This window comes from Nonomuraea sp. B12E4 (assembly GCF_039871825.1).
Lineage (GTDB): Bacteria > Actinomycetota > Actinomycetes > Streptosporangiales > Streptosporangiaceae > Nonomuraea.
Genome location: NZ_JBDPME010000044.1, coordinates 1 through 50,086, shown reverse-complemented (window position 1 = coordinate 50,086; position 50,086 = coordinate 1). Strand labels below are relative to the sequence as shown.

49 protein-coding genes, 1 pseudogene and 1 riboswitch are annotated in these 50,086 nt (G+C 66.8%); of the genes and pseudogenes, 25 read left to right on the top strand and 25 right to left on the bottom strand.

Going from position 1 to position 50,086, the window contains the following annotated elements; genetic code table 11:
• Nucleotides 1-561: hypothetical protein (locus tag ABGB18_RS46100; protein WP_347702047.1), on the bottom strand; the 561-nt coding region annotated here is incomplete at its 3' end.
• A gap of 160 nt (nt 562-721) precedes the next feature.
• Entirely contained in the window at nt 722-1,714 is a 993-nt protein-coding gene (locus ABGB18_RS46095) for a DUF4192 domain-containing protein (protein WP_347702046.1), read from the bottom strand.
• A gap of 69 nt (nt 1,715-1,783) precedes the next feature.
• On the opposite strand from ABGB18_RS46095, the gene ABGB18_RS46090 reads away from it, so the two are divergent.
• The 6 genes from ABGB18_RS46090 (at nt 1,784) to ABGB18_RS46065 (ending at nt 6,292) form a co-directional block, all read left to right on the top strand.
• Nucleotides 1,784-2,326 (top strand): winged helix-turn-helix domain-containing protein, encoded by a 543-nt coding sequence (locus ABGB18_RS46090; protein ID WP_347702045.1) that lies wholly within the window; start codon nt 1,784-1,786, stop codon nt 2,324-2,326.
• Nucleotides 2,251-2,865: a transposase gene (locus ABGB18_RS46085; protein ID WP_347701976.1), complete on the top strand. Its 615-nt coding sequence runs from the start codon at nt 2,251-2,253 to the stop codon at nt 2,863-2,865. Before ABGB18_RS46090 ends, ABGB18_RS46085 begins: the two co-directional genes overlap by 76 nt.
• A 70-nt stretch (nt 2,866-2,935) precedes the next feature.
• A complete protein-coding gene (locus ABGB18_RS46080; RefSeq protein WP_347702044.1) occupies nt 2,936-3,250 on the top strand; it encodes a NucA/NucB deoxyribonuclease domain-containing protein in 315 nt (104 codons plus the stop codon).
• Nucleotides 3,251-3,325: 75 nt separating this feature from the next.
• A complete protein-coding gene (locus ABGB18_RS46075) occupies nt 3,326-3,946 on the top strand; it encodes a hypothetical protein (RefSeq protein ID WP_347702043.1) in 621 nt (206 codons plus the stop codon).
• Nucleotides 3,947-4,741: 795 nt separating this feature from the next.
• Nucleotides 4,742-5,119 (top strand): hypothetical protein, encoded by a 378-nt coding sequence (locus ABGB18_RS46070; RefSeq protein WP_347702042.1) that lies wholly within the window; start codon nt 4,742-4,744, stop codon nt 5,117-5,119.
• A gap of 30 nt (nt 5,120-5,149) precedes the next feature.
• Entirely contained in the window at nt 5,150-6,292 is a 1,143-nt protein-coding gene (locus tag ABGB18_RS46065) for a hypothetical protein (protein WP_347702041.1), read from the top strand.
• Between the two features lie 270 nt (nt 6,293-6,562).
• Here ABGB18_RS46065 and ABGB18_RS46060 read toward each other — a convergent pair whose 3' ends face one another.
• Nucleotides 6,563-7,207, bottom strand: coding sequence for a transposase (locus ABGB18_RS46060; protein ID WP_347702040.1), 645 nt, complete (start codon nt 7,205-7,207; stop codon nt 6,563-6,565).
• A 621-nt stretch (nt 7,208-7,828) separates the two neighbouring features.
• Here ABGB18_RS46060 and ABGB18_RS46055 point away from each other — a divergent pair.
• Both ABGB18_RS46055 and ABGB18_RS46050 read left to right on the top strand, forming a co-directional pair.
• Nucleotides 7,829-8,182, top strand: a complete 354-nt coding sequence (locus ABGB18_RS46055) for a helix-turn-helix transcriptional regulator (RefSeq protein ID WP_347702039.1) — start codon at nt 7,829-7,831, stop codon at nt 8,180-8,182.
• A 74-nt stretch (nt 8,183-8,256) separates the two neighbouring features.
• The gene (locus tag ABGB18_RS46050) at nt 8,257-9,078 is read left to right on the top strand and encodes a hypothetical protein (protein WP_347702038.1); all 822 of its coding nucleotides are present in this window, start codon (nt 8,257-8,259) and stop codon (nt 9,076-9,078) included.
• Between the two features lie 77 nt (nt 9,079-9,155).
• On the opposite strand, the gene ABGB18_RS46045 is transcribed toward ABGB18_RS46050, so the two are convergent.
• Nucleotides 9,156-9,656, bottom strand: a complete 501-nt coding sequence (locus ABGB18_RS46045) for a hypothetical protein (RefSeq protein ID WP_347702037.1) — start codon at nt 9,654-9,656, stop codon at nt 9,156-9,158.
• A gap of 232 nt (nt 9,657-9,888) precedes the next feature.
• Between ABGB18_RS46045 and ABGB18_RS46040 the strand changes: the two genes are divergently transcribed.
• The gene (locus ABGB18_RS46040; RefSeq protein WP_347702036.1) at nt 9,889-10,236 is read left to right on the top strand and encodes a hypothetical protein; all 348 of its coding nucleotides are present in this window, start codon (nt 9,889-9,891) and stop codon (nt 10,234-10,236) included.
• Nucleotides 10,237-10,354: 118 nt separating this feature from the next.
• A complete protein-coding gene (locus ABGB18_RS46035) occupies nt 10,355-10,759 on the top strand; it encodes a hypothetical protein (protein WP_347702035.1) in 405 nt (134 codons plus the stop codon).
• Nucleotides 10,760-10,925: 166 nt separating this feature from the next.
• Here the strand turns inward: ABGB18_RS46035 and ABGB18_RS46030 are convergent, their stop codons facing one another.
• Complete coding sequence (locus ABGB18_RS46030) at nt 10,926-11,717, bottom strand: isocitrate lyase/phosphoenolpyruvate mutase family protein (protein ID WP_347702034.1); 792 nt, start codon at nt 11,715-11,717, stop codon at nt 10,926-10,928.
• Nucleotides 11,718-11,923: 206 nt separating this feature from the next.
• On the opposite strand from ABGB18_RS46030, the pseudogene ABGB18_RS46025 reads away from it, so the two are divergent.
• Nucleotides 11,924-13,034: pseudogene (locus tag ABGB18_RS46025) on the top strand (IS256 family transposase); the annotation flags it as partial.
• 247 nt (nt 13,035-13,281) lie between these two features.
• Here ABGB18_RS46025 and ABGB18_RS46020 read toward each other — a convergent pair.
• Complete coding sequence (locus ABGB18_RS46020) at nt 13,282-13,752, bottom strand: hypothetical protein (protein ID WP_347702033.1); 471 nt, start codon at nt 13,750-13,752, stop codon at nt 13,282-13,284.
• Nucleotides 13,749-14,183, bottom strand: a complete 435-nt coding sequence (locus ABGB18_RS46015) for a MarR family transcriptional regulator (RefSeq protein WP_347702032.1) — start codon at nt 14,181-14,183, stop codon at nt 13,749-13,751. The genes ABGB18_RS46020 and ABGB18_RS46015 overlap by 4 nt, the downstream gene beginning before the upstream one ends.
• 124 nt (nt 14,184-14,307) lie before the next feature.
• Here ABGB18_RS46015 and ABGB18_RS46010 point away from each other — a divergent pair, with 124 nt between their 5' ends.
• The gene (locus tag ABGB18_RS46010; RefSeq protein ID WP_347702031.1) at nt 14,308-14,619 is read left to right on the top strand and encodes a hypothetical protein; all 312 of its coding nucleotides are present in this window, start codon (nt 14,308-14,310) and stop codon (nt 14,617-14,619) included.
• 387 nt (nt 14,620-15,006) lie between these two features.
• Here the strand turns inward: ABGB18_RS46010 and ABGB18_RS46005 are convergent, their stop codons facing one another.
• Nucleotides 15,007-15,957, bottom strand: a complete 951-nt coding sequence (locus ABGB18_RS46005; RefSeq protein ID WP_347702030.1) for an alpha/beta hydrolase — start codon at nt 15,955-15,957, stop codon at nt 15,007-15,009.
• A 368-nt stretch (nt 15,958-16,325) separates the two neighbouring features.
• Here ABGB18_RS46005 and ABGB18_RS46000 point away from each other — a divergent pair, with 368 nt between their 5' ends.
• From ABGB18_RS46000 to ABGB18_RS45985, 4 genes are all read left to right on the top strand, one after another.
• The gene (locus tag ABGB18_RS46000) at nt 16,326-17,906 is read left to right on the top strand and encodes a GMC family oxidoreductase N-terminal domain-containing protein (RefSeq protein ID WP_347702029.1); all 1,581 of its coding nucleotides are present in this window, start codon (nt 16,326-16,328) and stop codon (nt 17,904-17,906) included.
• 160 nt (nt 17,907-18,066) lie between these two features.
• A complete protein-coding gene (locus tag ABGB18_RS45995) occupies nt 18,067-18,696 on the top strand; it encodes a TMEM175 family protein (protein WP_347702028.1) in 630 nt (209 codons plus the stop codon).
• Nucleotides 18,697-18,797: 101 nt separating this feature from the next.
• Nucleotides 18,798-19,415, top strand: coding sequence for a TetR/AcrR family transcriptional regulator (locus ABGB18_RS45990; protein WP_347702027.1), 618 nt, complete (start codon nt 18,798-18,800; stop codon nt 19,413-19,415).
• 221 nt (nt 19,416-19,636) lie between these two features.
• Entirely contained in the window at nt 19,637-21,136 is a 1,500-nt protein-coding gene (locus tag ABGB18_RS45985) for an amidohydrolase family protein (RefSeq protein ID WP_347702026.1), read from the top strand.
• On the opposite strand, the gene ABGB18_RS45980 is transcribed toward ABGB18_RS45985, so the two are convergent.
• Nucleotides 21,081-22,631, bottom strand: coding sequence for a long-chain-fatty-acid--CoA ligase (locus tag ABGB18_RS45980; protein WP_347702025.1), 1,551 nt, complete (start codon nt 22,629-22,631; stop codon nt 21,081-21,083). The genes ABGB18_RS45985 and ABGB18_RS45980 overlap by 56 nt on opposite strands.
• A gap of 214 nt (nt 22,632-22,845) precedes the next feature.
• Between ABGB18_RS45980 and ABGB18_RS45975 the strand changes: the two genes are divergently transcribed.
• Together ABGB18_RS45975 and ABGB18_RS45970 are read left to right on the top strand one after the other, a co-directional pair.
• Nucleotides 22,846-23,403, top strand: coding sequence for a PadR family transcriptional regulator (locus ABGB18_RS45975; RefSeq protein ID WP_347702024.1), 558 nt, complete (start codon nt 22,846-22,848; stop codon nt 23,401-23,403).
• Nucleotides 23,404-23,468: 65 nt separating this feature from the next.
• Nucleotides 23,469-24,650 carry an acyl-CoA dehydrogenase family protein gene (locus tag ABGB18_RS45970; RefSeq protein ID WP_347702023.1) on the top strand — a complete coding sequence of 394 codons (1,182 nt, stop codon included), beginning with the start codon at nt 23,469-23,471 and terminating at the stop codon, nt 24,648-24,650.
• 18 nt (nt 24,651-24,668) lie between these two features.
• On the opposite strand, the gene ABGB18_RS45965 is transcribed toward ABGB18_RS45970, so the two are convergent.
• From ABGB18_RS45965 to ABGB18_RS45925, 9 genes are all read right to left on the bottom strand, one after another.
• Nucleotides 24,669-25,280, bottom strand: a complete 612-nt coding sequence (locus tag ABGB18_RS45965; RefSeq protein ID WP_347702022.1) for a TetR/AcrR family transcriptional regulator — start codon at nt 25,278-25,280, stop codon at nt 24,669-24,671.
• A gap of 581 nt (nt 25,281-25,861) precedes the next feature.
• Nucleotides 25,862-26,395, bottom strand: coding sequence for a CBS domain-containing protein (locus tag ABGB18_RS45960; protein WP_347702021.1), 534 nt, complete (start codon nt 26,393-26,395; stop codon nt 25,862-25,864).
• 239 nt (nt 26,396-26,634) lie between these two features.
• Nucleotides 26,635-29,010 carry a phosphoenolpyruvate synthase gene (ppsA, locus tag ABGB18_RS45955; protein ID WP_347702020.1) on the bottom strand — a complete coding sequence of 792 codons (2,376 nt, stop codon included), beginning with the start codon at nt 29,008-29,010 and terminating at the stop codon, nt 26,635-26,637.
• Between the two features lie 212 nt (nt 29,011-29,222).
• A riboswitch (TPP riboswitch) is annotated at nt 29,223-29,367 on the top strand.
• Between the two features lie 161 nt (nt 29,368-29,528).
• Nucleotides 29,529-30,392 (bottom strand): universal stress protein, encoded by an 864-nt coding sequence (locus tag ABGB18_RS45950; protein WP_347702019.1) that lies wholly within the window; start codon nt 30,390-30,392, stop codon nt 29,529-29,531.
• Nucleotides 30,393-30,396: 4 nt separating this feature from the next.
• Nucleotides 30,397-30,840 carry a DUF2267 domain-containing protein gene (locus ABGB18_RS45945; protein WP_347702018.1) on the bottom strand — a complete coding sequence of 148 codons (444 nt, stop codon included), beginning with the start codon at nt 30,838-30,840 and terminating at the stop codon, nt 30,397-30,399.
• 69 nt (nt 30,841-30,909) lie between these two features.
• A complete protein-coding gene (locus ABGB18_RS45940; RefSeq protein ID WP_347702017.1) occupies nt 30,910-31,860 on the bottom strand; it encodes a ribose-phosphate pyrophosphokinase in 951 nt (316 codons plus the stop codon).
• A 502-nt stretch (nt 31,861-32,362) separates the two neighbouring features.
• Nucleotides 32,363-35,119, bottom strand: a complete 2,757-nt coding sequence (locus ABGB18_RS45935) for a cation-transporting P-type ATPase (protein WP_347702016.1) — start codon at nt 35,117-35,119, stop codon at nt 32,363-32,365.
• Between the two features lie 28 nt (nt 35,120-35,147).
• A complete protein-coding gene (locus ABGB18_RS45930) occupies nt 35,148-35,369 on the bottom strand; it encodes a CBS domain-containing protein (RefSeq protein WP_347702015.1) in 222 nt (73 codons plus the stop codon).
• A gap of 166 nt (nt 35,370-35,535) precedes the next feature.
• On the bottom strand, nt 35,536-36,384 hold the full coding sequence (locus ABGB18_RS45925) for an alpha/beta fold hydrolase (RefSeq protein WP_347702014.1): 849 nt from the start codon (nt 36,382-36,384) through the stop codon (nt 35,536-35,538).
• 673 nt (nt 36,385-37,057) lie between these two features.
• On the opposite strand from ABGB18_RS45925, the gene ABGB18_RS45920 reads away from it, so the two are divergent.
• Complete coding sequence (locus ABGB18_RS45920; RefSeq protein WP_347702048.1) at nt 37,058-37,360, top strand: CBS domain-containing protein; 303 nt, start codon at nt 37,058-37,060, stop codon at nt 37,358-37,360.
• A 6-nt stretch (nt 37,361-37,366) separates the two neighbouring features.
• On the opposite strand, the gene ABGB18_RS45915 is transcribed toward ABGB18_RS45920, so the two are convergent.
• Together ABGB18_RS45915 and ABGB18_RS45910 are read right to left on the bottom strand one after the other, a co-directional pair.
• On the bottom strand, nt 37,367-39,463 hold the full coding sequence (locus ABGB18_RS45915; protein ID WP_347702013.1) for an adenosylcobalamin-dependent ribonucleoside-diphosphate reductase: 2,097 nt from the start codon (nt 39,461-39,463) through the stop codon (nt 37,367-37,369).
• Nucleotides 39,464-39,666: 203 nt separating this feature from the next.
• Nucleotides 39,667-40,221: an Hsp20/alpha crystallin family protein gene (locus ABGB18_RS45910; RefSeq protein WP_347702012.1), complete on the bottom strand. Its 555-nt coding sequence runs from the start codon at nt 40,219-40,221 to the stop codon at nt 39,667-39,669.
• Nucleotides 40,222-40,364: 143 nt separating this feature from the next.
• Between ABGB18_RS45910 and ABGB18_RS45905 the strand changes: the two genes are divergently transcribed.
• Both ABGB18_RS45905 and ABGB18_RS45900 read left to right on the top strand, forming a co-directional pair.
• The gene (locus ABGB18_RS45905; protein WP_347702011.1) at nt 40,365-41,552 is read left to right on the top strand and encodes an AMP-binding protein; all 1,188 of its coding nucleotides are present in this window, start codon (nt 40,365-40,367) and stop codon (nt 41,550-41,552) included.
• Nucleotides 41,553-41,589: 37 nt separating this feature from the next.
• Nucleotides 41,590-41,847, top strand: coding sequence for a fructose 1,6-bisphosphatase (locus tag ABGB18_RS45900; RefSeq protein WP_347702010.1), 258 nt, complete (start codon nt 41,590-41,592; stop codon nt 41,845-41,847).
• On the opposite strand, the gene ABGB18_RS45895 is transcribed toward ABGB18_RS45900, so the two are convergent.
• The 5 genes from ABGB18_RS45895 to ABGB18_RS45875 form a co-directional block, all read right to left on the bottom strand.
• Nucleotides 41,832-41,933 carry a universal stress protein gene (locus tag ABGB18_RS45895; RefSeq protein ID WP_347702009.1) on the bottom strand — a complete coding sequence of 34 codons (102 nt, stop codon included), beginning with the start codon at nt 41,931-41,933 and terminating at the stop codon, nt 41,832-41,834. The genes ABGB18_RS45900 and ABGB18_RS45895 overlap by 16 nt on opposite strands.
• Nucleotides 41,934-42,294: 361 nt before the next feature.
• Nucleotides 42,295-43,491, bottom strand: a complete 1,197-nt coding sequence (locus ABGB18_RS45890) for a cytochrome P450 (protein ID WP_347702008.1) — start codon at nt 43,489-43,491, stop codon at nt 42,295-42,297.
• Nucleotides 43,492-43,523: 32 nt separating this feature from the next.
• Nucleotides 43,524-44,108: an isochorismatase family protein gene (locus ABGB18_RS45885; RefSeq protein WP_347702007.1), complete on the bottom strand. Its 585-nt coding sequence runs from the start codon at nt 44,106-44,108 to the stop codon at nt 43,524-43,526.
• Nucleotides 44,109-44,234: 126 nt separating this feature from the next.
• Nucleotides 44,235-44,987: an NAD(P)H-binding protein gene (locus ABGB18_RS45880; RefSeq protein WP_347702006.1), complete on the bottom strand. Its 753-nt coding sequence runs from the start codon at nt 44,985-44,987 to the stop codon at nt 44,235-44,237.
• 15 nt (nt 44,988-45,002) lie between these two features.
• Nucleotides 45,003-45,500: a carboxymuconolactone decarboxylase family protein gene (locus ABGB18_RS45875; protein ID WP_347702005.1), complete on the bottom strand. Its 498-nt coding sequence runs from the start codon at nt 45,498-45,500 to the stop codon at nt 45,003-45,005.
• Nucleotides 45,501-45,702: 202 nt separating this feature from the next.
• Between ABGB18_RS45875 and ABGB18_RS45870 the strand changes: the two genes are divergently transcribed.
• The 4 genes from ABGB18_RS45870 to ABGB18_RS45855 all read left to right on the top strand — a co-directional run.
• Nucleotides 45,703-46,650 carry an RNA polymerase sigma-70 factor gene (locus ABGB18_RS45870; RefSeq protein ID WP_347702004.1) on the top strand — a complete coding sequence of 316 codons (948 nt, stop codon included), beginning with the start codon at nt 45,703-45,705 and terminating at the stop codon, nt 46,648-46,650.
• Between the two features lie 419 nt (nt 46,651-47,069).
• A complete protein-coding gene (locus ABGB18_RS45865; protein ID WP_347702003.1) occupies nt 47,070-47,645 on the top strand; it encodes a hypothetical protein in 576 nt (191 codons plus the stop codon).
• An 80-nt stretch (nt 47,646-47,725) separates the two neighbouring features.
• Nucleotides 47,726-47,866 (top strand): hypothetical protein, encoded by a 141-nt coding sequence (locus tag ABGB18_RS45860; protein WP_347702002.1) that lies wholly within the window; start codon nt 47,726-47,728, stop codon nt 47,864-47,866.
• A gap of 434 nt (nt 47,867-48,300) precedes the next feature.
• Nucleotides 48,301-50,086: prolyl oligopeptidase family serine peptidase (locus tag ABGB18_RS45855; protein ID WP_347702001.1), on the top strand; the 1,786-nt coding region annotated here is incomplete at its 3' end.

Here is a 50,086-nt window from a genome sequence, read left to right as displayed (position 1 = left end):
GACTGGACGCCGCACACGAGGCCCGGGTTGCGACCCGGCGAGAACTACGCCAGGATCCCCTTTAACCACTCCTGCGGCTGATGGGTATTTCCGGCCCGATCTGGTGCATTTTCTCTGACACACCTCGTCGAAAACCCCGAACGTGGAGCCAAGTCGCCATCGGATGACAGCTTCCTGGTCGGCAGCGGTGACGACATGCCCGGGCAGCAGGGACAGCAGGGTGTCCACCAGGTCGGCCCGCTTGGTGCGCTTGGCGTCTCTGGCCTGCTGCTTGAGATCACGTACGTATTTCGGCAGGAGTCGGCGGGTGATCTTCTTTGCGATGTGTTCCGGCCCGCGCGTGGTCGCCACGGTGATCGAGTGGCGCCGTAGGTCGGAGGATTCGACGGGGTAGAGCCCTGTGACCACGATCCACTCTGTCCGGTCCATCAGCTGGTGTACGGCCAGGCGTGCGCCGTCGGGTCCCATCAGGTACGGCGTCCCCCAGAGGGTCTCTGGACTGTAGCCGTGTAGATGCCTGGCAATCTCCGACACGAGATCGTTCACGTTGCAGCCGTCCATCGAGAATCCTTTCGTTTCGGCACGTCAGGGCAGCATTGGTTGATCAACGAAGAGGCTCGCCGCCGCGCCCGATTCCAAGGCGCGGCGGCGAGGTGGTTGTTCGCGGTATCGGTCGTGCGCTGCGACGTAGGCCAACTGGTTCAGCCTGCCGACCGGGCGATCACCAGCCCTCGGGAAGCAGCGGCCAGGCAGCCGAGGGGCGCTCTCGTACCTGCGCCATGATGTTGTCGGCCATCTGGCTCCAGTCACGTCCGAGCACCTCGGACGGCGACAGCCCCACCATGAGCGTCTCGACGAGCAGGAGCGCGAGCGTGTAGTGAGAATTGACCGACAGGGCCCGATCGAGAGCGACGCCCGCAAGAGGCCCGTCTCCCCGGCACATCGCGGCGAATGCCAGAAGCGTCGCGGGAGCGGCGGCGAACGCGGGCTGAACCTTGCGGACGACATCGGTCCACAAGCGCACATGCGTCTCTGCGTCGTACTCCTGCACGTATGTCATGGCCATGTCGCGTACCGGCTTGGCGGTCAGGCACAGGCCAAGCCAGGCCACCGTCTCAGCGTCGAGGTGTCCTCCAGCCTGGACATGATCCAGCGCAGCAACGACCCGCTTCACACCGTCCCCGAACCAGTCGTCGCCCTCCCTGTTCGCCTTCTTCGCTCGGGCGCAGACCTCTCGTGTGATGCTCTGGGCGTGGTCCTGATCGAAATCCTGGGGAGGGTCAAGGGTTGCGACCAAGGCCGCTCTGTCGGGAAGCGCGCGCATCCCGGCCACCACGGCGGCAGCGGCGGGCACGCTACTGGTGAGATCGACCGGCACCCCTTCCGGAGGGCAGCACCTGACATCCGTGCAGATGTAGGACCAGTAACGCCCGTCGTCAACGCGTATCGCCTCGCTGATGCCGATCCCGGCCCCGGGAAGGGCTTCCAGAGCGGCATCCATCATCGGCGTGACCTGGGAACCAGGTCCGTAGCCGATCAGCAGCGCCCGGTGGATGCCGTTACCCGCCAGCACATAGGCCAGGTGGCCCGTCCGCTCTGCGGGCTTGGCAGGGTCCTGTGCCAGGTCGAGGCGCACGATCCCTTTCACCTTCGCGTCGTCGATCCCCATCGCCACCAGGCTCTGCGAGGGTAGGAACCCGAGCAGGTACGGCACGGTACACAGCTTGAATTCGTAGAGTCATAGAGTCGTGACGGTGCGCCGTTGCTGGTGTACGACCGATGTATGCGGTACGGGCAACGAGGCGGGTACACCCCCGCAGAGCAGGAACGACGGGAACGGCTGCGGTTACAGGCAGCCGCATGGTTCGAGGACGGGCACGGCACCAGACAGATCGCTCGTGAGCTGCGAGTCCACGAGCGGACGGTGGCCAGATGGCGCAAGTCCTGGCGCGAGGGCGGCATCGAGGCGCTGCGCTCGAAAGGGCCGGTCTCACGCGAAAAGCTGACACCGGCGCAGTGGGCCCGGCTGGAGACCGAGCTGAACCGGGGCCCGCTGGCGCACGGGTTCGGCGATGACCAGCGCTGGACCCTGGGCCGGGTCAAGACGCTGATCGGCAAACTGTTCCACATCGGCTACACCATCGAGGGCGTCAGCAAGCTGCTACGACGGCACGACTGGTCGGTACAGGTTCCCTCCCGACGCGCGATGGAACGCGATGAGCAGGCCATCACCACCTGGGAGCAGGAGGTGTGGCCGGCCGTAAAACCACCGCGGCGGACCTGGGCGCCTACATCTGCTTCGAGGACGAAGCAGGTCAGGGGCTGAGGCCGCCGAAAGGACGCACATGGGCACCACGCGGCGCCCGCCCGGTGGTGACGGTACGCGGCAAGGGCAGCGGCCGGGTCAACATCGCCGGCGTGGTCTGCTACCGGCCCGGGCACCGCCCGCACCTGATGTACAAGCTACTCATCTACCACGGGCGCAAGAACGAGCCCAAGAGCTTCACCTGGAGCGACTACCGCGACCTCATCGTCGCCGTCCACCAGCAGCTCGGCACCCCACTCGTGTGGTGCTGGGACAACCTGAGCGTGCACCTGGTCGCCGAACTGGCCCGCTTCGCCGAGGCCAACGCCGACTGGTTACGCATCTACCAGCTCCCGGCCTACGCCCCCGAACTGAACCCGACGGAAGGTATCTGGTCGCTGATGCGGCGCTCCATGGCCAACTTCGTGGTCACCGACCTGACCGCACTCGTCCGGATCGTCAAGCGCATGCTCAAGAAGCTCCAGTACCGGCCCCACCTGATCGATGGCTGCCTGGCTCAGACCGGACTCATCATCGAGGAGACCACCGTGACCACATGACCGGCTCTACGAATTCAACCTGTGTAGTGACCGAAAGAATCGACAGGTCTTCTCGGGATTCGCGTTCACGGTGCAGGCGGACAACAACTATTCGTTGCAGACAAGGGCCAACTACTGCAAGTACTACACCCAGGGCGTGTACGAGCAGTACGGCTGGGATTGGGATGAAACGCAGTGCGACGAGTATCCTTTCGCCTCCACCCAGGAGGGGGCGGCCAAGGACAAGCTTAACTACTCGGTCCAGGCAGTTCGCTACCGCCACAACAACTTGCACGGTAAGGCGTTGGCGATGTTCTACGGTTACTACCGGCTGCTCAACTACGATCCGGTCAACACTCTCACCAAGACCAGCGACAGCCCATTCTGGGTTAAGATCGTCGACTGACGATTAGCAGATGAAAAAACGGGGTTGCACGGCCCGGCGCCGTGCGACCCCGTCGTCACGAGAAGAGGACGTACGGTGACACCTGATTTCAGGCAGGACCTCCCGGCGGAGAACCAGTGGGACCTCCTGGCCGAGTACGGGCAGGGACTGGAGAACGCATTTCACGCCCTCTGGGTCGAGGGTGACGATCCGGAGGAAGTGGCCGTGCTGTTCGGGGTCGACGCGGAGTCACGCGTGGAGTGCGGATTGGACACCCTGGGGACCAGCGTTTACCGCGGGTACCCGGAGGTGGGGATCTGGATCGGCCCGCACGCACCCGGTTGGACACACCTCTTCGCTTTCAACCTGTACTTGCATCCACTCGGGCTCCCCAATCTGGGAAAGCGACGGGTATTCGAAATCGACTACACAGGGGAAGTAGGTCCAGGGCTTTCGCCGCTGCACCTCTACTACGACGGTGAGATGCTCGGCGACGTCACTCCGCCGCAGGAGCCGGGTGAACCCGTGGACCTCCCCGAATACCAGCCTCTGACGGAAGGGCTGGAACTCGCCGGACACGACACGTACGACGAGGATCTGCACAGCTATTTCTGCATGATGGGCCGCATCACAGGCCGTTTCACCGACCGGGAATGGTGGACGGCGACCCGCACCTTCTACCGCGTCGATGCGAGTGATCAGGGTCTTGTCCTGTGACAAGCGCAGGCCCATCGTGAACAAGATCTCAGTGATCTGGTCCCGGAGTGCTTCGGCGTCGGCCTCGGAACCCGAGACCATCAGGCACCAGTCGTCTGCGAACCGCACGAGCTTGAAGTTCGGCAGGCCATGACGGCGGCGCTTGGCCTTCTCCACCCTGCCCGTGCTCGGCCCACCCGGAGTTGCGGCGATATCCTCGTCGAGGACCGAAAGATGCCACGACAGCAGTGTCGCCGGGGCAACCAGCCGATGAGCGCGCAGCACTGCCGGCAGCCACCAGGCCAACGCCGCCAGGACGGCTCGATCAGCCCAATCCGGCTTGGGGCGTTCGACCTGGCGTCGTAGTACTGCCACTTCGTGACGCAGCACCCCATCGCCACCACCGCCTCGCATGCCTGCACCCACGGTAGAAGCCGGTAATGCGATCCAACAGCCAGGGCAGCGAACGCCCAGCTCAGCAAGTCACTGCAAAAGAGCTACACCCTACGGGGATGTCTGGCTGTGCGATCGAAAAGAAGTATCGGGTCTGCCGGCAGACGATCGTCAAGGCCTTGGCGTCTGCCTGGCCCGACCCGCGCAACCTGTCAAGCCCGCCCGCCAGCCATGCCCGATGAGAACTTAGATCATTCCGTCGCGGGAGTTCAAAGTTGCTCTGACTTTGCGCTTTCTCTTGGGTAAAACGCTTGTTAACATCTAGTCCGACAGCTGATTGATCATTTGCGCCGGCGGGCGTTATGGCCGCGCCGTTCTTCGTCGTACATCGAAGCCTGAGGAGGCTGTTCGTACATGAGGAAAATGAAATGGCTGCTCATTGCGCCGCTGACTGCTGCGCTGGTTCTCGCGGTTGGGCAAGGGGCATCGGCGGCGCTGCTGGCGGTCTCTGCCACAACTGATTATTCAGGGGAAGGGGACTACTGGGACACCATCCCGAACAGCCCCAACGGATCGCCTACCTTCAGGGTCTACGACTACGAAGCTGACGGCTACGGCGTCCGGCTGCGCAGCCGAGATCAGTGGGGATTGACCAGCTATGTTGATCAGACCGCAGGTGCCGACACCATTAGAGACTACAACGCCTCGCCCTACGAAATAGCAATCCAAGCGTGTAACCGCGATGCGCTCTCCGGTGGCACCATACGGGTATTCAACTGCGATAGCTGGGTATACGTTTAGCCCATGATGAGGGACCGAAGGGAAGGCGACATGCCTCAAGCCTTTGAAACGCTGGGCGATGCCACCGTGAGACGCAAGCGGAGTCGCGGGAGAACTGCAGCGGCCGCGATCGCGGTAACGGCAATCGTAGCCGGAGGTGCTTTTGCGGGCTTACGCTTCTTACCTGCGTCACCGTCCGAGCCCACCGTCGGTGCGAAGGTTGCTTCCGCCCCCGTCACGAGTCCTGAGCAGCGCATCGACGACGTGTGGCCGCAGGCAGCTCATGAGATGCCAACCAAACTGCCTGACGGCGGAAAGGTCCGACCAAGAGCGTTCCTCGACGAGACCACGGTGCTCATCACCGCCGAATCCACATTCGAGAAGGCAGACAGCGTCCTAGCCTACAACCTGAAAAATGGTACAACAAGAAAGCTCAGTAATATCCCAACCCCTCAAGGGACCTCCCTCTTCGCCGACGGCTTCACCGCCGGAAACGGGCACATAGCGTGGTGGACGGCCCGCAAGAAAGATGGGAAAGAGATCGCCGACCTGTGGTCGGTCCCCGCGTCGGGAGGCGAGCCAGCCATTGTCACCTCATTCCCCCTGCCGCCACGATCCCGTGACGGGCTCATCACGGCCCTGACCGTTCTGCCTGACGGCTTCGCCTGGTCCATGGGCAGCATGGGTGTATTCAAGGTCCCCTTCGCCGGGGGAGACCCACAGGCAATAGCCGGAACCCAAGGCTTGCACATCTTCCAGTGGCCATGGGCTGGATCGCCCGGCCCGCGCGAGCACCGGAGCGCCCCGTACCAGACGGTTCTCAACGTCGAAAGCGGTGAGCGTCGTGCAGCGGTAACCCGGCAGAACTCACAACCATTGGCGTGCGGGATCACGCAGTGCATCAGCAGCTTGGCGGACACCACGGAAGCAGGCATCCAGGGACGCGATGGCCAGGAAGGGAGAAAGGTCTCGCTGCCCTTCTCGGCCGTGGGCCCGCAGGCCCTCCGTCTCGACCGCTTTCTTACTGGCGATGGTCCAGGATGGAGTGCCCTCTACGACATCAAGACCGGTACGGCGGTTGATCTGAAGGTCGATGCGTCTGGGGTCAGATACCTGCCCGGCTCGGACCCTCGCCTTCTGGTCTTGCCCCGCAACGATAAGTTTCTGATCGTGAACCTCGGGTCGATCCCGTGACTTTGCCCTGTACGGTGGCCCTTCAACATGGGGCAAAGTGGCCGTACGGGAGGCCGTAGGCACGGTATATTGACCTGCCCCCCAACCTTCCGGACTGCGGACCCTAGTAGGGTTTGTCTCGGAAGGGCAGGGTGTAGGTGGCAGGAAAGAGGAAGAGTTTCTCCCCGGAGTTCCGCGAGACAGCGGCCCGCGAAGTGGTGGAGAACTCCCGGTCGATCGCAGCCGTAGCGCGTGAGATCGGCGTGCACGATACGACATTGGGTAATTGGGTCAGGGCGTATCGGGAAAAGCGCGGCCAGCAGTTGCGCCTTTTCCTGCGCCGACAGCGCATTGGGCGGCGACGGTCGCACGGTCGGCGCACCGCCCGCCGGTCGGGGCGCGCGGCGGCGATACAGCGTCGCCCGCGCCAGCCCGGAAATCCGGCACGAAGCCTTGATACCGAGCAGCGGCTCCAACCGTTCTTGCTCTTCGGCGCGGAGATCGGCTACGAAGGGTCCGAATCCGCGCTCTCGGAGATGCTCTCCAAGAGCGCGTGCACTTTCCCACGATTTCCAACGACGCTTCGGTTCGCGCCAGCTTGTCGGCCAGCCGCGCGTTCTCCCGCTCCAATTTCGCCGCCCGCGCCGCCGCCGCTTTTTGATCGGCCTTGTCCTGTGCCGCCTCGGCCGTCGGCACCGAGCGCTCGCCCGCAAGCGCTCGCCGGGCCGCTTCATCTCGTTGCCGACGCCACCGATTAACCGTCGTGTCGTACAGGCCTTCGCGGCGGCAGATCTCGCCCTTTCCGCCGTGCTCGGCCGCCACGTACTCCGCGATGATCCGCGCTTTGTATTCGGCGCTGAACGTGCGGCGTTTGGGGCGGTCACCCCGCGGGCCTCTGCCGGCTGGCCCGTCGGCCTGCATGTCGTGCATGGTCATCGTCACTGTCTGCTCTGTATCTGTCCTCGCCCTACTGAGACCAGTCTGGGTTGTTCGTCCCCGAGTGTCTCACTTGAGCTTGGCGCAGAGGGGACCGACGTCAGCGGGCAGCACACTCACTGATTCTCATCCACGCGAGCACGCCCGAAGGGCGGATCTGGATCTAACCACGCTTCGGCCGCCCCCGACTCGCGCACGGCGGCGCCAAACTGGAAGCCGTCATTGACCTCTTCCAGGCCGGCGAACCCGTTGATGTTGTCGCCGAGGAGTTCGGTCTAGCCAGAAAGAGGTCGAAGACGTCCTCCGTGTCGCCGCCCGAACAGCCACGTAAGTTCTTCGTCGACCGGAGTCTGGGACGAGTAGCCGTTCCGGTCTTGCTTCGCGCGGCCGGCTGGGACAGCGTAACGCTCGCCGAGCACTACGGCGTGCCCGAAGACGAGAACGGCTCCGACACAGCTGGATAGAGGACAGCGCCAAACTCGACTGCCGACTGCTCGGCACGGTGTCACCACGCCCAAAGCGTGATCTCCAACCAGCTGATCAGGAAAAACACCGCACAACGTCTTCAGAAGTCTCCCAACCAGTTACACGATAGGCAGATGATCGATATATATCGACGATGTGCCAGAAAAATCTATACAAGAGCCGACGTTCCTGATCCTTACCGCCCTGGCCGCCGGCCCGCAGCACGGCTACGGCATCATCACAGACGTCCTGGAGATCTCCGGCGGGCGAGTGCGGCTGCGCGCCGGCACGCTCTACGCCGCGCTCGACCGCCTCCAGGGCGAGCAGCTGATCGAGAGCGACCGGGAAGAGGTCGTGGACGGCCGGGCCCGGCGCTACTACCGGCTCACCGCCGAGGGCGGCTCCCGGCTGGCGACCGAGGTCGAACGGCTGCGCCGCAACGCGGAAACCGCCGCCACCCGGCTACGCCGCCTCCCGTCCCTCCGGCCGTCCCTCGACGGTGCGTCGTGACCGCGCGGGAACGGCGCTACCGCCGATGGCTCGCCTGGTACCCGAAAGACCACCGGGCACGGCACGGGGAAGAGATGCTCGCCGTACTGCTGGCCTCCTCACCCCCGGAGCAAAACCGGCCGACCGGCCGCGACGCGCTCGACCTGGTGCGCGGCGGTCTGGCGATCCGGCTGCGCCGCGCGGTCTCACCTGGCTCTCGCTGGCGCTGGCGGCACGCCGTCGATCTCGCCGCCCTCCTCGCCCCCCTCGTCCTCTTCGGCGCCGGCCTGTTCCGCGCCGCCGCGCTCGCCGGCCGACTCGCCTTCGACCAAAGCTTCCAGGGACTCGTCTACGCCCTGCCGTACGCACTGATCGTGCTGCTGGCATGGTTGGGGCGGCGCCGGGCCGCGGCCGCCTGCGCATGGGCCATGGTGGCGCTGCAGACGGCGGACACGACGATCGGACTTATGCCCCTGTCCAAAGGTACCGTCGTGATGGGCGATGTACTCCTCGCCTCAGGACAGCCACTGATCGCCGTCAGCGCACTGCTGACCACCCTTCCGGCGTGCGTATGCGCGGCCATGCTCACCCTTGCACCGTCGCCCAGCCCGGGCCCGCTCGGCAGCCGCCGGCTGCTCGCCTGGACGGGCGGGGTGCTGATCGCGTGTGTCGTCGGCGCCATGATCCCCAGAGTGTTCGGGGTCGTCCTGGTGCTTGCCGCCCTGGGCACGGTGGCCGTGATGGCGCTGCGCTCCCCCGTCGGCCGGCGTGTGGCCGTCACGATGGCGCCATTCTTGATCGCGGCGGTGCTGCCGGGCGGGTTCGCCCAGATTGTGAGCCTGGGGGCGCTCGGTATGACAGCGGCCGTGGTGCTGGCCATCACAACTTGGCTGGCCAGGAGCACCAAGCCAGCCTAGCAAAAGCTCTCACAAGGGTGGCGGCTTCGCCGATAGGCCTGTGACGGCGGGCGTCAGTGACGGCCATTCTTATCGAGTCAGACCGAGTGGTGCATCCGCCGCGCTTCCCGGCCACCGTCGAGGAACCAGGCGATGATCTCAGTCGTGCTGTCGTCGACGGTGACCAGCGCCAGGGCGAGCGCCGGGCCGCGCACTCCGCCGGCGTCGACGGAACCCTGGCTCTGTACGACCCGGCCGGCGCCCTGGTCCTGGCCGCGGTCGCCGAGCTGCGCGCCCAACTGGAGGCCGCCTGGCGGCGCTGCGGGGCCACGCCGAGCCGGCCAGGCTGTCCGGGACAGCGCGCTGGCCGGCATCGCCGCCGCCAAGGCCTCCCGCCGAGCCGTCGCCGAGGCCGCCCGCTCGGCCGAGGCCCGCCGGGCCGCCGCCGCGGTGGCCGAATGGGAGCGGCTGAGCAGGCGCGCCGCACCGCCGAGCGGATGACCCGCGACGCCGACAGCGAGCGCCAGGTGCAGGCGGCCTGCCTGCAAGTGGTCGAGCACGAAGGCCGCCGCGCCGCCGAGCAAAAGGCCGCCGACCAAAGCGCGGCCGCCGCCCACACCCAGCGCGAACAGCAGCAGGACTACCAGCGCGCCGAAGCGCTGGCCACGACCAACCGCGAGCTGATCAAGGCCAACCGCGACCTCGACAAGCAGCTGGCCGCTGCCAGCGCCATCGCTCAGGCCGCCGACCAGCAGGCCGAGGCCCCCGCCAGGCCCAGACCGATGCCGAACGCGCCTGTATCACGAGCGGAAGGAGATCGAGAGCGCCTATTTGGAGATCAAGTCCACGATCCTGGGCGGGCGCGTGCTGCGTGCCCGCACTCCCGCCGGAATCCAGCAGGAGATCATCACCTACCATCTCCTGCGCACAGTGATGGCCGACGCCACCGCCACTCTCCCCGGTCTCGATCCGGACCGAGCCAGCTTCAGCATCGCCTTGCACGCCGCTCGAGACCAGGTGATCCGCGCAGCGAATATTCTCGCCGAGACCGTCGTCGACCTGGTAGGCGCCATCGGCCGACAAGTCCTGGCTCACCTCATGCCCGCCCTGTCGTATCCGCACTCGCCCCCGCGTCGACAAGCGCGCCATCTCCAAGTACCAGGCAAGAGGCATCGTTGATCGGACCAGCTACAAGGCCACCATAAACATCGACATCCTCATAACTGGTGACCTTGACAGCTCACGAGAGTGTCCGCAAGACGGAGACGAGTCCTGAGACAGGAGACCGTTCTCGCAGGTGACCGCCGTACGTACCGCCTTGCTCGGCCGCAATCCCACCGTTTTCCCGACGATCCCTGGTAAGACAGCCACCGACCAACTCACCGCGCGGTTTTCCAACGCAGTGATGGTCCACCCCCCCGTGGGTGCATCCCGGCTCAACCAGATCGAGATCTTCTTCTCCATCGTGCAGCGCCAGGTCGTCACGTCCAACGACTTCACCGGCCTTGACCAGGTCGAAGACCGGCTGATCGCCTTAGAGTGTCGCTACTACCAGACCGCCCGGTCCTTCAGATGGAAGTTCACCCCAGCCGACCTCGATGACCTGATGGCCCGGATCGAGCGGCATGAACAGACGAAGTGCCACTCCCAGCAGCCCGCCGGCTGCGGCAACCAGCCTTCCGCAGTGCCAGCAGTCGCGTGAGCCCTCGAATGACTTACGGACCGGGCTACTAAGAGGTCACGCGATAGATAGCAGGCACCGGGCGATGACGTAACACATTCTCATCGTCATAGCCACCGAGCGCCTGCCCCGACTACCCGAATCTGCTACTTCGAGGTCCCCGTCATGCAGAGCACGTGGGCCCGCTTCACGCCCTCGGCTGGGTGAGCCTCTGCAAGTCCTCGTACAGCAGGGCGTCGGCGGTCTTGTCGTACGTCCCGGATGACAAAAGCTCGGCGGTCGAGTGGGCCACGACGGCATAGGAGGCCTGGGCGATCGAGGGTCCGAGGCTGATGCGTACCGCGCCGGCCGCGGCGAATTCGGCGACGGACGGCGTGCCCGCCCAGGCCATGACGGCGATGGGCAACGGCCCGGCCGCCAGCTCGGTGATCGCCGCCAGATCGGTCAAGCCGGGGACGAACAGGCTGCTTGCCCCGGCAGCGGCGTAGGCCTCAGAGCGCTTCAGTGCCTCCTGGACGCCGTTATCGGTGTCAAGAAGGAAGACGTCTGTGCGTGCGTTGATCCATGCCGATATGCCGAGGCAGTCGGCTGCCGCGCGCACGGCGGCCAGGCGATCGGCCTGCTCGGCCGGGTCGAGCAGGCCGTCGCCCGACGCGTCCTCGATGTTCACGCCCACGGCACCGGCCTGGAGGACGGCGGTGGTGGTGGCCTCGACATCGCCGTAGCCGGCCTCGATGTCGGCGGAGACCGGCAGGGGTACCGCCGCCGCGATCCGCTCGATGACCGCGGCGGCACGCTCCGCCCCCAGATCGGCGCCGTCGGGGACGCCGAGCGACCAGGCGACGCCCGCGCTGGTGGTGGCGACAGCCTTGGCGCCGACGTCGGCGATGACGACCGCCGAGGCGACATCCCAGGCGTTGGCCAAGAGAAGAGGGTCACCCTTTTTGTGAAGAGATGCGAAGATTTCGGCCTTTGACATGGAGTTGATCCTAGGGACGTCCACCCGTTCCCGGCTGGCCGGATTCGGACCTCAACAGTCCGACGGGCGGCATGTGTCGGAGCAATGCTTGAGACCTGTGGATCGGTCGGGAGGAGGTGTACCTTCCCGATGATCAAGCGAGTTCTCAAGACATGACCGACGCGCCAACGTCGGTCGGGAAGGCACACCCGTGCTCACCGTAGTCCCTGACCCCGCCGACGGACGACCGCGACGCGTCCGCCTCCGGCCCCTCACCCGCGCTGATCGACGAGCTGGTCCGCGAAGGCGCCCGCCGGATGCTCGCCGAAGCGCTCAAAGCCGAGGTCGACGCCTATATCGCCGCCTTCGCCGAAGAGCGTGATGAGGCCGGCCGCCGCCTGGTCGTCCGTACGGCCACCACCAGCCCCGGCAGGCGCTGACCAGCGCCGGCGCGGTCGAGGTGCACGCCCCTCGCGTCAACGACAAGCGCATCGACCAGGCCACCGGCGAACGCCGGCGCTTCTCCTCGGCCATCCTGCCGCCCTGGTGCCGCAAGAGCCCGGCCATCACCGAGGTACTGCCGCTCCTCTACCTGCACGGCCTGTCCACCGGCGACTTCGTCCCGGCGCTGGGCCAGTTCCTCGGCTCCGCCAACGGCCTGTCGGCGCCGGTCATCACCAAACTCACCGAGCAGTGGAAAGCCGAGCAGCGCACCTTCGCCGGACGCGACCTGTCGAACGTCGACTACGTCTACCTGTGGGCCGACGGCATCCACGTCAACATCCGGCTGGAAGAGCACAAACTCTGCCTGCTGGTGCTGATCGGGGTGCGCGCCGACGGTCGCAAGGAACTCGTCGCGCTGGCCGACGGCTACCGCGAGTCGGCCGAGTCCTGGGCAGACCTGCTGCGTGATTGCACCCGGCGCGGCATGCGCGCCCCGGTGCTCGCGGTCGGGGACGGCGCGCTCGGCTTCTGGTCGGCCCTGGCCGAGGTGTTTCCGCAGGCCAGAGCACAGCGCTGCTGGTTTCACAAAATCGCTAACGTGCTAGGGGCGTTGCCGAAGTCGGCCCACCCGGGCACGAAGAAGGCGCTGGCCGAGATCTGGAACGCCGAGAGAGCAAGGACCAGGCGCTGGCCGCGGTCGCCGCCTTCGAGGCCGCCTACGGCGCGAAGTTCCCCAAGGTCGTCGCCAAGGTCACCGACGACGTGGAGGAGCTGCTGGCCTTCTACGACTACCCGGCCGAGCACTGGCGGCATCTGCGCACCACCAATCCGATCGAGTCGACCTTCGCCACCGTCCGGCATCGCACCAAGGTCACCAAGGGCCCCGACTCCCGCGTCGATCCCTTACAGCTTCAGTGGACTCGACAGCGTTGCCAGGCGGACGCCGTGCCAGCGCGATCGGGCTCAACAACGGCTCCAGCCAGGATCGACCACGACAAATAGCGATCCCAAAATCACGTTGTCAAACGATCCAAGTCACACCGGGTAGGCGAGAGAGGCCCGTCAGATCAGAGCGAGTGAGAGCAGACCGCACGGGTCCAGCCGGCCTTCAAACGTGGGGAACCCGTGCGTCATTGCCCGGTTACGGTCGCCGTGCCCCTTCCTCCTGGGGTTGTCGCCAGCCCGTGTCCTGCCACGGGAATGGAGCGAGGTCGGGTTCCACCCAGCTGGTCTTGGCCTGTGCGGAGGCCAGCGTCACCGGACGGTAGAAGCGGGTCAGAAGGCGCTTGTCGAGCAGGGCAGGATGGTGGCCGGCGAACTCGGTGAAATCGTCTTCGCCGTGTTCGGCCGCGTGGTGACCAACCAGTTCAACCCAGGCCCGGCTCATGGTCACGTGGTACTTCTGGGGCACCTTCGCATAGCGGGCGGTGCGCTGGATGCCGTCGCTGACCAGGCCGACCGCCGCAGACACACCAACCCGTCGCACGGCCAGCCACGTCAGATGGACATGTTCCCGGTGGCCGAACCGCTCAGCGGTCGCCATCACCTCGGCCATCAACGCATCGAAGTCGGCGGCACCGACGACGTGTTCATCGGAGGGATGCTTGGTCATGAGGGCACCTCTGTCAGGGCTTGCAGGGCAGCGCGCAAGTGGGCGATCGCGTCATCTGGGAGACCGTCGAGCGCGCGGTGCTCCAAGTCGGCGATGGCCTGCCGAATCATGGTGGCGGCCAGTTGCCCGGACGAGGTCAGTTCGATGAGTACCGCCCGGCGATCTCCAGGACGGGTGCCGCGGGTGATGTGGCCGCGTCGTTCCAGGCGGTCCAGCACGCTGGTCAGCGTGGTGGGGCGGGTGCCTACGGCCGCGCCTAGTTCAGACACAGTCCGGCCTCGGCCGTCGGCCAGGTTCGCCAGCGCGTTGATCTCGGAGGCGGTCAGGTCCAGGTCGACGAGTTCCGCAGCGAGCACTTGCAGAGTGGCATGGGTGGCTCGCTGCAAGGCGAGAAGAGCCGACCATTCAGATAGCACGGATTCAGACTTCACGATTTCGGATTATACGATTTAGTACTATCTGCCGCAAGCGAGAACTGCCGCTCCTCAGGTCGTAGGCCGGAGAGCCAGACGACCAGCTCCGTAGCACTTCCTTCCCCTTGACGCGGTGTCCGGCATGGCGCCACCGGCGCCCGCGCCTTCCCGGCTCGTCTCCCCGGAACTGCTGCGGCTGCTGGATGCCTGGTCGCCGCGCCCCGCCTACGTGCGCGACCGGCACTGGAACTTCACCGCCATCAATGACGCGGCCCGCGAGGTGTTCGGCTACGGCGACACCGATCGCAACTGCCTGGTCTCCTTCACCAACGTCAGGTATCGGGTCATGCATCACTTCTGGGCGCAGACCGCCCCAGCCGTGGTCGCGGCATTCCGCGCTGACGCCGCCCGCTACCCCGACGACGCCGAATTCGACCGGATCGCGGGGACCTGACCGACGCCAGCGAGGAGTTCGCCGAGCGGCCACCACCTCATCCTGCACAACCCCCGCCCCGCGGACCGGCCGGGAGCATCGTGCAGACCACCCCGATCACACCCGCCCAGACCGCCATCTTCAAGGCACTCGGGATCAAACCCCCAGCACGGGTATCAGCCTTCGAGCCAGCCTGAACCCCGACAACAGCTGACTCATCCCGATATCAGGGCGTGGACACACGACCTTGATCACCTTAGCGAGCGTTCTCGCAGGTCAACACCCACATTCGCGATCTCGTGTGACTACCAGCTGCGGAACCCGGGACAAAGGTCATCAAGGAATCGGGTCAAGCCATGTTGCGGTTTCCACGAGTTCGGTGGTGGACGACTGCTCGTGATGCAGCACCTACGCCCCCAGGGCTTTGCGGAGCACAGCGATCCGCTCCGTCGTCTCTCGTCTGGACACCTCGGCGCTGGCGATCACAGCTGAGCCGTGGAAGGTTCCGGGAAACAGGTGGAGTTCAACGGGAACGCCTGCGGCGATCAGCGCTGTCGCGTAGGCGATGTCCTCGTCGCGCAACGGGTCGAACTCCTTCGCCGAGATGTAGGCGGGCGGCAGGCGAGAGAGGTCGGTGGCTCTGGCCGGGGCGGCGTAGCACGGGACGTCGTCGGTACCGCTGTGACCCGCTCCCAGGTAGGCATCCCAGCTCTGGATGGCAGCCGGGCGGTCCCACAGCGGCGTGTCAACGAATGCCGTCATACTCGGCGTGCGCAAGCGGTCGTCCAACTGGGGGAAGGCCAGGTATTGGAAGGCGATCGACGGCCCGCCGCGGTCGCGGGCGAGCAGTGCCAGCCCGGCGCACAGGCCCCCTCCTGCGCTCTCTCCGTGGATCGCGATCCGCTCGGGGTCCACACCGAACTCCGCGGCGTGCGCGGAGAACCATGAGAGCGCGGCGTAGCAGTCCTCCAGGCCGGCAGGGAACGGATGCTCCGGGGCCAGCCGGTAGTCCACCGAGACAACGACCGCGCCGACGCCCCGCGCCATCGCGACGTTACCGGCGTGCGACACCTCGATGCCGCCAAGGATGAAGCGGCCGGCGTGCGCATCGAGGATCCCGACGGGGGCTGGTTGGGAGTCGGGGCGGTAGATCCGCACCGGGACGTCGGGGGCGCCGTCGGGACCGGGCACGAGGTGGTCCGTGATTGTCACCCCGGCGGTGTCAGGCGCGGGGAACTGGCTCATCATGTCCGCGAGCTGGGCGCGGGCAGCCTGGACGCTACTGGACTCGGGCTTGGGAAGCTCCACCGCCGCTGCGACCAGCTCAGGATCGTAGGCGTATTTAGTGATGACCGTCACGGAAGGCTCTCCTTGAAAAGGCTGGTGCGAAGGGCGTCGTCGCAGGTGCGCACGATCAAATGAGCGGCCGCGGTCTAGTGGCAAGGCTGCTCAACGCCGCACTCGTGCCCGCTGCAAAAGACCAGTTCAGCGACCTGTGGTGTCGAAGTGCGCATCGTCCGCGCCACTGAAATACATCGTCTCGATCTGATAGCATGCGCCATCTGATGGCAGACTACATCAGATATCGGAGCGAGCGCAAACGATCGACCCTCGCAGGGATCCGGCTCTCTGGAGATATCTGATGGCAGGTAGCATCAGATGCGACATCTGGTGACGTATGCCATCAGATGGGCCACCATCCACCTAGAGAAAGTGAGCACGCTTACATGGCCGACAAGGAGAGCTACGACTACGTCGTCATCGGAGGCGGCACAGCCGGCAGCGTCCTCGCCGCACGTCTGTCGGAGGATCCGAACACACGTGTGGTGCTTCTGGAAGCGGGAGCGAGCGAAGGCCCTGAAGGCATGTACAACGGGGATTCGGTGTCCGCCATTGGCCTATGGAATTCATCGGTCGATTGGGCCTACTCCACGACGCCCCAGGCGGGAACTGAGGGCTTCGTCCACAAATGGCCGCGCGGCAAGGTGCTGGGCGGGTCGAGCAGCATCAACGGCATGATGCACGATCGTGGGCACCGGTCGGGCTACGACGCCTGGGAGAAACAAGGCGCCACCCGCTGGAACTACACCATGATGCTGCCCTTTCTCAAGCGCAGCGAAAGCGCCCAAGGCCGCGATCCCCGAGAGCGCGGTACCGACGGGCCGATGCTCATCACGTCCGGTCCCCCTCCCGGGCCGTTGTCTCGCGCCTCATACGACGCCGCTGTCGAGGCGGGATACCCGGCTTGCGAGGACGGCAATGGCACGGAGAACGAGGGAGTGTCATGGAGCGAACGGAATGTCGTCGCGGGTCGACGGCAAAGTGCGGCCGACGCCTACCTGCGTCCGGCGCTGTCTCGTCCCAACCTCACGGTCATCACGGGTGCGCACGTCCGGCGACTGCTGCTCGCCGGAACGCGATGCCACGGCGCCGAATACGTCGTGGGCGGCGAGGTGCGTACGGTGTGCGCCGACCGTGAAGTGATCCTGAGCGCCGGTGCGATCGGGTCTCCGCAGATCCTCATGCTGTCCGGCATCGGGCCCGCCAGGCACCTTCGCGACCTGGGCATCGACGTAGTCGTGGATCTTCCCGGTGTCGGCTGGAATCTGCACGATCATCCGTTGAGCTGGGTGACGTACGCCGCCAAGCAGCCCGTCGACGCCGACCCTTCGACACAGGCGCGCGTGATCGCCCGCAGCGCCGAGAACGTCGATCCGGATCTGCTCATCAGCTTCGTCCCCGCGGCCATGGAACTGCACTGGTCGGGCGCGCGGCCCGACGGATATTCCATCTTCTTCTCGCTGGTGAGCCCGGTGAGCCGCGGTTCGCTCCGGCTGCAGAGCGCCGACCCGACCGTCCCGCCGGTTCTCAACCCGGCCTATCTCGCTGATGACTGGGATCTCGATCGCATGGTCGCCGGCATGCGACTGGCGCGTGCCATCGGCGAAAGCGACGCGCTCGCGCCATGGCGCGCGGCCGAACTCCTTCCCGGCGATCACGTCCGCGACGACGACGCGGCCCGTGATTACATCAGGCGCAGCACGACCACGTACTTCCATCCTGTGGGCACCTGCCGGATCGGCACGGCCGGGCTGGCCGTGGTCGATCCGCTGCTACGGGTGCACGGCGTCGACGGCCTGCGGGTGGCCGACGCCTCCGTCATGCCATCCATCGTGTCGGCGCCGACCAACGCGGCCGTGCTGGGGATCGCCGAACGTGCGGCGAGACTCGTAGTCGACGAGGCCACCGCCGAGTCCGTGGCCGATTTCATGTACTGGAAACAGCGAACCACTGCGCGACATCGCTGACGAAGCAGTTGATCGCATGAGCGGCTCATGAACCGCACCTGCGGATCGACGCCATCGTGGCTGAATCGGAGCCGGTATGGGGGCCGGCTCCGAGGTCGCGGCAAATCTGATAAAACCTTCCATCAGATCAAGCGTGCCCCCAGATACTAAGGATCTTGTCATGCCACCGACCGTGAACCGGCCTCCAGAGCGACTGACCTTCTTCAGCGATGCGGTTGTCGCGATCGCCTTGACCCTCCTCGTCCTGCCACTGGCCGACGCGATCCCTGAGGCCGTCGCCGCACACACGAGCTCCATCGCGGTAGTCACCGAGAACGGCTGGAAGATCTTCAGTTTCCTGATCAGCTTCGGCGTCATCGCACGCCTGTGGATCTTCCACCATCGGCTTTTCGAACGGGTCAAGGCCTACAACCACCAGTTGGTGATGGTGAACCTGTGCTGGCTCCTGACCATCGCAGTCATCCCGTTCCCGACCGAGATGATCGGCGGGTTCAACGACGATCGATTCACCGCGACGTTCTACATCGCAACGGTGCTGGCCAGCAACGTCTGCCAGCTGGCGATGATCATGATCATTCGTGCGGATCCCGACATCGCCAAACACAGTGGCGGCGTTCCGGCCCGGCAGCTGTTCGACTCGATCGTCGCCACGGGCCTCCTGGTGCTGGCTCTCGCCCTGGCGGCACTCATCCCGGGAATCGGCGCCTTTTCGCTCCTGGTACTACTCCTGGGCCATCCCGCCTCCTGGATCCTTGATCTGCGGGAGACCGACGCGGCACAGGCGCAGTGATGGTCGCCCTGGGCGCGGAGGTGCAGGTTTAATCACGCGGTTGCCGCATGCTTGCGCCTCCGCGAGCGCTTCACAGGTGCAGCCTTAGTAATGTCCTCTCGATGAGAGATTATGGTGGCAAGACTGCTGAGCAACGCCGTGCCGAAAGGCGCGCTCGGCTGCTCGATGCCGGTTTCGCGTTGTTCGGGACTCAGGGGTATGCCGCCACGTCCGTCCGTGCCCTCCTGCGCGAGGCCGGTCTTCAGGATCGGTACTTCGCGGAGAGCTTCGCAGGCATGGAAGAACTCCTCGCAGAGGTGTACGACAAGGCGCACGAAGCCGCGTTCGAAGAGATCATCGATGCGGTAGATCCCGGCGCGACACTGGTGGAACGACTCCACCAAATGGTCGAAGCCAACGCACGCAAGCTCGAGACCGATCCTCGGTACGCCCGCGTGGCCTTGATCGAGGTGCTCGGCGCGGGACCGCTCGTCGAGAAGCACCGCCAGCGTGGCTTGAGGCAGTACGCGGACGCCGTGGCGAGCGTGCTTCCCCAACCACAGCCACAGCGCGGACTTGACCGGACCGTTGTGGCGAGAGCGCTCGTCGCCGGCGTCAACGGAGTGTTCACGGACTGGCTGACCAACTCACCGAGTCTGACCCGCGAGCAGATCGTCGAACACGCCATGCTGCTGGTCAGGGGTGTACTCCGGGAGACATTCGAAGCCTCGGTGGGCTGACGTAGCTGTGGTGAGCTTCACAGCGCTGGCGCTGACAATCAGATGGCAAGCGCCATCTGATTGTCGATAACATCAGATCTTTGCTTCCGGCCGAGCGCTGCTGTCGCTTGGGGTCTCCACTGCCGGGCCATGACGATTTCGCCGTCGGCAGGCGGTCTTCCGAAGTCGCGCCGGAGTGAACCCCCTGTAATCCACCTACCTCTGATTGGCTGAAATCGACTATGAGCCACGCGCGACGGTATTACGCGCCGATCGTTCTGCCCGTTGCTGCTGACTTCTCGGTCGTGCGTGACGCGATCCTTGATGTGGACGGTAGTGGCCGCATCACTTACTGTGGCCGGGCCGCGGAGGCACCGCCCACCGAGGGGGCGATCGAGACGCGACTTTCCGGCATCCTGATGCCTGGCCTGGTGAACGCCCACGCCCACACGGCGATGACTCCGCTGAGGGGGATGGGCGGAGACCTTCCGCTGATGTCGTGGCTCCAGGACGTCATCTGGCCGGCCGAGGACCGCATGCGCCCGGGAGATGCGTACGCAGGCATGTTGCTTGGTTGTATCGAGATGCTCCGGTACGGGGTGACGACCAGTGCCGAGATGTACTTTCATAGTGAGCAGGTCGTGGCCGCCGCCCTCGATGCGGGCAGCCGCGTACTGGTGGCGCCGGTGTATTTCGACCTGCCAGGAAGAAACTGGCGATGTGCGATGGCCGCCATTGGCGAGTGGATCGATCAGGACGGTTTGAGGTTCGGACCCGCCGACCGCGTCGAACTGTGCTACGGCCCCCACTCGGCCTACACGCTCCCATTCGAAGCACTGGAGGCGACAGCGGAGGCGGCAGCAGCTCGTGGCGCTCTCGTGCACATTCACCTCGCCGAGTCCCAGTCAGAGGACCTCAAACAGCGGCTCGAGTACGGTTCAGTGCCGCGGCTACTGCGCAAGGCCGGCCTGTTGAACGGACGAGTCCTCGCAGCCCACAGCGTTCACCTGTCCGGTGCGGATGTGCAGCTGCTGGCCGAGCACGGGGTCGGCGTCAGTCACTGCCCCGGTTCCAACGCCAAGCTCGCCTCAGGAAGGGCCGACCTCGCCGCGTTCCGTGCCGCAGATGTCGCCGTAGGCCTGGGTACCGACGGGCCGGCCAGCAATGATGATCTCGACCTGTGGGAGGAGATGAGGCTTGCGGCGATGCTCACCCGCCTGTCAGCCATGGATGCCCTCGCGATGACCGCTCGGGAGATGCTCCTCATGGCCACCCGGGGTGGGGCGGCCGCACTCGGGCGGGCGGACATCGGAACCCTCGAACCCGGCAGGTGGGCGGACATGATCCACCTCAGCGTCGACGGACCACCCTTCTCGGCGGGCCTCGACATTCCGGACGAGCAGCTACTGGCTACCGCGTGCGAGCCGCCCTTGCCCACGGCGAACTCCTCCTTTGAAGCCACCCCCGCCCTGGGCCGGGTCGAAGGCGGGTGGAAGAACGTCCCGTCGTTGGCCCCGCGAATATCCGGTGAGCGTCAGCCCGCCTGGCATCGTCCAGGTCTTCCACCGGCGGAACGGGTGCTTGCGCTCCAGCCGGGAAGCGAACAAGGTCACGTTCTTCATGTGAACACTCTCGCAGCGGCCCCGGCGGAAGGGCATCGACTTCCGCCCTGCCGCAGTCCGCGGCCTAGCCGACCTGCCTGTGGCCCTCCTTCCAGTACTTCTCTCGCAGCGCCCGCTTGAGCACCTTGCCTGCGCCGGAGATCGGCAACATATCGACGAACTCCCAGCTGCGTGGCGCCTTATAGGCGGCGATGAGGCTCTTGACGTGATCGCGAATCTGTTCGCCAGTCACGGACATGCCGTTCCGCAGCATGATCACGGCGTGGACGCGTTCGCCCCACCGGTCGTCGGGTACGCCGATCACCCCGCAGGCGGCGACCGCGGGATGCTGTTCGATGGCATTCTCCACCTCGGCCGAGTAGACGTTCTCTCCGCCGGAGATGATCATGTCTTTCAGGCGATCGACGATGAAGACGTAGCCGTCCTCGTCCATGTAGCCGCCGTCTCCGGTGTGCATCCAGCCCCCGCGAAGAGCGGCACCAGTCTCACCCGGTTTGTTCCAGTACCCGAGCATCATGTTCTCGCCACGAGCAACGATCTCTCCGACGGTGCCGCGCGGCACCTCCTGGTCATCGGCGTCCACGATTCTCATCTCGCAGTGGGGAGCGGCCCGCCCCGCCGAGCGCAGCCGTGCCTGCGGCCAGTGCTCCGCATGAGTCAGCACGGCCGCTACGGGGCCGAGTTCGGTCATCCCGTACACCTGGGCGAACTCCGCCGACGGGAACGCCTTCATCGACCGGGCGAGCAACGCCTCGGAGATGGGGGATCCGCCGTAGCTGATCCCGGTGATGCTCGAAAGATCATGGGATTCGATCTGGGGATGGTCGACTAGTGCCTGAAGCATCAGGGGTACGAGCAGCAGGACGTTGACCCGGTGTTCCTGAACGGCGTTCATGACGGTCACCGGCTCGAAGGACGGGACGATGACGTGGGTACCGCCGCCCACATGCGTCGTCGTCCATGCCGCCAGGGCGGCGAGGTGGAACATCGGCGCGGCGTGCAGCAGACGGCCGCCCGGCGCCGCCAGTCGTGAGCGCATCTCCGTGCCCATGGACGAGGTCAGCATGCCGACGTGGCTGAGCATGACGCCCTTAGGAAATCCGGTCGTACCTCCCGTGTAGAAGATCCCCGCCAGCGCGCTTTCGCCCCGCCGTACATCGTCTACGGGTCGTGCGCTTTCGATGAGGTCTTCGTAGGACAGCATCCCATCAGGGGGCACGGAACCCTCACCGCAGTAGATGACCGTGGTCAGTCCTGGGCACCGATCGCGCAGTTCCGGTACGACTCCCATCAAGGCGTCGTCGACCAGCAGAACGTGGGTCTCGGATTCGTTCAGGGAGTAGGCGATCTCCGCTGGGCTCCATCGGACGTTGATCGGGTTGACGACCCCGCCCAGCCACCAGGTCGCCAGCAGGTATTCGTGATAGCGATCGGAGTTGAGCGAGGCCATGGCGCATCTGTCGCCCTCGGCCATGCCAAGAGCCAACAGGGCGCCCGCGAGGCGGGCCACCCGATCGGCACTCTCCCGGTACGTCCTGACCCGACCTTTGTAGATCGTGGCAGGCCGCTCCGGTGTTTGCTGCAACGCACGATGCAGTCCCTGAGTGAGATACATCTATGCCCCCCTGAAATGCCCTCGGTCCATCTGATGACAGAAGGTATCAGATGCCACTTGCCATCAGATGCGACCGGGCGACCCGGCATCGGCAAGCCACGCGCCTCCGCAGCGGCGAGCCCGAACGTGTCCGAATGGATATGTCTATATAGATATATTCTGTTTTGACATGTCAGTATGGACATAAGCGGTTTGGTGATGAGAGAGGAGGACCATGTCCCTGCGTTATGCCCTGCTCGGCCTGCTGGCACAGCAGGCCGCAAGCGGTTACGACCTGGCCAAGGCGTTCGAAGGGCCACTGGGACGCTATGCCTGGCAGGCAGGCCACAACCGGATCTACCCGGAGCTCGCCCGCCTCGCCGAAGAGGGCTTGATCGAGGTCGTCGCCGAAGGAGCGCGAGGACGGCGCAGCTACGCCCTGACCGCCATGGGACACGCTGAGTTCGACTCTTGGATGACGACGCCGCAGCAACGTCACGCGGTCCGCAATGAGCTGGTGCTCCGGCTCTTCCTGCTGCCGGCACTCGAAGCCAACGACGCCCGCAAGCTCCTGCGAGAGCTCGCCGGCAGCAGCGCCAGGGAAGCCGACGACATTCGCGAGATGATGGCGAGCGATCCACTGGATCCCTCACAGGGGAAAGTGCCGTTCGGCTGGCTCGCCGCCGGTTTCGGTCTGCGTAACTTCGAAATGGTGCGCGACTGGGCCCTGTGGGCCCTCGCCGAACTCGACAAGGTCGAGCACCACACCGGAGCCGACGCGACCGGGCCATGACGCGCTCGAAGCCGTCAGGACCTGTACCGATAGCGTGATGAACGATAACGAAGAGGGGGTTCGGGGTGGATTTCGACCTGCCAGAAAGCGCTCGTGTCGTGCGCGACGGCGTGGCCGCGGTCGGGTCGCGGTACGGGCTGGAGTATTGGGACCGTTGTGACGCGGAACAACGATGGCCGGAGGCTGTCTGGCGCGACCTGATCGAGGGTGGCTGGCTCGCCCTAGCCGTGCCCGAGGAGTACGGGGGAGCGGGCCACGGGCTGCTCGAGCTCGTCGTGGCCGCCGAGGCGTTCTCGGCCTCCGGCGCCGGCGTGGCCGGTGGCTTCTTCTATCTCCTGACCCCCGCCTTCGGAGCGCTCACCATCGCCCGCCACGGCACCGAGGAGCAGAAGCGCGCGCTGCTGCCAGGTCTGGCCGCGGGCGAGTTCGAGGGTTGTTTCGCGATCACCGAGGCCGACACCGGTAGCAACGCGATGAACATCCGTACTCGGGCCGTCCGGGACGGCGATGACTTCGTCGTGACGGGAAAGAAGATCTGGGTCTCTGGTGTCGAACGGACCCGGTACATGATGCTCGTCACCCGTACCACCCCGGCAACTGAGGCCACGCCGCGTACCAGCGGGTTCACGGTTCTCCTCGTCGACGTCGAGGAGGCGGTCGCCAAGGGCACGCTCACGTATGAGCCCATTCCGAAACTGGGCAACAACACGATCGCATCCAGCGCGGTCTTCCTCAACGAGGTACGCGTCCCCGCTGAGAACGTCATAGGTAAGGTCGATGAGGGCTTCGCCGTGCTGTGGGAGATCATGAACCCGGAGCGCATCATCGTGGCGGGCAGCGCCGTCGGCGCCGCGGAACTCGCCTTGAAGATCGCATCTGGCTATGCAGGCAACCGCGCGCCCTTCGGCAAGCCGATCGGCGCCTATCAGGGAATCGCGTTCCCTCTGGCCCAGATCAAGGCGCAGGTCGAGCTGGCCAGGCTGATGACGTACAAGGCGGCCTGGCTGTGGGATCAGCATCAACCCTGTGGCACGGAGGCCAACATAGCCAAACTCGCTGCCGCGGACGCGGCCTGGCAGGCCACCGACCGCACCCTCCAGACCTACGGAGGCATGGGCTACAGCCTGGAATACCCTGTCGCCCGCCTTTTCCGCGACGCCCGGCTCACCAAGAGCATCCCCGTCGCCGAGGAACTGATCCTGGCCCACATCGCCCAGCACGAACTCGGGCTGCCCAGGTCCTACTGAACCCGTACCCGAGCAGTGTCAGCAGGGTTCACACGCCTCGTGCAGCACGCCCTTGACCAGCAGCATCGAGTGCTCCACGACCTGCTCCCGTGTCATGTTGAATCCCTTGGCCACCCAGTCCATGAACAACCCGTTCACTCCCACCGTGATGGCCATGGAGACCGCGTCCCGGTCCAGGCCGCGTCCGGGCAACAGAGGCGGCATGATGCCCGCCACTACGGCGGCCGACTCCCGTAGGCCCCGCTGCCGATGCTGCTCGGCCACTGGACCGGCGCCGAAGATCTCGATCATCGTGACGCGGGCGAACCGCGGATCCTCCTCGAGGATGCGAACGTTGGCGTCGATCATCAGCCGCAGCCGCTCCACCGGCGTTCCCACCGCGTTACCCGCAGCCCGTACCTTCTCGAAGGCGACGTCCCTGATCTGGTCGTACACCGCCCCCAGCAGTTCCTCCATGCTGGCGAAGTTCTCGGTGAAGTATCGGTCCTGAAGCTCCGCCCGACGCAGCAGCGCACGGATCGAGGTGTTCGCGTACCCCTGGGTACCGAACAGCTCGAACCCGGCCTCGATCAGCTGCGCTCGCCGTTCGGCCCGGCGCTGCTCGGCACTCCTGCCCCCGTAATCTCTCATTGAGGAATGAGATTACGCTGAATCAGTCCTTGCTTCATGCCGGGTTCTCGCCGATCAAGCAAGCGCAGAGCAGCAGCGAGGTCAGCCTTGGATCTCGCCGCCCTCAGCGGCGTCCGCAAGATCATCCCATCACCGGTCTGCTTCAGTCCGGACGGGCGCCTGGCTGGCGGACGGAACCAGGACGGCGTCGGCACCAAGGTCCGGCGTGCCGGCGATGGGGTTGTCGCGCAGGGCGTGCAAGGTGTGGCACGGGAACGGATCGGGGTTCGGGGGCACGGCCCTGGGTGGTGCTCGTCCAGCTTCCGGTCGGCCATCCGCACCGCTTGCAGCCCAGGGCCGACGGCTACCGCACTGACCTGGTGAGGGGCGAGCATCACGCCGTTGGGCGTGGAACCCGTTGCTGAACCGCATGACCTCCACGACGTGCCGAGCCCACCTATCAGCGGAGCGGCCCGCGAACCGCAGCTGGTGCCCCCACGGAGTCTGGTCACCAGGGCCTCCGGCGGTGGGCGGCGAGGCGTCGCGGGCCTTCGTTATGACTGCTCGCATGGACCAGGAGCAGTGGGACTTGCCGTTGTACTTCAGTGGGAAGTTGCCGAGATGGCTTCCACCAGCTCGCCCACCTTGTCCCCGGGCAGCTTCGCCGCGAGATCGGCCTGACTGATGATGCCGACCAGTTCCTCGTTCTCCAGCACCGGCAGGCGGCGGATCTTGTGCTCGACCATCTGATGCAGGACCTCCTCGACGTCCGCATTCGCGTCGATGGACCACACACGCTCTGCTTCGACGAGCTCCCCAGCAGAGACCGCGGCCGGGTTCTTACCCCTCGCGACGCACTTCACGACGATGTCCCGGTCGGTGATGATCCCCCTGAGCCTGCCTCCATCGCCGCAGACCGGCAGTGCACCGACGTTCAGCTCCGCCATCCGGCGTGCCGCCACGTCGATGGTCTCGTTGGCCTGCAGGCACTCACAGCCACGGTGCATAACATCACGCGCTGTCGTCATGTCGCTGATCTTCCTTCCTCGCGATTCCGCTTCATGGTGGTGCTGCTCCACCGACGGCACGAGAAACCCGACAAAGGCATCTTTGACCTGCAATTTCAACAAATGCATAGAGAATTGGCTTTCGTACCAGCTACGCAGCTCTCGCCGTCCTTGACATATTTCGTCGCCTTCGGATAGCGGATGGTGCCGCATCGGAACAGGCCGTGCCGGTTGAACCAGTCCTCAGTCCTCCGCTGGGCCTTCCGGGCACCCAGGTTGCGTGCGTGCCCGCCCACGCATGGAGAAGGGCACGCCCGCGGCCTAGGGAACGTCCGGCAGTGCGGTCGAGGCCCTCGCGTGGGGTTGCCTCAAGGAACGATGGCGCCCTCGCGTTCGGCGGCGGCGACGTGGGCCTTGACCGCAAAGAAACTGTCCGGGGTCACCGAGATCGAATCGATCCCGGCGTTCACGAGAAACCGGGCGAAGTTCGGGTCGTCGCTGGGCCGCTGCCCGCAGAGCCCGACCTTGCAGCCATGGGCGTGCGCCGTGGAGATGAGATGCCGGATGCTCCGGGTGACCGCCGGGTTGGTCTCGTTGAACAGGTGTGCCAAGGACTCGGCGTCGCGATCCACTCCGAGTGTGAGCTGGGTGAGATCGTTGCTGCCGATGGAAAAGCCGTCGAAGCGGGCCGAGAACTCGTCCGCCAGCACGATGTTGGCGGGAATCTCCGCCATGACATAGACCTCCAGCCCGTCATGGCCGCGCACGAGGTGTTCCTCGGCCATCACCTTGAGGACGTGGTCGGCTTCTTCCAGGGTTCGGCAGAACGGGATCATCACGATGACGTTGGTCAGTCCCATCTCGTTACGGACCTTCCGGAGGGCCTGGCACTCCAGAGCGAAGCCTTCCCGGTAGCCGGGACTGTAGTACCGGCTGGCTCCACGCCAGCCGATCATGGGGTTCTCCTCGGCGGGCTCGAACGGTTCACCGCCGATGAGGCGGGCGTACTCGTTGGTCTTGAAATCGCTCATCCTGACCACGACCGGGTCGGGCCAGCGCGACGCCGCGATACGGGCGACGCCGTGGGCGAGGGTGTCGACGAAATAGCTGGGCTTGTCATCGTATCCGCGGGTGAGCTCGTCGATCTTCCGCCTGGTGGACACGTCGAGCCGGTCAGGGTGGAGCAAGGCCATCGGATGGATCTTGACGTGGTTGTTGACCACGAACTCGATGCGGGCCAGCCCGACGCCGTCGGCGGGCAGTCGCCACCAGCGCAACGCCGCCGCTGGGTTGGCCAGGTTCAGCATGACCTTGGTGCGGGTCACGGGAAGCTCGCCGAGGTCCACATCACGTTCCTCGAAGGCGAGGGTGCCCTCGTACACGGCGCCCTCGTCACCTTCCGCGCACGACACCGTGACCTGCAGGCCATCGGCCAGAACGCGGGTGGCCTCGCCGCACCCGACAACGGCGGGCACGCCCAGTTCGCGGCTGACGATGGCGGCGTGCGATGTCCTGCCACCGTGATTGGTGACGATCGCGGCCGCCCGCTTCATGATCGGCTCCCAGTCGGGGTCGGTGATCGCGGTGACCAGCACCGCCCCAGGCACGAACCGGTCCATCTCGCCCGAGTCATACAGGTTGCACACCCTGCCCGCGGCGATGGCATCGCCGATCGCCAGCCCGCGGACCAGCCGCGCACCGGCCTCGGTGAGCCGGTACTCCCGCAGCGTCGCGGCTTCCCTGCGTGCCTGCACGGTCTCGGGCCTTGCCTGGACCAGGAACAGCTCACCGGTGTGGCCGTCCTTGGCCCACTCCATGTCCATCGCTGTGCCGTAGTGCTCCTCGATCCGCACTGCCCATCGGGCCAGCGTGAGTATCTCACCATCGTCCAGGACCTGCCCCAGGCGTTCCGCCGTGGAGGTATCGACCGTTCGCGTGCCGGTGGCCGCATAGACCGCCTTGCGCTCCTTGCCACCTGTCTTGCGGGAGATGATGGGGCGCAGCTCCGTTCGGCCCAGGAGAGGTTTGAAGACCACGTATTCGTCGGGATCCACCTGGCCGCTGACCACCGTCTCGCCCAGGCCCCACGACGCATTGATCAATACGGAGCGCGGAAAGCCGCTCTCGGTGTCGATCGAGAACATCACCCCGGCGCCGGCCAGGTCCGCGCGGACCATGCGTTGCACCCCGACCGACAACGCCACCGCCGAGTGGTCGAACCCGTGGTGCTCTCGATAGCTGATCGCCCGATCGGTGAACAGGGAGGCATAGCACTTCCGGCAGGCGTCCAGCAGCGCCTCGCCGCCTACAACGTTGAGGAACGTCTCCTGCTGGCCCGCGAAGCTGGCCTCAGGAAGATCCTCCGCGGTAGCGCTGCTACGCACCGCCACCTCTGGGTTGTCCCGTCCCGCCGACGACGCGAGCTCACCGTACGCATCCAAGATCTCGCGAGCGAGCGCCGTAGGCAGTTCTGCGTCGAGGAACAGGCCCCGGATCGCCCGGCCGACCTCGCCGAGCTCGGCGCCCGCGTGCAGCCGGGCGATGTGACGGGCCACTTTCTCCCGCAAGGCGTTCGCCGCCACCAACTCCCAATAGGCATCTGCCGTGGTCGCGAACCCCTCAGGTACCCGGATCCCGCTCTCGGCCAGATTCTGGATCATCTCTCCCAGAGAGGCGTTCTTCCCACCCACCAAGCCGACGTCGGACCGGGACAGCCGCGACAACCACACCACCCGACTCGTCATGGCCTACCCCTCACTCAGGTCGAACCCGGCTCACACCCCAGAACCAGTGACGAGAGCATCCACGTCCACCCTGGGATCCGGGGCGCATGCATAGCCCTCGATGCCCTCTACCCAGCCGAAGGTCCCAACAACGATGACTGAGCGTCCTTAGGGTCAAGGACTTTCGTCCCTACCGGGCTGATCCAGGCGGCGGGAACGTGGGATTAGGCCTGTGAGACGAGCGAGGGAGCCTGACCCGAGAGCCTCTGCGGAGGAGCGATGGAAGGGCTGAGAGGCCGGAAAGCCGGAAGGCGGACCAGCGACCCCTAGCTACCTGATCCGGACAATGCCGGCGAAGGGAGAGCGCCTCACAGGTCTTCATCGTGTGTGGCGTGCCTCGGATGTCGCGGGCATGGCGAAGCCGCTGATCAGGTTGCTTCCCGGCTCAGGGCCCAACGTGGCTCGGCCGACATCCACGAAGGCGACATAAGTTGCCGTGAGTCGGCGGATCTCGTCAGCGGGCCTCCACTGACGCCTGTTCAGTCGGTTCGGATACGCGGCCGTACGACGGCGACTGGGCAGGATGCGTAGTGCAGGACACCGTGGCTGACCGAGCCGATGACGGCCGAGTGGAGCACTCCCCGGCCCCGCGACCCCACGACGACCAGGTCGGCATGTGCGGAGGTCCCGCACAGCGCCGCGATGGGATTTCCGCGGAAGACCGACTCGGTCACCGCTACACCGGGGTACCGCTTCAACCATGGCGACAGCTTCTCATGGACATGTTTTTGCTGCGCTTGGGCGATGAATTCAAGGTCTGGTGGGATGCGCGCGGCTGCTCTGGTCGACGGCAGATCCCACGCGTGTACGATCCGCAGCCGGGCTCCGCGTGCCTGTGCCTCCTCGAAGGCGTAGTCGATGGCCGGGTGTACGGCATCTTCAGGGTGGATCCCGGCGACGATCTCGCCCTGTACTACCGTTGGTGTGCCGCGGACCACGATCACGGGCCCTGCCGCGTGCCCGGCGAGGCCCAACCCCACCGAGCCCAGCAGGAGCCCGGCAAATCCGCCCAGGCCGCGGCTGCCCACCACGATGGCCGCAGCCTCACCGGCCTGCGCGCGCAAGATCTCCGCAGTGCGGCCGTAGAGCAGTTCGGTGCTCACGCGGACCTTGCTACGGAACTCGGCCACCGTCGCGGCGGCCTCCGCCAGCAGCCGCTCACCTTCCTTGCGAACCGGGTCGTCAGCTGAGCGCTCGTACAGTTGCCCGCCGTACAGGAGCGGCTCCTCGACATGGACGATCCGCAAGTCGCAGCCGCGCCGGGCAGCGTCGTCGGCCGCCCACAGCACCGCGGCCAGCGCTGCCCGGGAACCGTCCACACCCACGATGATCGGCTCGGACATACGATCATCCCCTCCTGGCCGTCCCTGTGGATTGCAACACGGTGCGTACGTCGTGTGAGAGCCGGTCGAGCACATGCGTAACCGACGGCTCCGAGAGCTCCCCGCACAGGAATTCCGTGACCGCGGGGGCGAGCTCGGACACATCCCTGAGACTGATGCGAGCTGACCGAGCGAAGTACTCGATGAACTCCTCCCGACCGCGACGGATCGGTACGCGGCTGGGCTCCCAGCCGCTGTAGTACACCCCACGAAGCAGATCGGGCAGTTGCGCGGCCAAGTGGGCCGCGCTGTCCACGGTCAAACCATCCCTGACCGCGTGCAACCAGGCCTTCAGCACCCGCAGGGCGAAGTCCCGGTCCTCGGTCCCGATCACCTCAGCCAGGTCGGCCAGCCATCGGTTGGTGGTCTGAACGGTGTGATCGACGCTCTGTACTCGTGAGTGTGGCATTGTTCCCTCCCGATGTCGTCTCCTCTTCGCTGGTTCAGTCGGCACGCATGCCCGTCACCACGAAAACCGTCAGGTCCGGGCCAGCAGGTCATCCAGCGGTTCATCACGATGCAAGCGCCCGATGGCATCGGCCAGCATCGGAGCCACCGAGCACACGCCAAGCGGCATCGCCGGCGTGGCCGGCTGGGCGAGCGTGTCAGTGACCAGCACCCGACCGATTCCGGCACGATGGAGACGCTCAACCGCCGCCTCCACGAACAAGCCATGGGTCGCGGCCACGACGATCTCCGGCGCCGCGCCGCCACGGACTACGACCTCCGCCGCCGCCTCGATCGTGCCGCCCGTACTGATCATGTCGTCAACGATGACCACCGGCCGGTCGCGGACGTCTCCCACCAGTTCCTCGGCGACCACCCTCGTCCCGCTCAACCGGGTCTTGCGTACCACCGCCACAGGCCGAGACAGCAAGGCACCGTAATGCTCAGCCAGCTTGACCGCGCCCAGATCAGGCGCGACCACCACGGCTCCGTCCGGCACTTGCTCACCAAGCAAACCCGCACCGAGTTCCCGGGCAAGCCACGGCACCGCCGTCAGCATCTCCACTCCGACCGCGCAGATGGCCTCCAGCGCCACCGTATGCGGATCGACCACGATCAGGTGCCACGTGCCCACCGAAGCAAGCGCTTCGGCGACAACGCGGACCCCGATCGCCTGCCCGGCCCGGCCACGACGATCCTGACGGGCATACCCGAAATACGGCACGACCGTAGTGATCCGTGCCGCACCTGCCCGCCGGCAAGCATCGACCAGCAACAGCAACTCCACCACGTGATCGTTGACCGGCGGACCTGTGGGCTGGACCACGTAGACGTCCGCGCCCTGCAGTTCATCCACAGCGGGCCGTAGCTCACCGTCCGGGAACCGCTCCACCCTCACCGAAGCCGGCTCGGTGCCCAGGATCTCGGCGACGGAATCAGCCAGTGCACGGTTGGCCGTTCCCGCCACGATCCGCAGAGTCATTGCTGTCCACCTTCGCTGATAGCGGGGCATCAAGCCGACCGCGCGACCACCTCTACCGGGCTTCCCCTTGACTGCCCAGTCACGGGCTTGCGCAGATGCTCTCCATGAAGTGGCCGACCGTCTGCAAGGGCAGGTGCCTGGCCAGGTCGGCACCCCTCCCGAGTAGTTCATCCCCTCTTGAACTATCCATCCCCTTCTCGGGTCCCTTACCCTCTCGCCTTCGCCACTACCAGGCATGACGATGAAGGGCCCGAGAGTCCTCAACCCCAGGGCGGAGGCAGGCTCGGTTCGATTCCACGCCGCTCTCTATCGCCGGTTCCCGCGGCCGGCCAGCCGGAGCAACGGCGCAGTCTCTTGGCCCGGGAGACGGACCTTTTCACTGGGACCCGTTCCGTCGCTCCCGCCCCGGCGGATCGGACGCGGACGGCTGGGCTCGTCTCGTCGAACAGGCGTGACTGCTGCTGCTCAAGAGGCTGTCGAGGCGGGCCGCGAACTCGTCGGGTCAGTTGCCCGCTGGTGGGGTCGTGTGACGGCGTAGTGCCCAGCGGCGGAGTTCGTCGGTGCCCCAGACGATGAGGGGGAAGACGGCGATGATGGCGATGACGTCGAGAGGCAGGGCGGCTGTGCCGAACATGCGCTGTAGCGCGGGCAGGTAGATCAGGGCGGCGGTGAAGGCCAGCTCGAAGGCGATGCCGCCCAACAGCAACGGGTTGCTGGTAAGACCGACCCGGCGGAGGGAGGCGTGGTCGGTGCGGGCGGCGAAGGCGGTGCCGACCTGGCAGGTGACCAGTCCGGCGAAGGTGGCCGTGGTGGCGGTCAGGTAGGCGTGGTGGAGCGGATGGCCGGGCCCGGTAGGGTCGCCCGGGTGCCAGCCGGCGCGCCACAGCACGTAGAAGAACGCCGCCATCACCAGCGCCGCGGAGACCAGGCCGAGATAACCCCAGGCACGGACGAGCATGGCGCGGGAGATGACGCCCTGGGAGGCGTGCCGGGGCGGGCGGTTCATCAGGCCGGGTTCGGCGGGCTCGCGGCCCAGCGCCAGCGCCGGGAGGGTTTCGGTGCCCAGGTCGATGGCCAGGATCTGCAGCACGGTCAGCGGCAACGGTATCAGCCCGCCGCTGAGCGCGAAGATCAGGAACGGAACGATCTCGGGGACGGCGTGGGCGAAGATGTACAGGATGAACTTGCGCACGTTGTCATAGACACGGCGGCCCGATTCGATCGCGGTGACGATGGTGGCGAAGTTGTCGTCGGTGAGCACCATGGTGGAGGCCTCCCTGGCCACGTCGGTGCCGGACCGGCCCATCGCCACGCCGATGTGTGCCCGGTGCAGGGCGGGGGCGTCGTTGACACCGTCCCCGGTCATCGCCACGACCTGCCCGTGCGCGCGCAGCGCGTCAGCGATCTTCAGCTTGGTTTCCGGAGAGGACCGGGCGAACACGATCTCGGCATCACTGGTCAGCAGCTCGTCCAGGTGGCGGTCGGTGAGGCGCTCGGCTTCCGCGACCACGTGCTGGCGCGGGACACCGATGCCGACCTGCGCCGCGACGGCGGCGGCGGTGGCGCCGTTGTCGCCGGTCACGATGTGGACCCGCAGCCCGGCGGTGTGGCAGCGGCCCACCGCGTCTGCCACCTCCGGACGCGGAGGGTCGTACAAGCCCGCCAGCCCGATCAGGTGTAGCCCGGTTTCGGCGTCCTCACGCCGTACGGGCGGCACGGCACCGGCAGGTAGTTCGCGGGTGGCGATCGCCAACACCCGTAGCCCGCCATGGGCGAGCCGGCCGACGGCCGCCAGCACGCTCGCGCGCTGGTCCTCAGGCAGGGTACCGCGCGCGAGGACCGCTTCGGGCGCGCCCTTGACGTTGATGTGCATGCCCTGCCCACCGGAAGGAGTGTCCCGGGTGATGGTCGACATCAACCGCAGCCGGGGATCGAAGCGGAACACCGCAACAAGCCGGGCGTCCCTGTCTGCCAGCCGGTGCGCGAGCCCGGAGGCGGCACCATCGGTCCCGGCATCCAGCCTCGCGCCGACGGCGCCCTCGATCAGGGCGGTCTCGGTCGGGTCCCCCTGCAACCGGCCACCCTCGTCATAGGTGGCCGTGCTGCAGTCAGTCATCACCCGGGCCAGCTCACCGGGCAACGGCAGCCGGTCCCCATTGGTCACGACGCCGGATTCAGGGGTCCAGATCGCCTCCAGATGCATCCGGTTCTGGGTCAGCGTGCCGGTCTTGTCGGTGCAGATCACGTTCGTGGACCCCAGAGTCTCCACCGCGCTGAGCCGTTTGACGACAGCCCCCTGGCGGGCCAGGACCCGCACGCCGATAGCCAGTGCCAGGGTGATGGTAGGCAGCAGCCCCTCAGGGACGTTGGCGACCAGCAACCCGATCGCGAACATCAGCGCGTCCCTCAGCGGCAGCCCCACCCACATGCCCACCAGCAGGAACACCGCGCCCATGCCGATGGCGACCACGGCGATCAGCCACGCGACCTTTTTGACCTGAATCTCCAGCGGGCTGGGCTGGCGGCGGGTGCGCTGGCTGAGCGCGGCAATGCGGCCCAATTCGGTATGCCCCCCAGTGGCGAACACGATCCCGGTGGCCTGCCCGCCGACACAGCTGGTGCCGGAAAACACCAGGTTCGGCTCACTCAGCAACGCCACCCCCTCCTGGGCCGGGCCGGCGACCCGTTCCACCGGCATCGACTCCCCGGTCAGCATGGACAGGTCCACCTCCACCGCCCCGTCAACCAGCCGGGCATCGGCGGGCACCTTGTCGCCCTCCTCCAGCAGCACGAGGTCGCCCGGCACCAACCGGGCCGCCTCCACCGTCTGATGCTGGGCATCGCGGATCACCTTGGCGCGCTCGGGCAGATACGCCGCCAAAGCCTCCACCGCCCGCTCGGCCTGGCGCTCCTGCAGCAGCGCGAACACCGCGTTCACCACGATCACCGCCAGGATCGCCCAGCCCAGCACCGGCATGCCCGCCACGAACGCCAGCGCACCCGCCGCCCACAACAGCAACGCCAGCGGGTGAGCCAGCTGACGCGTCACCTCGCCGGCCAGCGAGGTACGCTCGCGCCGCCGGACCTGGTTGAGGCCGTACACCGCCAACCGCCGGGCCGCCTCCCGCCCCGACAAACCCCCAGGCCCGGTCCCCAATTCCTTACGCAGCAACGGCAACGGTTCGCGCGGATCAGCAACTCCGCCAGCGAACTGGCCGACTCCCTGCGCTGCTGACTCGACGGACGGACGATCCCCCATACCCATCCACACTGCCCACCGTCAGTTGTCAATAGCCAGCGGCCGGCGCGGATGCGTGCCGCTTCGAGCGGCAACCCTCCAGACCAGCTGAGCGGCGACGCCCAGATCGCCGCCGGTTCGACGCCGCCGAGGAAAGGCAGTGGTTCTCGGCGTCGACCACCGGTACGGCGCTGACGCCGTGAGCGATGAGCACTTCAGCGATGTCCTTGAACGGGGTGCTGCCGTTGACCGAGGCGACCTCGGTGGTCATGATGTCCTGGACTGGACTCGCATGATGGCTCCTCCCCTCGAGACCTTCCTGCCCTCATCCCAGCGCGGGACGCACCCTCGCGGGTAGGGGCGGAGGTCCCGCACGGTGGGGCCGTTCATCATGCATGACCACCTGACCTGTGCACGTGCCTTCGCGTGATGGGCTCTTACCTCGAACGTCCAGCCCTGGGCACGGCGGTGTCCGGCTCAGTTGCCTGCAGGATGACGTTGGCGACCAGTTCGGGTGCGTCGTTCATCGGTACGTGCCCGCACCCGGGCAGCCAGATCAGCCGCGCCTGCGGGAGGACGGCCGTGGCCCGCTGTGCCTGCCGCGGTAGCAGGATCCGGTCTGCGGTTCCCCAGACGATCGTGATGGGAACGCCGGGTATCTGCCCGCTGAACAGGCCATGTGTTCGCCCTGCCCGTAGCGTGGCGTCGAACCCGACGGACTCGCGCAGCGAGCGCAGGCACGCCCTGACCGCCCCTGGCGGGCATGCGGTGGGGTCCGCGTACAGCATGCCTGCCAAGATCGCGTGCCCGGCGGCGGTTGTGGACAGCCACTCGGCAGCGCCGTCCGGCACAGTCAGCGAGATGCGCCGCGCCGTGGCCAGCACGGCGAAGGCATACCTGCGTTCGGCATCGTTCCAGAAGCCGGCTGGAGTCAGCGCGGTCACGCTCCGGACCAGGCCGGCCTGTCCCAGCCCCAGCGCGACCAGCCCACCGAGGGAGTGGCCTGCCACGTGCGGGCGCTCGATGCCCAGCGCGGTGAACGCGGCGCCCAGCACCCTAGCCGTGGTCGGCAGATCCTGTCTCAGGCCCGCCGGCCAATCAGGAGACAGTCCGAAACCCGGCAGATCAATCGCGATCACCTCGCGCCTGCCACGCAGGTACGGGACTACGGCGTCCCATGTGCGCCGGCTCAATCCCAGACCATGCACCATGAGTAGCGGCTCCCCGGCCCCGGAACGCTCATAGGCCAGCGTGACCGCAGGCAGGCCCGCAGCGCGGGCTTCCACGAACGACACCGGATCCGGCGAGGTCGTTACGGCGACGTCAGCAACGCGATACCCGTTCCGGGCATTCGACTCCGCCAGAGTCGCCGAGCCACCGAACCCCGCGGCAGTCCGCACACCCTCACGCAGCATGCGACCGCCACGATCGATGGCGGCCATAACCGAAGACACCGCCATCATGGGAAACACCTCCTGACAGGCGCATACTCCGCCTCCGCCAGACAGGACGTCGCATGCGCATCACTATGAACAACCACGCGAAAGGTCCGGCCGATTCCATCACTGGCATGCTCTACCGCAGGGTCACCACCGCACCGTTTCGGCGGGAGACTCGCAGGCGAAGATCAAGACCGGCAAGGCGCCAATGCACCCTCGACTCGCCCGGGCGCTTCGAGTAACCCAGGCACCCTGGAGACTAGGGCCGAACTCGAAGGCGACCGATTCACCTCTCACCTCACCCAGACCGTGCCCCCGATTTGAACGACCCGGCGACCTTCCAATATCTACCCATACGATCCAATCCGAGACGGGATTAATGGGAAGCAATACCCCATAAGTGGATGTTTTTGAGCATGTCAGTTGTCAACGGCCGAGTGCGCGTCAAAGATTCGGGATGTGATGACCCGTCAAGGTCGTACCGGTGAACGGCGGCGTCTCGTTCAAGGACGTGGCTGAGATGCTGATTGCGCATGGCGTCAGCGCCGTCCCCGTGGTCGACGGCGAAGGTCGTGTCCTCGGTGTCATCTCGGAGGCGGATCTGCTGCGCAAAGAAGAGTTCAAGGTACGACGGGGAGGGCTACCAGCCGCGCTCGTTCGACCTGGCCATGTTCGCTCTCCGATCAGCTCTCCCCCTCCGGGCCGGCGCCGGAGCGGCCAGGGTGTCAAATGTCTCGCGGGACGCTTCGCCCGGCGGGGCTTCGAGCAGAAGGGGAAGGTGCTCGGGTGCGTACATCTCGGTGACACGCCGGGACGCTGGTAGCGATCTTCAGAACTCGCATACGTGGTGGGCACAGCCGCCGGCGTAGGAGCTGTCGACGTGGATCGGCGCCTGCTGCGGTGGTTCTCCGAGGAAGGTGAGGACCTGGCCGGGTTTGCTGCCGTAGCGGTAAATGGTGATGCCTTTGACGTCGGCGTGCCATGCGTCGAGGTAGATGCGTTTCACTTCGTCGACCGTGGCGGACGCCGGCAAATTGATCGTCTTGGACACTCCCCCGTCGATGTGCTGCTGGACGGCGGCCTGCATCGCCAGGTGCGCGCCGGGCGGCACCTGGGCGGCGGTGACGAAGGCGCGGCGAACGTCCTCGGGCATCGACGGGTCGTCGGGAAGGGCGCCGGTGGCGGCGATGTCGGCGATGAGGCGTTCGGACCAGAACCCTCGGGCGCGGGCCGTTCGCTCGAACAGCGGGTTGACCTCGATGAGGTGGCGGTCGAGCACGTTACGTACGTAGGCGATGGCGAACATCGGCTCGATCCCCGAGGTGGTCCCGGCGATGATGGAGATCGTCCCGGTCGGCGCCACCGCGGTCAGCTGCGCGTTGCGCAGCGGCGGGGTGCCGTCTCTGGCGTGGACGCTCTGCTCGAAGCAGGGGAACGGACCGCGTTCGGCGGCAAGCTCGGCCGAGGCCCTGCGGGCCGCGGCGGCGATCCGGTGCGCTATGCGGCCCGCCAGCCGGACCGCCTCTACCGAGCCGTACGGCACTCTCAGCATGCACAGCAGCTCGGCGAGTCCCATGAATCCCAGGCCGATCTTGCGCGTCCGGCGCGCTGCCTGGTCGAGTTCCGGGAAGGGGAAGCGGTTCACCTCGATGACGTCGTCGAGGAACCGTACCGCCAGTCCCACGGCGTCACTCAGGCGCCGCCAGTCCACGTCGCCACCGGTGACGAACCGCGCCAGGTTCAATGAGCCCAGGTTGCACGACTCGTACGGCAGCAGCGGTACCTCTCCGCAGGGATTGGCCGCTTCGATCCTTCCGAGCAACGGTGTGGGGTTGACGCGGTTGATCTCATCGGTGAACAGCAGCCCGGGATCGCCCGAGCGCCATGCCTGCGTGGCAATGAGGTCGAACAGGTCGGCGGCGTCGACCTCGCCGGTCTGCCGTCCGGTGCGCGGGTTGACCAGAGGCCAGGGCGCCCGGCTCTCGACGGCGCGCATGAACGCGTCGGAGGCCGCCACCGACAGGTTGAAGTTCTCCAGATGCTCGGACTCGGACTTGGCCGTGACGAACGCACGAATGTCGGGATGCGCGCAGTCGAGCACCGCCATGTTCGCCCCCCGGCGACGCCCACCCTGACGGATGACCTCGGTGGCGAGGTCGAAAATGCGGATGAACGACACCGGACCGCTGGCCACACCGTGCGTGCTGCGCACCAGGTCACCGGCCGGGCGCAAATGCGAGAACGTGAAGCCGGTGCCGCCCCCGCCCTGCTGGATGAGCACAGCGTCCTTGACCGCCGTGAAGATCGATTCAAGGGAGTCCTCAACCGGCAGGACGAAGCATCCCGACAGCAGGCCGAGCCCCGTCCCCGCGTTCATGAGCGTCGGGGAGTTCGGCAGGAACTCCAGCGCCCGCATGGCGCGGCTGAACTCCTCGGCCCAGCGCGCGGACGAGCCGGGGCGGAATTCGTCCTCCCCGCGCGCCACGTGCTGGGCGACCCGATCCATCATCTCGCCGGTCGACTCGATCACGGCCCCTGCCTCGTCCCGGCACAGATAGCGCTCCTTGACCACGACCGTGGCCGCGAGGCTGAGCTTGAGCTCGTCGCGCACACCGAGCAGGCGTTTGGCCTCCCGCAGTTCCGCACGGCGGTTGCGGTAGAGCAGGTAGGCACGAGCGATGCCCGTGAGCCCTGCCGTCATGAGGGTGTCTTCGACGACGTCCTGCACCTGCTCGACCGTCGGTGTCCGGCCGTCGAAACGTGCGGCGATCTGGTCGACGACCTGATGGGCGGCCTTACCGGTCACACCCGGGTCCGGAACCCCGGCCTCGACCGCCGCGCGGTGGATCGCCCGCCGGATCTGCTCGGGATCGAACGCCACGACCGTGCCATCGCGCTTACAGACCTCGCGGGGAAGTACGGCCATCCAGATCACCTCTCCCGCCCGTGCCCCCAACCTCGGTTCCGGTTCTGCTCATCGGCGGGTACTCGCGCCTTTCGCGGTTGCCTCGCACCTGAGCAGAAAGTGAGACCTCGCCGCCGAGGCGAGGCACCCATCGCCTGCCCGCGGCGATCACGGCCCTCATCATCACCCGGGCCAGCTACAGCTCCACAGACCATTTCCCCTGGTCAGTCATGACATGCGTCGATGAGGCCAGCACCGACGAGATAGGCCCTCGCTTGGCCGTCTGATGACCAACGGGAAGAACCGCCATGTGGCCCGGACTCCTCGCAGGGCAGGGTCAAGACTGTCTTGATCAGCCGTATGTTCGCCCTCTGTCTCGACCCGCACAGCGCATTGGCGCGGATTGCCGACGAGCAGGCCGTCACGGCCCACCTCCTGCCACAGGCGGCAGAGATCGGCGAGCCGTAGTCATCCATCCGAGCAGGGTACGGGTGACCCCGGGATGGACTCACGAATTGGGCCCCTTCGGCCCTACGTGTCACCCGGTGCTCCTCGCGCCGCTCCGCGTGGACGGTGAGCACGCCGTTGGTCAGGTCGATCTCGACCTCCTTCCCGGGATCGATGCCCGGCAACTCGACGCGGAGGACGTAACGGCCGTCCTTGACGTAGTCGTCGAACCGCATGGACTGCCATGTGCGTGACCGCATGGCGGCCAGCGGCTCGTCGAACCGGTCGAGCAGATCGGGCAGGAAGCGCTCCCTGCGCATCAGCGCGTCCATGGATATCTCCATGTCCGTTCGGGTGCTATATGGGTATTAATCCCATTTGTGGAGGCTTCGGTGCAGGGGCGGAGGTCCTGGGCGCCAGGGTCTTCGGCCCGCCGTGTCGCCGGTGCGGTCCAGCCGATGGGAGGGGACTCGTGGTGACGTGGGATCTCATCCACAAAGCCGTTCGCCGGACCGCTGCGCCCAACCTGGCCGATTATGGGAAGGAATGCCGCACGTTTTCCTGGGAGACGGCTCAGCGGGCCTTCCTCAGCGGGCTGCCGGGCGGCCGGGGGCTGAACATCGCGTACGAGGCCGTCGACCGTCACCTGGACGGACCTCGGCGCGACCATGTGGCGCTGCGGTGCGTGAGCAAAGACGATCAGGTCGTCGACGTGACCTACCGGGATCTTCATGTCGCGACGAACCGCTTCGCCAATGCGCTGCGCGGCCTGGGGGTTGGCAAGGGCGAGAGAGTGTTCACCCTCCTCGGCAGGACGCCCGAGCTCTACGTGACGGTCCTGGGGACGCTCAAGAACGTCGGCGTGCTGTCCCCGCTGTTCTCCGCGTTCGGCCCCGAACCGATTCGCGAGCGACTGCGCCTCGGGGACGGGCGCGTGCTGGTCACCACGCCTGAGCTGTACGCGCGGAAGATCGCGTCCGTTCGAGAGTCCCTGCCGGGCCTGAAACACGTGCTGGTGACCGGCGGCGGGCCCGCACCCGAAGGCACCCTGCTCCTGAACGAGTTGATGGCAGGCGCGAGCGAGGATTTCGAGATACCGCCCACCGACCCGGAGGACATGGCGCTGCTCCACTTCACCAGCGGCACCACCGGCAAGCCCAAAGGCGCGGTGCACGTGCACCAGGCCGTGCTCGCCCACCACGTGACCGCGGTCTACGCCCTTGACCTGCGCCCGTCGGACGTCTTCTGGTGCACCGCCGATCCCGGCTGGGTCACCGGTATGTCGTATGGCGTGATCGCGCCCCTCAGCCTCGGACTCACCGTCGTGGTGGACGCCGGGGAATTCGACGCCCGCCGCTGGTATCGCGTGCTACGGGACCAGCGGGTGACCGTCTGGTACACCGCCCCGACCGCCCTGCGCATGCTCATGCGCAGCGGCGATGCCCTGCCCCGCGAGTACGATCTGTCCCGGCTGCGCTTCATCGCCAGCGTCGGCGAACCGCTCAACCCCGAAGTGACGGTCTGGGGTCTGCGGGCGCTCGGCCTGCCGGTCCATGACAACTGGTGGCAGACGGAGACCGGTGCCATCATGATCAGCAACTATGCCTTGATGGACATCAAACCGGGCTCCATGGGGCGTCCCCTGCCCGGGATCCAGCGATGACGCACACCCGTCACGTTTCGACGGTCCACCGCGTGTGGTGGCGTTGGGCTTCCAGATCCATGACAGCAAGCTGATCGGCCCGCGCGAGCTGTTCGCCGACCCGGCCTTCGACCGGGCGCGCGAGCAGGCGAACGAGGCGATGGACTACTTCCGCCGCCATGGTCCGTTCGAGCCGCACCGGCTGCCGCTGGACGACCTGGAGTACACCACGATGACAGTCCTCAGGGAGAGGCTCGCCGACCGCTGGACTCCCATGACGACCGAACTGGCCACAGCAGGTCAGCGGCCAGGTTGATCGTCACCACGGCGACGCACCACGGCCACCGGGCAGTGAGCGTGGTGCAGCACGCCGTGGCTGACGGAGCCGGTTGCCGCTCCCACCGACCACGAACTGGACGCTGACCAGCACCATCAGGAGCGCACTGACCGCCAGGTACCGCACCGATCCGTCCCGCCCGCCACACCAGGAGCGCGGCGATGATCTGCAGGAGCATCGCGACCGTGACGAGGGGGCCCGTGGCATGGTGCAACTGGTGACTGCCCTCGCTGGACAGGAGCTGTCCAGCGGTGATCCCCTGCACCAGCAGCGCAGCGGACAGGAACGCTGTGCTCGCCTTCATCAGGCCGAGGAACCGGGGGCGCACGGGCCGCTTCGCATGAGCGGAGAAGGGAGCTTGGTCGGCGGTGGCATGGGATCACCCCTTGGTGGTCGGGTGCCGGGTGGGTGAGGTGCCGGCTCCTCTCACCAGGTCACCCGCAGCGCGTGCACGCCGTACACGAGGCTGAAGACGCGGAAGTCCACCTGCTCGTACGGATCGGCCAGGGCGAGGCCGGGGAAGCGGCGCAGCAGTGCCGGCAAGGCGATACGCATCTCCATCCGCGCCAGCGGCGCCCCGAGGCAGTGGTGCACACCATGTCCGAAGGCGACGTGGCCGGCGGCTCCCCGGGTGATGTCGAGGGTCTCGGGATCGTCGATGAAGGCCGGGTCGCGGTTGGCTGCGGGAAACGAGCAGATCACGAGCGATCCCGCGGGGATGGTATGCCCGGCGATCTCCACCTCCGTCGTGGTCGTGCGCGGCGGCGGCAACTGCACGATGGACAGCCAGCGCAACAGCTCCTCGACGGCGGGCTCGACCTGCGCCGGATCCTCGCGGATCATCGCCAGCTGGTCCGGGTGCACCAGCAGGGCCAGGGTGCCCAGGCCGAGCATGTTCGACGTCGTCTCATGTCCGGCCAGCAGCAGGAGTCCCGCGATGCCGATCAGCTCATCGGTACTGAGATCGTGCCCGTGCTCGCGCACCAGCATGCCCAGCATGTCCTCACCAGGATCCGCCTGGGCGCGGGCCACCAGGCCGGCCATGTAGGCGCGGTCCTCCCGCTGCGCCGCGACGAGCTGCTCCATCGGCAAGGAGGTGTCCAGCCGGCGCACGGAACGCTCGTGGAACTCGGCGCGGTCGGCATGCGGCACACCCAGCAGCTCGCAGATCACCAGCGACGGCACCGGCAGCGCGAAGTGCTCCACCAGATCGGCCGGCTTGCCCGCCCGCTCCAGATCGTCCAGAGCCGCCTCGACGATCTCGGTGATCCGCGGCTCCAGCCTGCGCATCCGCCGTACCGTGAACTCCGGGGTGAGCATCCGGCGCAACCGCGTGTGCTCGGGCGGGTCGAATCCGATCAGCTGCCCGGCCCGCATCTTGGCCAGCTCGTCGGCGTTCATCTGCCCGGATCCCGGGAGCGGCGTCAGGGCGCTGCTGAACCGGGACGGATCCGCCAGCACCTGGCGAACGTCCTCATAGCGGCTGATCACGTACGCGGGCGCGCCGAACGGCGTCTCCACCCGCACCACACCCCCGCCGTCACGCGCTCGGGCCAGCTCCTCGACCGGGTTGAGCCTGTTCCTCCGCATGTGCAGCGGCAATTCCGGGGCTTGCGTCATCATCTGTCCTTTCGTCCGGTAATCGTGTGGGACCGTCAGGCGCGGGTCTTGGCCAGCAGGCCGATGATCTCGGCGGTGGAACCGCTCTCGCCGAGGAGTGGGAAGATCCGTTCCACCGTGTGGTGATGCGCCTCGGCGTCCCGATCGGCGATGGCGTCCGTCACCAGCGTGACGTTGTAGCCGTGCTCGTAGGCGGCGCGGGCGGTGGACTCCACGCCGATGCTGGTGGCGATCCCGGCCAGCACAAGCTGTGTCACGCCGCGGCGGCGTAGCTGCAGGTCAAGGTCGGTGCCGTAGAAGGCGCTCCAGGTGCGCTTGGTCACGATGATGTCGCCGGGGTGGCCGGTCAGCTCATCGACGATGGCGTCCCAGCCCGCCGGCAGAGGGCCAGGCGGGCGGGGGATCTCGGTGCGTCCTGGCACGGCATCTGATCCGTCCGCGTTGGCCGTGAGCCGGACCAGGACAACCGGAGCGTTGTGGTGGTGAAAGGCGTCAGCCAGTTCGACCGCACGGGCCACCACCTCCGAGCCGGTGGTGGGGGTGGTGGGGAGGCCGACGACGAGGTTCTGAAGATCGATGAGAACGAGTGCGGTCGTCGCGTCGATCGTGGTGACGGGCATGAGCAAGCCCCTTTCTGCGGATGTCGTCCGAAGAGGCAGCCACTGAGTCCCCGAAGGTGAGGCTTGGGGAGCCCTTGTTCTCGGGGCCCCGGGTGGTGGAGTTCCGAGAACAAGGGCGAGGTCGGCTCAGGGCTGGGTGTCGAGCCACTCCTGAAACGTGGGTCCGGCGAGCTTGGCGTGCGGGCCGGGCAGGAACCCGCCGTCGGCGGCGATCTCGGCATCGGGGATACCGGCGCCGTCGACGCCGACGACCTTGACGCCCCGGCGGGCGCCGAGAAGCTGGGCAGCCCCGGCCATGGTCTCCTTGCGGGGTCCGGCGATCTCGGGGATCGGCGTACCGAGGGCGGCGGGGGCGGTGGCCAGGTCGACCAGTTCCTCGGCCACCGTGCGGCAGGCCACGAGCTGGGTGGGCAGGGCCGGGACGTAGGCGACGTCTCCCTGCTGCCAGTCCAGGAGCTGGCCGACGAACTCGTGGAACTGCGCGGCCCGCAGGATGCAGACGGGGAGCGGGCCGGACAGGAGAAGTTCCTCGTGCACCTTCTTGGCGGCCAGGAAACCGGCGGTGGCCTTGTCGGCGCCGATGATGGACGCCATGGCGATCCGGGCGACCCCCGCCTTCTGGCCGTACTCGTGCAGATTGCGGGCCGACGTGCGGAAGAACTCCGTCGCCGCCTCCTGGTCGGAGGCGTGCCACGAGGCGACGTCGATGATGACCTCGGCCCCGGTGAGGGCCTCGGCGAGGCCCTCACCGGTGATGATGTCCACGCCGGTGGCGCGGGACATCGGCACGACCTCGTGTCCTCGTTCGGTGAGGACGTCGACGACGTGGCGGCCCAGCCGCCCGGTCGCTCCTGCCACCGCGAACGTGGTGATGCTCATGCTGTTGTGCCTTTCTTACGCGCTGTAGTTCTGGCCGGGGGGCATGCCGGGGATCGGCTTGGCGATGAGAGCGGCGGGGGTGAAGAAGCCGATGTGGGCGATCGCCATGATGAGTGACCACATCGCCTTGTCGTCGTAGTGCGCCGACGCCCTGGCGTACAGCTCGTCGGGGACGCGCTCCCCGGACGGGTTCGGGGTGAGGACCGCCTCCACCAGCTCCAGCGCGACCCTTTCCGCATCGGTGAAGTAGGTGGCGTCCTGCCAGGTGGCCACGGCGGTGATGCGCTCCTCCGATTCCCCCAACCGGCGGAGGTAGCCGGTCTCCCGGATGGCGAAGTACGTGCTGCCGAGGATCTGGCCGGCGCGCAGCTGCAGCAGGCTGATGGTCGTCGGGGGAATCGGGCCGTTTCGGAGAGCTTTGTGCAGCGCTTCGCCGACCTCCGCCATCTCGGGGAGGAAGGCGAGGGGGTTGGGCATACGCGACCGCTGGTCGGTCGTCGTGGGCGTGGACATGGGAAAGACTTCCCTTCTCAACTCGTCGTGGTGCTGTACGGATCGTTCGAGCGGCGTCCTGACGACCACGAGACGTCGGCGCCCCGATCCCCGTAACAGCGCGGCCATGTGACATAGGCCACCTACCGTGGGCGTTACAAAGCGGTGGGGATCGACGTCTGGTGCGTGTGTCAGTGCGGAGAACGAACAGGCAGGGGCGGGCATGACCGAGGGCAGTGAACGACGTGCGGACCCGGCCGAGCCGCTCGATCGTGTCGGCCATGTCGGCTCCTTGGACTCCGCCACCGAGGCGTTCGTCGCCCACCGCAACCTGCTGTTCACCGTGGCCTACGAGATGCTCGGCTCGGCTGCCGACGCCGAAGACGTCCTGCAGGAGACCTGGCTGCGATGGGTGGACGTCGATCTCGGCACCGTGCGGGAGCAGCGCGCCTACCTGGTACGGATCGTCACCCGGCAGGCGCTGGACCGGCTACGCGCGCTCGGCCGGCGCAAGGAGTCCTACGTGGGGCCGTGGCTGCCCGAGCCGTTGCTCACCGCGCCCGACGTGGCCGAGGACGTCGAGCTCGCCGAGAGCGTCTCGATGGCGATGCTGCTGGTGCTGGAGACGCTGCAGCCGACCGAGCGGGCGGTGTTCGTGCTGCGCGAGGTGTTCGATCTGGACTACGACGAGATCGCCGAAGCCGTCGGCAAGAGCCCGAACGCGGTACGCCAGATCGCCTACCGGGCGCGGGCACACGTCGCCGCCCGCCGGCCCCGCGGCATCGCCTCCCCGGCCGAGACCCGAGCCGCACTCCAGGCCTTCCAGCGAGCGGTCGAAACCGGCGAGTTGCAGGGCCTGCTCGACGTCCTCGCGCCGGATGTCGTCGCCCTGAGCGACGGCGGCGGAATCAGGCACGCCCTGCTGCGGCCCGTCGTGGGGATCGACAACGTGGCTCGCCTGCTGGCCGTCGGCTGGTGGAAACGCGACGCGGAACGGTCGGTCGAGCTGGTTCAGATCAATGGCGGCCCTGGGCTGCTCGTGCGAGTCGACGGGGAGATCGACGGAGTGGTGGCGGTGCGCGTGGAGAACGGCTACGTCACCGGCGCCTACCACGTGCGTAATCCCGATAAGTTGTCGCACGTGGAGTGGGAGACCGCCGTGACTCGCTGAACTTTACGAGGCGGTGGGTCGAAGCGCTCATTGATACGGCGATCAACGTGCGGAGCAAAACGCTCTAAATATCACCTTTCAGGTCTAAGCGGCCCCACTTACGTTGCCGTTGTTGCTCGTGGTCCTGTTGCCGCGCCGCGCTGATGGGCCCGATGCCGGCTCACCGCCTCCGTGGGGCCCGGAGGAGCGGGCAAGACCTGGCTGGCCGCACAGCAGAGGGAGATGTTCACCACCGTCTCGGCCGAGGGCGGGCAGTGGATCCCGAACACCACCTACGGGCTCGGCGTCTTCTCCCAGAAGCTGTCCTGCGGAGCGACGGCCTGGGGCAGGGCCCATGCGCTCGGCATAGCCAGAACTTGCACATTGTTCAGGAGTGACTTGCACAACGTTCAAGTCGTGCCTATGCTTCAACTTGAACGATGTTCAAGAACGCCGAAAGGAAAGCCGTGCCACCTGCTGTCTTGATCGCTTCGATACTGCAGTTCTTGCTTGGAGCGACCTTTGTGATCGTTGCCGCCAACGGCGCTCGCTTCGGCCGCGGCGCCCAGAGCGCAGCCGAGACCGAGGTGTCCAGGCAAGGCTTTCCCACCACCGTCCTGACCCGGAGCCGGATCGACTTCGGAGCAGGCCGCGCCAGCGTCGTGGTCGCGGTCTGCATCGGCCTGTGCCTGGTGGCCCTGGCTGCGCTCAATCTGACAGGAAACGGGACCGGCCAGATTCTGTCGTGGATCGTCCAGTCACTCATCTTCGTGCTCGGTTGCCTCATCATGCCCGGCGAGGTGTTCCTTGTTCGAGGCATCGAGTCCACCTTCAAGAAGTCCGGCGATCCGGCCTTGCGGAGCATCGACGTCAAGGCACTCGTCGACGCCGCGGTTGGCGCCGTTCCCGCCTGGTCTCGCTACGTGATCGCTGCGCGCTTTGTGCTGGCGACGGTGGGCTCAGTGCTTGTCATCGTCTTGCTGATGATTCCGTCCGCGAGCGCACACTTCGGCTAGAACCTGCCCGCTGGATTCGGGCAACGACGCCTTTCCACAGCGGATTCCCTTCGGGCCTCTTCGGCGGCATGGTCCTCATCATGATCGGCGTTGCCGGTTTCGCCCTGGCCATCACCACGGCCCTGGAGTGGGTGCCCGTCGTGAGCGGCGTGCTGTCCGGAATTGTTATTCTGGCCGGATCCACCGCCTACTCCTGGCGCACGCTGACGTCGATGCGGTAGTCCAAGCGCAGCCCCGTCTCCCGAATCTGCTCACGCGGTGGACGACCACCCGTCGAAGCAGCCAGATCGTATCCGCTCAGCCCAGCCGCTTCCCCAGATAGAGCCATACCCATCGGATATTCGTGGCGCACACAGGCCAGACTGCAGATATGGGAGTCAGTCCATCCGAATTCCCATCGGCTCCTGAGCTCTGACGTTTGCCGGAGGAAGTGTGCGCCTGGTTTGACGATTGTCGGTGTCGAGAGGGGTGACCCCGTCGGTACGGTGCAGAGGTCCCGCCGGGGGAGGAGTTCGATGAGCGCGCCTGTCTTCACGCCCAGCCAGCACGTCGAGTAAAGGCCGAGACCGACGAGGTCTGGGAGCACAAACTGCAGATCGAGCTGTACTCCGCGCTGTGCGTGACAGGCCGGTGGAGCAACTGGAATGGAGACCCGATGACCACCGATCCGCATGAGTGGCTGCGGCCGGACACCGGCGAGTCGCTCGCCTGGCAGGAGCGGCAGGACGCCGCCGCGCGCTCGTTCGTGCGTGACTGGGAGCATTTCGCCCAGGTACGCGACGAACTCGCGGCCGGGCCCGCTGCGCAGAATGCCTCCGACAGCCTTGGGACGAGCACGCCGCGCCGCCTCGGCGGCCGATGGTTCCGGCTGGCTCCGGTGGCGCCGGGGCAGGCGGCGCTGGGCCTGTGGGTGTCGGATATTCCGGACGAGCCCGGCAGGCTGCTCGTCGATCCCCGCGCGGGCGAGTACCTGCGTGGCGGTGAGCCGGCGCAGCTGGTCTGGTACGAGCCCTCGCCGGACGGCACCCGCGTCGTCTTCGGCGTCTACCACGGTGGCGAGATGATCGGCCCGCTCCGCGCGGTCGACACGGTGACCGGCCGCGATCTGCCGATCGGATCGCACCGGCACCTGCTCACCGGTGCCGTCCCCGGCTGGCTGCCGGACGGCGGCGGATTCTACGTGTGCGATCGTTCGGAGACCGGCGACCACCGGGTCTGGTTCGTGCCGGTGCAGCCGGCGGGCGAGATCGGTGCGCCGGTCCACGTGATCGGCCGCCATGAGCTGGCCACCTCCCCGTCCGGGCTGACCCCGCAGGTGTCGCCGGACGGCCGCTGGGTCATCACCCTCACCGGGCAGCACGAGCAGGTGGCCGGCCATCTCGGCGACCGGAGCACCAGCACGTGGCGGAGGTTCGTGCCCGACGGCTACGCGGGCGAGTGCCACGGTATCTGGTACGACGAGGACACCTACGTTGCGGTGGTCACCGGCGACGCGCCGCGCGGGCGGCTGGTCGCGATCCCGGTCGCCACCTCCACTGACGTACGGACCTGGCGCGAGCTCGTACCCGAGTCCGAGGCGGTGCTGCGCTGCGTCACCCGGATCGGTGACCGCCTCGTGCTGTGCGAGGTGGCCGACGCCGTCGCCGCCTTCCGGCTGGTCACCGCGGAGGGCAAGCCTGTCGAGCGCATCGCGACGCCCGGTCTCGGCAGCTCGCCGACGGCCATGGTGAGCCGCCGCTTCGAGCGCTCGGAGGTGCTGACGTTCTCCTACAACACGTTCGTCGACCCGCTCACCCCGTACCGTTACGACGCCGAACTCGGCGAGCCGGTCCCGGCCGGTCCCCGGCAGGCGGGGCTGGCCGGGATGACCGTCGCCCGTCGCTTCGCGACCAGCAAGGACGGGACCCGCGTGCCGTACTTCGTCGTGCACCGCGCGGATCTCGACCTCGACCGGCCCTGTCCCGCGGTGGTGAACGGCTACGGCGGCTTCAACGTGGCTTGGCTGCCGCGTTTCCTGGGCAGCTACGCGCCGTTCCTGCGTGCGGGCGGCGTTTACGTGCACGCCATCCTCCGGGGCGGGGCCGAGTACGGCCGGGCCTGGTACGAGGACGGCCGGCTGTCGCGTAAGCAGAACACCTTCGACGACCTGTTCGCGATCGCCGAGGACCTGATCGCGGCCGGCTTGTCCGAGCCCGCGCGGCTGGGCTTCCATGGAGCCAGCCATGGCGGCCTGCTCGCCGGCGTGGCACTCGTCCAGCGGCCCGACCTGTGGCGGGCGCTGGTCGCCGAGGTGCCGCTGTTCGACATGCTCCAGCCGCTCGGCCCCGGCCACCCGGCGCCGCAGGCGGTCCGCTCGGTCTTCCTGGAGGACTACGGAGATCCGGACGAGCCTGGGGACGCCGACATCATCCGCGCGTACTCGCCGTATCACAACATCGCGC

Bases quoted from the DNA above. Each gene is read 5' to 3' on its own strand.
- ABGB18_RS46090 (WP_347702045.1), top strand. From the start codon at position 1,784: ATGCGGTACGGGCAACGAGGCGGGTACACCCCCGCAGAGCAGGAACGA.
- ABGB18_RS46070 (WP_347702042.1), top strand. From the start codon at position 4,742: ATGAAATGGCTGCTCATTGCGCCGCTGACTGCTGCGCTGGTTCTCGCG.
- ABGB18_RS46065 (WP_347702041.1), top strand. From the start codon at position 5,150: ATGCCTCAAGCCTTTGAAACGCTGGGCGATGCCACCGTGAGACGCAAG.
- ABGB18_RS46060 (WP_347702040.1), bottom strand. From the start codon at position 7,207: ATGACCATGCACGACATGCAGGCCGACGGGCCAGCCGGCAGAGGCCCG.
- ABGB18_RS46050 (WP_347702038.1), top strand. From the start codon at position 8,257: ATGCTCGCCGTACTGCTGGCCTCCTCACCCCCGGAGCAAAACCGGCCG.
- ABGB18_RS46030 (WP_347702034.1), bottom strand. From the start codon at position 11,717: ATGTCAAAGGCCGAAATCTTCGCATCTCTTCACAAAAAGGGTGACCCT.
- ABGB18_RS46020 (WP_347702033.1), bottom strand. From the start codon at position 13,752: ATGACCAAGCATCCCTCCGATGAACACGTCGTCGGTGCCGCCGACTTC.
- ABGB18_RS46010 (WP_347702031.1), top strand. From the start codon at position 14,308: ATGGCGCCACCGGCGCCCGCGCCTTCCCGGCTCGTCTCCCCGGAACTG.
- ABGB18_RS46000 (WP_347702029.1), top strand. From the start codon at position 16,326: ATGGCCGACAAGGAGAGCTACGACTACGTCGTCATCGGAGGCGGCACA.
- ABGB18_RS45995 (WP_347702028.1), top strand. From the start codon at position 18,067: ATGCCACCGACCGTGAACCGGCCTCCAGAGCGACTGACCTTCTTCAGC.
- ABGB18_RS45990 (WP_347702027.1), top strand. From the start codon at position 18,798: ATGAGAGATTATGGTGGCAAGACTGCTGAGCAACGCCGTGCCGAAAGG.
- ABGB18_RS45985 (WP_347702026.1), top strand. From the start codon at position 19,637: ATGAGCCACGCGCGACGGTATTACGCGCCGATCGTTCTGCCCGTTGCT.
- ABGB18_RS45980 (WP_347702025.1), bottom strand. From the start codon at position 22,631: ATGTATCTCACTCAGGGACTGCATCGTGCGTTGCAGCAAACACCGGAG.
- ABGB18_RS45975 (WP_347702024.1), top strand. From the start codon at position 22,846: ATGTCCCTGCGTTATGCCCTGCTCGGCCTGCTGGCACAGCAGGCCGCA.
- ABGB18_RS45965 (WP_347702022.1), bottom strand. From the start codon at position 25,280: ATGAGAGATTACGGGGGCAGGAGTGCCGAGCAGCGCCGGGCCGAACGG.
- ABGB18_RS45960 (WP_347702021.1), bottom strand. From the start codon at position 26,395: ATGCATTTGTTGAAATTGCAGGTCAAAGATGCCTTTGTCGGGTTTCTC.
- ppsA (WP_347702020.1), bottom strand. From the start codon at position 29,010: ATGACGAGTCGGGTGGTGTGGTTGTCGCGGCTGTCCCGGTCCGACGTC.
- ABGB18_RS45950 (WP_347702019.1), bottom strand. From the start codon at position 30,392: ATGTCCGAGCCGATCATCGTGGGTGTGGACGGTTCCCGGGCAGCGCTG.
- ABGB18_RS45945 (WP_347702018.1), bottom strand. From the start codon at position 30,840: ATGCCACACTCACGAGTACAGAGCGTCGATCACACCGTTCAGACCACC.
- ABGB18_RS45940 (WP_347702017.1), bottom strand. From the start codon at position 31,860: ATGACTCTGCGGATCGTGGCGGGAACGGCCAACCGTGCACTGGCTGAT.
- ABGB18_RS45935 (WP_347702016.1), bottom strand. From the start codon at position 35,119: ATGGGGGATCGTCCGTCCGTCGAGTCAGCAGCGCAGGGAGTCGGCCAG.
- ABGB18_RS45930 (WP_347702015.1), bottom strand. From the start codon at position 35,369: ATGACCACCGAGGTCGCCTCGGTCAACGGCAGCACCCCGTTCAAGGAC.
- ABGB18_RS45920 (WP_347702048.1), top strand. From the start codon at position 37,058: ATGCTGATTGCGCATGGCGTCAGCGCCGTCCCCGTGGTCGACGGCGAA.
- ABGB18_RS45915 (WP_347702013.1), bottom strand. From the start codon at position 39,463: ATGGCCGTACTTCCCCGCGAGGTCTGTAAGCGCGATGGCACGGTCGTG.
- ABGB18_RS45910 (WP_347702012.1), bottom strand. From the start codon at position 40,221: ATGGACGCGCTGATGCGCAGGGAGCGCTTCCTGCCCGATCTGCTCGAC.
- ABGB18_RS45890 (WP_347702008.1), bottom strand. From the start codon at position 43,491: ATGATGACGCAAGCCCCGGAATTGCCGCTGCACATGCGGAGGAACAGG.
- ABGB18_RS45885 (WP_347702007.1), bottom strand. From the start codon at position 44,108: ATGCCCGTCACCACGATCGACGCGACGACCGCACTCGTTCTCATCGAT.
- ABGB18_RS45880 (WP_347702006.1), bottom strand. From the start codon at position 44,987: ATGAGCATCACCACGTTCGCGGTGGCAGGAGCGACCGGGCGGCTGGGC.
- ABGB18_RS45875 (WP_347702005.1), bottom strand. From the start codon at position 45,500: ATGTCCACGCCCACGACGACCGACCAGCGGTCGCGTATGCCCAACCCC.
- ABGB18_RS45870 (WP_347702004.1), top strand. From the start codon at position 45,703: ATGACCGAGGGCAGTGAACGACGTGCGGACCCGGCCGAGCCGCTCGAT.
- ABGB18_RS45865 (WP_347702003.1), top strand. From the start codon at position 47,070: ATGTTCAAGAACGCCGAAAGGAAAGCCGTGCCACCTGCTGTCTTGATC.
- ABGB18_RS45860 (WP_347702002.1), top strand. From the start codon at position 47,726: ATGATCGGCGTTGCCGGTTTCGCCCTGGCCATCACCACGGCCCTGGAG.